Source organism: Alteromonas lipotrueiana, from assembly GCF_019249245.1.
Classification (GTDB): Bacteria; Pseudomonadota; Gammaproteobacteria; order Enterobacterales; family Alteromonadaceae; genus Alteromonas; species Alteromonas lipotrueiana.
Genome location: NZ_JAESDK010000025.1, coordinates 1 through 57,671, shown reverse-complemented (window position 1 = coordinate 57,671; position 57,671 = coordinate 1). Strand labels below are relative to the sequence as shown.

Genomic DNA, 57,671 nt, shown 5'->3' with positions numbered 1-57,671 from the left:
CACCACCGATGTAGATAAAGCTATCGCCGAACTGAACGACAAAATCTTTTTGGAACGAACCTTAAAAGTTCGGCCCGCTAAAGAAAAGGGCGACGAAGAATAGTTTAGAAAACCTGGGAGCCCCCAGGTTTTTTTTTACAGCAAACTTAATCAGATTTTAATGCATTCGTTATATTGCGATTAAACTGATTGAATCGATTGATGGCACTAATCAAATCTGGCACCTGAACTTCAGGCATCTGTTTGATAATCTCCTGTACCAAACTACTGAAATCTTCTTGTTCTGCTAAAGTGGCTTTCGCGTCTTCCTGGTTATTCAGCATTTTTTGCACATACTCTGCTATTGCTTTATTTCGAGGTTCGCCGGCTACGGGTTGAGCAAGTTCTTGTACACTGCCATACGCTTTTGCCATATACGAACTTTGAACCTGAGTTAACTGCAGGGTAAAGCCACTTAAAGACTCTTTATCAAAGTTCAGCCCTTGCGCCTGTTCAAATGCTTTGTCTATGTCACCATCAAAAAACAGCTTGGCCAAATCGGATGTATTGTTCACCAAATCAGTAATGCTTTTAAGCTCTTGTTCGTTTAAATCACCTTCTACTGAAAAGCGAAAACTACTTGCCGATTGCCACTGAATCTCGCTGTAAGCGCCCACGTTGCTATTTTCAAGCATGGTAGAAGCTGCTTCACCAGCGTCGGAGCGCACATTTTGTCGGTACTCCAGCTGTTCGACACTCGCGCGCTGTAAATCAGTAAAACGAATATTGACTTCGTCTCCTTCACGGGTGCGTATAACTAAGCTGCTGTTGCGTTGTTGCTGTTGCGAATATGCCAGCTCTGAAACCTGGCCACCTGCCAACGGATTAACGTTCAAAATTTCTTGCTCTAATGCGCCCATTTGCTCGCCAATTAAAGACTCGCTTTTATCAATGCCCTGACTAATGTCATCATTCAACCAGTCCCCCAAATCCTGGCGGGCCTGACTAATACCTCTGGCCACCCCATCCCGAGCCTGGCCAAACAAGGTTTGTAATTTATCGTCAGGTGCCCCCGCAGAGGCGGCGCCCCGAATAACTCCCCCGACAAAACCCATTACGTTTTTGGCCACCTTTTCAAAGTCGAAGCCGCTGGTCTTTTCTGGCAGAGGGTCGGGCTTACCGGGACGCTGACCGTCAATCACCAGATTTTCTGACATTGATTGACTTACTACTTTATAGCTCACCCTATTCTGGGCAGCGGTCATGCTGATGGTAGTTTCCTGTTGGCTAAACTGAACCGCCTGCTTTAGCCCTTGTTCCTGTAATTGTTTTTTGTGCGCCTTTACCGGATCTGTAATACTTTTGGCGTCTGGCGTGGTGTTGTTTAACTTGTCTATATTCATGGCTAGGTCCTCACTCCTCTCACCTGAAGGTTATCGGCAGGCTGCCCGCATTGTTTAATTTTAGTACAGCACATTAGTGAAATCCGTTGCAGTGTGAGTAAAAGCTACTACAATTCGGCTCCTTCATTATTTGGGTCATTAGGAGAACCACGCATGGCTGATACTAGTAGCAGCACGCAATACACTATTGAATTACAGCAAAAGCATGATCGGTTGCATACATTACTGGCTCCATTTAATGCACCTGAGATAGAAATTTATGCCTCGCAACCCGAACACTATCGAGTGCGGGCCGAATTCAGAGTGTGGCATGAAGGCGATGACTTATATCACATCATGTTTGATTCTCAGACCAAAGAGAAATACCGGGTCGATCAATTTGCAGCAGCAAGCAAAACAATCAACGCAGCGATGCAAGAGATAATGTCGCTACTAAAAGACAATCCGGTAATGCGTAGAAAGTTGTTTCAAATAGATTATTTAAGCGGCCTCAGTGAAGAGCTGGTGATTAGTTTGCTTTACCATAAGCCATTAGATGAGCAGTGGAAACGTGCTGCCGCCCAGCTGCAACAGCAATTGCGTCAGAACTTTAAAGTTAATTTGATTGGTCGTGCCCGAAAACAAAAAGAAGTGCTGGGTAACGACTTTATCATTGAACAACTTCCGGTCAACCAGCGCACATACGAATTTAAACATATAGAAAATAGTTTTACCCAGCCCAATGCTAAAGTGAACTGCGACATGATTGAGTGGGCATTAAAGGTTTGCGGAGAGCCCGAACGGGATTTGCTTGAACTTTATTGTGGCGCCGGGAATTTTTCTTTGCCTATGGCCAGTCAGTATCGAAAAGTAATCGGTACCGAGATTGCCAAACCCTCGGTAACGGCCGCGCAATTCAATATTGCCCGCAACAATATTACGAATGTCGATATTGTGCGCCTGGCTGCCGAGGACTTCACCGTGGCGATGCGTGGCGAGCGAGAGTTTAAACGCTTGGAAGGCATTAATTTATCCGAATACGATTTTGCTACGGTGCTGGTTGACCCGCCCCGCGCAGGTTTGGATGATGACTCACTTAAGATGATTCAGGACTATGAAGAAATTGTTTATATCTCGTGTAATCCCGATACGCTAAGCCAAAACCTGTCCCAACTTTCTAAAACGCATCGTATAGAAGCCGCTGCATTGTTTGACCAGTTCCCGTTTACTCACCATATTGAAACCGGGGTTAAGTTGGTGCGTATTACCAAATGACACTGAGTGAGGCTAACGGGCCTCGTTTCGCGTTACACCTGAGCGGTTTTTATGATGAGACATACGCTCAGAGTAAGCCGCGGCGCCTAGCTGTACAAAGCGCAGCTGAGCTTTTACACGGCGCCCAATTTCACTGCGCATCGAGGGTTCAGCCTCTAATGTTTCAGCACCAGCACTAAACACCAGGCGAACCATCGACTCTGATTGCAAACTGGCAATGCCATGGTCAATAGCTTGTCGCTCTACTATATAGTCTGCCAGCTCTTCAACAAAATGCTGAATTTCGCGCAGCACCGCCATACGATAAGCGGCAGACGTCCCCGTATGTTCGCGCAATAACAAACGAAAAACATTGGCGTTGGCACATATAAATTCGATGAAAGTATCTACCGAAGTATCAATAACCCCGCCGCCAGAATCAATCCGGCTTCGCGCCTGTCGCATCAGCTGGCGTAAAGCGAGGCCCGCTTCATCAACCAATGTTAAGCCTAATTCGTCCATATCTTTAAAGTGACGATAAAATGAGGTGGGTGCAATACCCGCGGCCCGGGCAACTTCGCGTAAGCTAATCGCCGACAAACTGCGGTTGTCATCAAGCAACGAAAAGGCCGCTAAAATAATGCTTTGGCGAGTTTTTTGTTTTTGTTCTTGTCGACTCAAATTAACCTCCTGAAGATCAGCACTAGTTTACCTCAGTTGCGTATAAAGCTCGACCTTAGATATCTTACTGTTTAACTTCGCATTTCCTCCGGTATACTTTTCTAACGCGTTTTTTAAACAATTTTAACGTATACTTTATGGTAAAAAAGGGCCGTTTTGCTTTACTAACACGGTATTTATCGCTAAATTAGCGAACAGTTGTAAGCTGAGTTGTGATTAATGAAAAAACCACCCATTATTTTGACAAACGCTCTGGTATTTATTGTTACCGGAGCTATTGCATTCGTTGGTGTGCCCCTTTGGGCTGCCTACATTGGCTTTGATGCCGTTGAAATTATCACCGCTGTGGTGCTGTTCTACTTTACCGGTATGTCGATTACCGCCGGTTACCACCGGTTGTGGTCGCACAAGACCTACGATGCCAATATCGTGGTTCGGGTTGTGCTGGCAATAGGCGGAGCCATGGCCTTGCAAAATAGCATTTTGCACTGGTGTTCTGACCACCGCATCCATCACCGTTATGTTGATGACAATGACAAAGACCCATACTCGGCTCGCAAGGGCTTGTGGTTTGCGCATATTGGCTGGATGCTTCGAGAGTATCAGTCGCATCGCTATGATGATTACCGTAACTGTAAAGACTTACAGAAAGATTCTGTGGTTATGTGGCAGCATAAATATTACTTACCTATTGTTCTGATTTCTAACTTTGGTATTACCGGGTTTTTAGGTTGGTTAAACGGCGACATTCTTGGCATGATATTATTTGCGGGTGTGTTTCGTTTGGTAATGGTTCACCACGTAACCTTCTTCATCAATTCATTGGCGCATTTTTGGGGTCGTCAGCCTTATACTGACAAAAATACTGCCCGTGATAATGGGGTGCTGGCATTTTTCACCTTTGGGGAGGGATACCATAATTATCACCATATTTTTGAATATGACTATCGTAACGGTATTCGCTGGTATCAGTTTGATCCGACAAAATGGTTAATAAGGGGTTTGGCTTATATGGGTATGACCTATAACTTGCGCCGGGTGCCTGAAGAACGTATAGAGAAGGCACGTATTGCTATGCAATTGCAGCAAGCCAGTGAAAAAGTATCGCAGCTGCCCAATGCTGAAGAGATCATGCAAAAGATTCAGGAAGAATACGATCTTCTTATGCAAAGAATGTCTGATTACTATACGGCCAAAAAACGGTTAATGAAAGTACGTCAAAAATGCATAAAACGCAGCGTTGAGCGTATTGAATTAGACTTTAACTACAAAGAGTTAAAAAACAGTCTGGCTTTGCAGCGTGAAAAATGGCTTAAGTTACAAAGTACAAATTTTGCCCTCGCCTGAAAAGAGTAAAGCAAGGCCATGAATGAAAGCGCGTTTATTACAAAACGCGCTTTTTTTATGCTTGTTGCGGGGTGAGCTTTTCCTGCTGATTTGTTGTATAAACAGCTACGGAAAAATCACCCAAAGCTCAATAATAAAACCTAAGCTATATTTGCGTTTTATCTATTTTAGACCACACTAAGCATTACGTATGTTATATGTACATCAATGCTTTATAAGAAGTAACTGCATGTTGGTTTTGTTGTAAGTCAGGGAGTACACCATGGCAGGACACCACTATGAATAATGATGCTTTGTTTAGCTTTGCAGAAGAAACAGATCCTCCTTCCTTACATTCAGACTTAAATTCTGAATGGGTGATATTAAGCGTAGAGGACGACCCTGGCTACCAACAGTCTTTATCTTTAGGTCTCAAGGGGCTTATAGTCAATAACGCCCCCATCCGACTTCTTACCGCCAGTTCGGCAGCGCAAGCGGCAAAAGTTATCGCTGAAAACGACAATATTTCGGTCATTTTATTAGATGTAGTAATGGAGCATGATGATGCAGGACTATTTTTAGTTAATACTATTCGCAATGTCATTGGCAACGAATTAGTAAGAATTGTACTGTTAACAGGCCAGCCTGGGTTAGCGCCGCGTTTTGATACCATGCGCGATTTTGATGTAGACGAGTATTGGAATAAAGTCGATTTGACCGCAGAAAAGCTGCGCAGTGTTGTTACCAGTAATGTAAAAACCTGGGACTCTCTTCACGAGCTGGCTGTCGCCAAGCGCGGTTTACAAATGATTGTCGATGCATCAAGAAGCATTACAGCCCGCCAGGAAATTCATAGCTTTTCTGATACCGTATTACAAGAAATTACTCGCATTATTGAAGTTGAAGAAAGCGGCGGTGTGGCTTGTATTCATTACCCCCAATCAATGTCAGTCAACTATAGCCCAATTGTGGCAGCCAGTGGAGAGTTTGCTCAGCGTAAAGCAACCTCGTTAAACGAACTGTTAGGTACGCTAGACAAAGAAGAAACACAACAGTTACACCACTGTATTGAATGTGCGGTAACCGAACAGGAACACCAGTTCAATGGTCAATGGACGGTACTGTACTTTAGTACTCAGGATTTGGACAACCGACGATATTTAATTATTGTCAAATCTGTTGCGGCTTTACAAATAAGCCACATTACTCTGTTAATGGTTTTTAGCCAGAACATAGGTAATGGATTCACAAACCTGGCTCTGCTAAATAAACTTACCACCTTGGCGTATTATGACACTAAGCTGGCAATACCTAATCGCAACTGGCTAGAACGCGAGTTGCAAACGACCTCGCAAACCGAGCGTCGAAACCTGGTATTGCTGCTATTTAGAGTAAACGATTATTTTACCAGTGAAATTATACTTGGTAGTGAGTTTATGCAGGCAATGATGACAAGTCTGTTTGACCGATTGCGGTGTGAAGTTGGTAGTCATCAGGCTATTGTTCGCCTTGATGAAGATTGCCTGGCTATTTTGGTTGCTAAGTCAAATGTACCAAATAAAAGTACATTGCAGGCTATGTCAGAGCAGGTACTGGTATTAAGCGGAATAGAACACCGAACGCAGTTATCGATAGCAAACCTGGACATGGGTCTGGTAGCAGGCGAAGATGCAGAACAGGCAATTCGCCTTGCCGAAGCAACCCTGCACGAGGCCAACCGAGACGGTCAGTCGGTGGGTTACTACAGCGCCCACTTACTTCACTCGCTCGAAAACCGGTTCACGCTGCTTAAACATCTACGCGATGCTATCAGTAATAAAGGTCAGTTGAAGGTTTATTACCAACCAAAATTTGACTTACACACAGGCAGAATTTGCGGCGCCGAAGCGCTGGTTCGCTGGCAATACGACGACCAAACCTTACTCCCCCCTGATAAGTTTATTGCGCTGGCCGAAACTTCCGGCTTGATTACCCAAATTGATACACAGGTTATGGAAACTGTATTTGACGATCTAGACAATCTGCAATCGTTAAATTGTGCTTTGCCTATTTCATTCAATGTTTCTAATCTGGATTTACTCACCCCCGACTTTATTACTGCGCTTGAAAATAGACTCAGCACATCAAAACTTACGTCTTCGTTACTGGAAATTGAAATAACCGAAACCCAGGCTATGCAAAATTATCAAACGGTAACTAAGGTATTAAGCAAACTGGTGGGCATGGGCGTTACGGTAAGTATTGACGACTTTGGGACCGGTTATTCATCACTTGCGCATTTTACCAAGCTGGCCGCCACGGTATTGAAGGTTGACCGAAGCTTTGTTGCTCAGTTAGAAGGCAATGAAAAAGACAGTGCGCTTGCAGTTATAAAAATGGTAAAAACATTTGCCGAACAATTTGGCGCCATTGTGGTTGCCGAAGGAATAGAAACAGAAAACCAGCGTGATATTCTTACTACAAATGGCTATCACGTGGGCCAGGGCTTTTTATTTTCTAAGCCCATCCCCTTTCACCAGTTTCGTTCATTGTTGATAGAATCTCATTCTGGTTAAGCGGCGTTGAAACAGTATTATTCCTATTTTGTGCAACAAGCCCGTCTATGGTGGTGGGTTTTATGTATTCTATTTCTGGCGTTTCTCTCAGGTTTTGTGCAATACGAAAAGAGCTTACAAAACCAGCTTGAGCAGTTAGAGACCGAACACCTTAATACGCTGTCGTCAGCCAATTCTTACTTTAGCCGTGAGTTGGGCGATTTACGTAACAGTATGAGGTTAGTTGCCTCGCACTTACAAGACCTCATAACCCGCACCGATAAGTCTGCAAACCAGGTAGAAGAAGTATTCAAGAAAGTGGGCGGAACATTACCCCGGGTTTCACAAATTCGTTGGATGGACCTTCAGGGCAATGAACTGTTCAGAACAAATTTCACTGGTTTAGAAACAAAAAACGTGACGCCTCAGGAGTTACAGAATAAACAACACCGGGCATATTTTAAAAAAATCAGTCAAACCTTACCCGGCCAGTTAATACTGAGCAAAATCAACTTGAATGTAGAAAACGGTCAAATAATTCACCCGTTTGAGCCTACTGTTCGCGCGTTAATCCATAGTCCCCCAACCCACCCGCTGGGCGAGGGCTATCTGGTGGTTAATTTTCGGCTGACCTCTTTATTCTCCTTTCTGGCAACCTTAAGCCAGACTACCACGGGGTTGCTCATTGCTTATGATGATCATAGTTGGTTGCTGCACTCAGACAAAGCTCTTGAATGGAGCTCTGATCTTAAAACCAAACCCGCCAGCCTACCTATAAACAATCCGCGCTTGTGGGAGCCGCTGCGCACCAATACAGCGGTATCGGTCAAATTAGCTGACGAAGGGAATGTCTATAGCGCCAATCATACTCGCATTCGTTATAGTGAAAAAAAAGGTGATAGCGAAAGAATATTTTTTATCGCACAAACACCGGCCAGTCATTACGGACATATGGTCGAACGAGCGTTGCTACCGGCTTTAATCACCGGCTCTTTGGTTTTTTTATTAGGTTGTATTTTGCTGTATCGGGAAATTTCATTAGGTCTTGCACTGCAAAAGCTAACCACCGAATTAAACCTTGAAAAAGACGAGTTAGCCGACACGCTTGCAGTACAGCGTCAATTGCGTGAGGAGCTTGTTGAAATTGAAAAGATGGCATCTTTAGGCATGCTCGTTGCGGGTGTAGCTCACGAAATGAACACCCCACTAGGCGCCGCGTTAATGTCAGTAAGCGATATGCAGGTTCGTTTAGAAGACTTAAAAAGAGACATTAAACAAGGTTTAAAAAAATCCTCTTTAGATCATTATTTGCAGGCTACCTCAGAATCATCTGCTTTAGCTTTGTCTAATTTACAGCGTGCCAGTAACCTTATTAAACGCTTTAAACGCCTGGCAGTCGACAGAACCAGCGAAAATTGCTCGCAGTTCAATCTGTATCAGTGTATTCATGATTTATTAAGAGCGATGCAACCTCAACTTAAACAGCACAATGTAAACATTGAAATTGTGTGCTCTAAAACCATTTATATGCACAGCTTTCCAGGTATATTGTCGCAAGTTCTTCAAAACCTGATTAATAACTGCATGCATCATGCTTTCGAACACGTAAAAAAACCCGCCATTACCATTGAAGTACAGCAGCGTGACCAGCATGTTGTATTAACGGTCACGGACAATGGTCAGGGTGTGAATGAAGAGGTACAAAACACGCTTTTTGAACCCTTTATCACCAGCAATCGTCAACAGGGAAACACCGGCCTTGGCTTGCACTTGGTGCATCAATGGGTATGTCAGATTATGGAAGGAAAAATTCAGGTTATCGCCCCTGCGTCAGGAGGGACTCAGTTTGAACTTATTTTGCCTTTAAGTGTAAGTCAGCCTGATTAATACACGTCCCCGTAAGCATCGTTCATATGCTAACATTACAAGCAAAAACACAGCACCTTATTAAAAACTGCCCGATTTTTCTGCTTTTAGCGTACGTAAATACATTCATAATTTAAGCGACATAGCGAGTTTTAACTATGACAAAAAAGACCTCTTCAAAACAAAAGTCTACTCCCAAGTATCAGTTTGACGCGGTGGTAATAGGTACAGGTCCCGGGGGCGAAGGTGTTGCTATGCAATTGGCAAAAGCCGGAAAAGATGTCGCGGTTATCGAACGTTATGAAGCGGTAGGAGGCGGATGCACACACTGGGGAACTATTCCATCAAAAGCCTTACGTCATTCAGTAAGCCGACTCATTGAGTACAACAACACACCGTTGTTTTCAGAAAATCATATCAATAGAAGTGTCAGTTTTTCAGAAATTATGCGCCATGCCAGTGGCGTTATTCAAAGTCAGTCAAAACTTCGTTCATCGTTTTACGACCGTAACCGCGTGACTTTGTTTTATGGAGAAGCACGCTTTGCTGATAAACACACATTGCATATCGCTCGCAATGATGGCTCTTATGAAACTGTTACCGCCCGTCAAATTGTGTTAGCTACTGGCTCAAGACCCTATTGCCCGGAAGACATCGATTTTTCTCATCCGCGCATTTACAACTCTGACACCATTTTAAATATGACCCACGATCCAAAATCTATCATCATTTGCGGAGCAGGTGTCATAGGATCAGAATATGCCAGTATTTTTCGAGGGCTGGGGGTTAAAGTGGACCTGGTTAATATGCGCGAACGCCTGCTGTCTTTTCTGGACGCTGAAATCTCTGATGCTCTTAGCTATCACTTGTGGAACAACGGCGTGGTTATCCGCAACAATGAGACCTATGCCTCGGTCGAAGGACGAGATGACAGTGTGGTATTAAATTTGGACTCGGGTAAACGTATGCGCGCCGACTGTCTTTTGTTTGCAAACGGTCGTACCGGCAATACCGATATGCTCAACCTGGACGCCGTCGGTCTTAAAGCCGATGCCCGCGGTCAGATATCAGTAAACGAGCACTATCAAACTGAAATCGACAATATTTTTGCTGTAGGCGATGTTATTGGTTATCCAAGCCTGGCATCAGCAGCATATAACCAAGGTCGTTTTGCCGCCGAAGCCATGCTGGATGGAAAAGCAAATTCGAGATTGGTGGAGGATATCCCTACCGGCATTTATACCATTCCGGAGATAAGCTCAGTGGGCAAAACCGAGCAGGAATTAACCGAAATGAAGGTGCCCTACGAAGTGGGTCGAGCTCAGTTTAAACATCTTGCGCGGGCTCAGATTGCCTCCACCCAGGTAGGTAGCCTGAAAATTTTATTTCATCGGGAAACCAAAGAAATTCTTGGTATTCATTGTTTTGGTGAGCGTGCCTCTGAAATAGTTCATATAGGCCAGGCAATTATGCAGCAAAAAGGTGACGCCAATACGTTGGATTACTTTGTAAATACCACATTTAATTACCCTACAATGGCTGAAGCCTATCGAGTGGCGGCGTTAAATGGACTCAACCGCATATTTTAGACATATTGAAATACAAGTTTGTTATTAATAGCTAACATCCGGTAGGCCTGCGTTGCAGGTTACCGTTTATCAGAAAGTAAGATTGTCAAAGTTGCCTCTTATTCATACCGAGATTGATGGAGGCGCAATGATAGGGGGGTGAAGATAATGGCCGGTGAAACTAACGACAGTGAGTTTTTGCGCCTGATGGGCCGGGTTCGACAGTGTACTTTGTGTCAAAGCCAGCTTCCCCAACCCCCGCGTCCGGTTTTGGCTGCATCACCGCAAAGTCGTATTATAGTGGTAGGTCAGGCGCCTGGCATTGTTGCTCATGATACCGCCATGCCGTGGAACGATAGGAGTGGAGACCGATTACGAAGCTGGATGGGCGTTGACCGCGAGGTATTTTACGACACCTCATTAATTTCGTTAATTCCTATGGGATTTTGTTTTCCTGGCTACAAAAATGGCGCTGATGCGCCGCCTCGCAAAGAGTGTGCGCCTACCTGGCATCATTTGCTAATGTCCTACATCAAACCCGATTTAATCCTGCTTGTGGGCCGTTATGCTCAGCAATATTACTGCAAAGAGTACAAGACGCTGACATCAGGCGTAGAAATAGAAGCCAATAAAAACAGTAAGTTTATGATATTACCTCATCCATCCGGGCGTAATAATCGCTGGTTAACTAAAAACCCGTGGTTTGAAACCTCTATCGTCCCTCAACTAAAGGCGCGCGTTGCTGCCTTGATTGAGCATTAGTGTGTTGATGCTTGTCTTGCTGCAAGGTGGTTAATAAGCGCATCAAAAGGCATAGGTTTGGCATACATATAGCCTTGTGCTTCAATACAGCCCAGCTGTTTCATATAATCAGCCTGTTCAACCCGCTCTACCCCTTCGGCAATGGTACTTAAGCCAAGTTTATTGCCTAAGCTCACGATGGTTTCAGCAATTACCGCGGTTTTTCCGGGTTGAATATCGTTAACAAAAGAACGATCGACTTTGAGCCTGTCCAACGGTAAGTGCTGTAAGTAACTCATTGAAGAAAACCCGGTACCAAAGTCGTCAATTGCAATAGATACGCCATGTGCTTTGAGGCTATCCAACGCATCTATCACAATCTGCGGTTCGTCCATTACCACACTTTCTGTAATTTCTAATTCGAGTTGCGAGGGAATACAGGCAAAACGCGCCAAAGCCTGTTTTACTTTATCTACAAAGAGCCGGTCTCTGAATTGCGGCATTGATATGTTCACTGCCACCCTTACCTCACGGTATCCGGCCTGAGTTAAACTTTGGATGCGGCGACAAGATTCATCAAGTACCCACTGACCAATGTCTACAATTAAACCTGAATATTCGGCCATAGGAATAAATACCGCCGGCGACGTGAAACCACCCTGTCCATCTGGCCACCTCAGTAGGCTTTCTACACCAATAATATTACCCGTAGATAAGTTTATTTGTGGCTGAAACCAAAGCTGTAGCTTTCGGTCAGCAAAATCGTTGCGCAGTTGTCGAATCATGCTCAGGCGCAAAATTGTACGCTCTTCTATTTCAGGTGCGTAGTATTCAAAATTATCCTGATGCCGTTTTTTCGCACGATTTAAAGCAATATTAGTTCGTTTAAGAATCTCAAGTCCGGTTTCTTTTTGGCTGGGAAGCTCATAGAGCCCGATATGAACGTTTAGTGGAATGGTATGTTCCAGCGCCTGATAAGACGACTCAAACAAATCATTAATGTGCTGTGGAGAGATTTTTGAAGATAAACCCACCAGACCAAAAATATCGCTACTGATACGAGCTTTATCAATTGAGCTGTCGAAAAAAGAACATAGTCGTGTGGCCACTGATACCAGCAGCGCGTTACCTGCATCTTGCCCTAAACCGTCATTGATATCTGCAAAACGACTGATATCGATCAATGCGACTGTTCTTGATGTATGGCTGTCTGAACTTGGTCTCTCAAGCAGATTGATAAATTCGTTTCTGTTAGGCAGTCGGGTTAACCAGTCACGAAACGCGGCATTACGTAACTGCTGAAACAAATGAACGTTTTCATACCCAATTGAGATACTGGATAAAAACAACTCTAATAACTGTTTATCATTGGCACTCAGGTCATGAGTCATGTTCACATAGACCGCTGCTTCAAAGCCTGCTTTATGCAGATAAAGTACCGAAAAACCCGCATCGAAAATATGTTGTTTTTGCCGTAAACATCGCTGGATATTATCGGTGATCAGAACATCATCCAGCAATGTTAATGGTTGACTGATCAATGGCGCAAAATTGCCCGCGGCTCCTAAGATATAGACTGTTTCTAAATCTTTGCCTATGGTTGAACCTGCTTTCGCACAAACTAGCCCTTCAGCTTCTAAACCCAGTAGCGAAGCCAGCTGAGTCACCACACCTTCACAAAATTCTTTTATTGAGTGTTCTTCAAGCAGGTTTGCAGAACCGTCAATAATTTTTCGCAACCCTACCCGATTTTGGTTAATGGTAATAATATGTTGATAAGCACGGACTGAGGCCACAATGGTAGTTATCAATTGATTGCGGGTAAATTCGGTTTTGATTTTATAATCATTAATATCGTAATCGATAATGGTCGACTGCTCAGGTGCGTTACTTAGCCGCCCCGTTCGCAATACAATGCGCGGTTCTTCAAGACCTAACGTTTCACGTAGATATTTAACCAGAACAAGACCTGCATCATCGGTCTCCATTACAACATCTAGCAATATAACCGCAATCTGCGAACCATGATGAAGTAGCATTTCCCGGGCTTGGGAAGCACTATACGCGTGCAGAAAATTAAGCTGGCGTTTATTTACAACAAGATTCGCCAGAGACAGACGCGTGATGGTATGCGTTTCTTCGTCATCATCGACCACCAATACATTCCAGAATTTTTCGGACAGCCCCGATTCAGACGCCTGCGCATCTTCGTCCAGAAAAACCAGCTTGTCGTTGTCACCGTAAATGTGTGTCATTGTCGGAGAGTCCTTACTACCGCAACAGTCTGTCGAACGCTCTATACCGGGAATTACAAAAACCCGCAATGGAACAGTTTTATCTGTAGCACAAAGTCCGATACCAAAGGCAAATTTTTGTAGCGCCACTACCAAATAAGAATACTAACAATACGCAGAACGACAGGTTTTTGGCCACATTGGCCTATCCTACTTTAGTTGTGTATCGCAGCTATTTTGCCGATGAGGTTTGCATCAAACGTGATCATCTTTGGCTACCGGTATCTCAAATACCGCTCCTTCTTATGCTGTTTCAGTGCTCGTCACTCATTGGCACATAAGACGCTCTTGTAAAATAAAATGTGGGAAAAAGTAGGTTAGAGATGACAAATAAACATCAGTTCTGATAGCAACACAATTTCGATAGTCTTCGACAGCCATCTGAACGATTGAATAAAACGTCTTTATTAACAATGCCATCCCCCTTTGAATTGACACATTAAACAGACAATTCAGTAGATATACATTGACATCCTAAAGCCAGATAAGCCGCGTGGGGATCTGATACGTTGAAAGGTTCATATATCGATTTCTATGTATAAATTGAGTAAAAAACTAACCAAAACAGGTGATTTTTACTTTTGGAAATAATCTCTGGCATCGCCGTGATGCTTCAAAATAATACCAAATTAATTACTCATATTAAATAAGATTAATCTAATATTTTACTTGGTATTGGCAATTCACCACGGTTACGCGGTACATAGCCTCTATAAAGAGTTGGCTGTAGAAAAAGAGTAAAAACCGTAATGCTGGGGATACAATGTTTTGAAAGGCGGCACAGCAGCAGATATGAATTTTGACGTGTTTAAACGAGAAAAAAGACAACATGATTTCCCATGTTGTCTTTTATGAGGTTTAAATACCATCTCCGAATTCATGCAAACCACACTCACGTTTTAGTCCGAAGAAACGAGTGTCCTGCTCGCTCATTCCCTCTTGCAACGACTGAGTGGTATGCCAGTCACCAATTGAGACATAACCCTGCTCCCATAGCGGATGATAAGGCAGGTTGTGTTCTTTAAGGTAGTAATGCAGGTCTTTGTTGCTCCAGTCGATAATAGGATACAACTTGTATTGACCTGCAACCTTTTGTAGCACGGGCAAGTTTTCCCGGCTGTCTGACTGACTTCGACGCAAACCGGCAAACCAGGTCTGCGCTTGTAGCGTCTTCAGCGCCCGCTGCATGGGCTCAACTTTGTTTATACGATTGTATTTTTCAATACCATCGACACCCTGCTCCCACAGTCGTCCGTAGCGCGCTTCTTGCCACGCCGCAGACAATGGGGCCTGATAAACATGCAGATTAAGCCGCAGCTGTTCACTTAGTTCATCTACAAACCCGTATGTTTCAGGAAACAAGTAGCCTGTATCTGTCAAAACCACCGGTATATCGGCTTTAGCCTGAGTACAAAGATGCAGCATGACCGCAGATTGTGCTCCAAAACTCGAAGACACAATATGTTCACCCGGCAAGTATTTGAGAGCCCAGGCAATACGCTGCGCGGCGCTGCGTTGTAGTAACTGCTCGTTGACCCAAGCAAGTTCATCGGCAGAGGCTTGTAAAGAAAGTGGCTGATCGATATCGGTTTGGATATTAGTCATAAAAATCACTTGCTGAGTTTACAACGGGTTTAATGATATCGGCGCGTATTACATAGTCGCCAAACGATTCATTGTTTTCGCGTTCGTTTGCCCAGCGCTCGATAAGCGTATCAAGCTCTGCAAATATTTCGTCTTCGCTAATGTTTTCCCGATACATCCTGGGGATACGCGTGCCTTCGCGATCGCCGCCAATGTGTAGATTGTATTTGCCTGGTCCTTTGCCCACCAAACCAACCTCCGATAGCATAGAGCGCCCGCAACCATTGGGACAACCAGTAATACGAAAGATAATACTTTGTGAACCGATACCATGTTTTTTGAGCAACGACTCCATACGCTCAATAGCTTCTGGTAAATACCGTTCTGCTTCAGCCATGGCCAAAGGACAGGTTGGCAGAGATACACAGGCCATTGAGTCAAGCCGCTGTGAAGTGACATTATCTTCAATCAGCTTATGTTCGCGCGCCAGTGCTTCAATTTTATCTTTATTATCGGGCGCTACGCCGGCAATAATCAGGTTTTGGTTCGCGGTAAGCCGAAAATCGCCTTTGTGAATTTTTGCAATTTCAAGACAACCTGTTTTTAGCGGCTTGCCGGGTTTGTCGATAATACGGCCGTTTTCGATATATACAGTCAGATGAAACTTACCGTCAATGCCTTCAACCCAACCAAACCGGTCGCCACGTGTGGTAAAGCTATATTCACGACTAGGCGCAAACGTTACTCCGGCACGTTTTTCAACTTCGGCTTTAAAGTTGTCAACACCCACCCGCTCAAGGGTATATTTAGTTTTAGCATTTTTGCGATTAACCCGGTTGCCCCAGTCGCGCTGTGTTGAAACCACCGCCTCGGCAATGGCCAACGTATCATTTACGCTGATAAACCCAAAATCGTCTGCTTTACGCGGGTACGTTGAGGTATCACCATGGGTCATCGCCAAACCGCCGCCCACCAATACATTAAAACCAACCAACTTGCCTTGTTCGGCTATGGCAACAAAGTTCAGATCATTGGCATGCACATCAACATCGTTTTGCGGCGGAATAACCACAGTCGTTTTAAATTTACGCGGCAAATAATTGTCGCCTAAAATAGGTTCAACCGTATCTTCGGTACTTTCAATCTTTTCGCCATCGAGCCATATTTCGGCATAAGCACGGGTTCTTGGTAGTAAGTGCTCACTGATTTTCTTCGCCCATTCGTAGGCTTCTAAATGCAGCTTTGACTCTACCGGGTTAGAGGTACACAACACATTGCGGTTAACATCCCCTGCAGTAGCAATAGAGTCAATGCCTACCTTATTGAGTGTTTGATGCATCAATTTGATATTTGGCTTTAACACACCGTGAAACTGGAAGGTTTGACGCGTAGTCAGGCGAATGCTTCCGTACAAGGTATGCTCATCTGCGAACCGGTCAATTTCCTGCCATTGGGTAGGAGTAATAATGCCACCAGGTAACCGTGCGCGCAGCATCACGTTGTGCAAAGGTTCAAGCTTTTGCTTCATCCGTTCTGCACGTATATCACGGTCATCCTGTTGATACATACCGTGAAACCGAATCAGCTGGAAGTTATCTGCGGTAAAGCCTCCGGTCAGGTCATCCTGCAAATCGTTTGCTATGGTGCCGCGTAAATTATTACTTTGCGCTTTTAATCGCTCGTTGTCAGCCAGCTTGCCTTCAACGATAAATGGTGATTTTTCATTGCTCATTAATAGACATCCTTCTGATAACGTTTGGCTTTACGTAAAGCGACCAGATACGCCTTTGCATCTTTCTCGCTCTTATTGCCGTATTGCCCGATAATACTTAATAGGGCTGCTTCCACGTCTTTGGCCATATGCATCGCATCGCCACAAACATAAAAGTGTGCGCCCTGTTCAAGCCATTCAAAGACCTGTTTGCCTTGCTCAAGCAAACGGTGCTGAACATAAACTTTTTCAGCCTGATCGCGCGAGAAAGCCAGCGTAATTTTATTCAAAAGCCCACTTTTTACATAACCCTGCCACTCAACCTGATACAAAAAGTCCTGAGTAAAGTGAGGATTACCGAAGAACAGCCAATTTTTACCTGATGCGTCCTGGGCATCACGCTCTTGCATAAATGCTCGAAAAGGCGCAATCCCGGTACCCGGCCCAACCATAATGATAGGAGTTTCCGGGTTTTCAGGTAGTCTGAAATTGTCATTATGTTCAACAAAAACCTCAACTTCCCCGCCTTCGGCCAAGTACTCACACAAATAGCCAGACGCACCACCTTGATGGCGAACACCAAAAGCCTCGTAGTCAACGTGAGCAATGGTCAGATGAACCTCATCTTCTACTTCACTTTGGCTCGACGCTATAGAGTACAGGCGCGGAGTAAGCGGGCGCAGAGTTTCTACAAGTTGCTGCGCACTAATCTCACCAGGATGATCCCGAACAATATCGACAATCTGACGTTCGGCCATATAAGTGCGTAAGGTGGCCTTATCTTCAAGCAGCGTAGCCAGACTTTCTGAACCGGTGCTCGTCTGATAGGCTTTAATAAAATTGGGATAGCTTAATGTCAGCTCTAATTTTTCGGTCAGGGCCTCCTGCAACGTCATGGTGCTACCGGCCACCTCCACTTTTTCCTCGGCAGACAGTTTGACCAAAGACAACAACTCTGTTACCAGTGCCGGTGCATTTTTAAACCATACCCCCAATGCATCGCCTGGCTGATAGGTAATGCCCGAGTCTTCTAAGCTTATTTCGATATGCTGAATGTCTTTGACCGAATCCCTGCCAGTGATTTTCTGAGCTTCTAGTAATGTTGCAGCGAAGGGCGCTTTTTTAGTGTAGGTGCTGGTAGCTCCAGAGGTCACCGCTGCACCGGTTTGAACGGCTACGGCTTGATCGGTTGGGGCACCTGCTAAATCATCTTTTAAACTGGCGACTAGCTTTTCAGCAAAGCTTTCAGCCTGTGCTTCATAGTCAACGTCACAATCTTCGCGAGGAATAATTGCCGTGGCCCCTTGCTTGGCCAAACGACTGTCAAAGTCTTTTCCGGTTTGGCAGAAAAACTCATAGCTGCTGTCGCCCAGACTTAGTACTGCATACTTCAGATTATTGAGACTAGGCGCTTTTTTGCCACCTAAAAACTCATGCAGCTCAACTGCATCATCAGGCGCGTCGCCTTCACCATGGGTACTTACGTAAGCGACAACATGAGTTTCGCTCTTTAGTTGCCGGGGCTTGTAATCAGCCATACTCACAAGCTTGCTGTTATATCCAGCCGCCTCTGTTTTACTTTGTAATGCCTGAGCAAGATGTTTTGCATTGCCCGTTTGCGAGCCATACAAAATAGTTAATGTGGGAGTATTAGTGGCTGCAACAGGTCCGGCTACCGGCGCCTGGCCTGCGCCCGCACCTGATGAGGCTGCCATTCCGGCCATGTATCCACTTACCCAGGTAAGCTGATCGCGATTTAAACCCGCAATAGCCTGAGTAATTGCATTCCACTGTTGTTCGTTTATCACCGCTGTGGGTGTTGTATTTTGATTAGAATCTTGTGACATAACTCATTAGCCTCAATTTGATATGCTAAGGCTAACGAGTTTATGCAAGAAGAGATAAGAATTATTATGCCTTTTTTATTACCTAAAGTGATTAAACCAAAACTTTTAGGTCTAGAAGTGCAATTCTAAGCCGGCAAAGGCACCATCATAAGACATGTCTGCATAGACATTATCCAGATCTTCAATGTCCATTTCTATGTTGCGATAACCTAGCTGAACGGTCATATCGACCGCCAAACTTTCAATAAACGAATAGGTTAATGCAATTTGATAATCGCTAAACTTATGATCATCAAACGAAAGATAGCTGCCCTCGGCATAAGCACCTAACCCGGTGAAAGGCAAGCCCACCTGAACCCGCGAATAAGCCATAGGAATGACCCCAGAGAAATCAGTTGACCCCCGGGTTGCGCTGTCTTCGTCCTGCACACTTAAAACGCCATCAACGTATTTGCCGTTAATGCCTACATCAAAGCTTACCAGGTCGTTGTCAAACAGTTCGTAATACAAAATAATATCGGTACTGTTTAGATCTATACCCGTAAAAACGTCGCTATCGGCAGTATATAAGTCGCCCTCGAAAGTAAAACCGGAATCAAGCTGTGTATTACCCTCAGTATCTAACGTCGTATAATTAAGCTTTATGTTTGGAACAAACGGAACCGGATGTTCAAAAGCAATATAGCCAGAAGACTGAGTTTCATCTGCTAAATTAAAGTTTGCGGTATTGTTATTATCAGCGAACCCACCCTCGGTGGTGCTTCGCCACGCCTGCGCGCCCACGTAAACACCGGCAATGGTATCTGCCAAAACCGGTGTAGCGGCAAATGAACCTGCTAATGCCAGGGCCATAATGCGTTTTTTCATTGTTTATCCTTGATTCATTAATTCAGAAAGTTCAATAAGTGCAGCATTTGCACGAGAAATATAGTTAGCCATAACCAGTGAATGGTTGGCCATCATACCAAAGCCATCCCCGTTTAAAATCATAGGACTCCAGACAGTTTGTTGTGTAGCTTCAAGCTCGCGGATAATTTGACGTAAACTTACCAGCGCGTTTTTATCTTCAAGCACATCTGCAAATTCAATTTCTGCGGCTTTTAAGTATTGAAGCATAGCCCATGATGCGCCTTTTGCTTCAAAAAACACATCATCCAGTTTCCACCAACTGGTCTGAACATGACTTTCTGAAACCTGCGCCTTATTTTTGGCATTACGTTGCCCGGCCATATCTGTATTTATTCTGGCTGAGCCTACGCTGGCACTTAAACGCTGCGAATAACTTCCAAGTCGCTTTTCTACCATTTTTATCCACTCGCGCAAGTTATCGGCGCGGGTATAAAACTGGCTGCTGCGATTATTCGGATCAACCAGTTCAGCGCGATAGGCATAAAGTAAATCTATACCTTTGCGGTAGCTGGATTCAGCTTCTGGAAACATCCAGTTTTTATGATCCATATTAAACTGCGGAACCGCTTTAGAGATATGTTTGTTCTCAACCGATTGAGACTGCGAGCGGCTAAAATCCTTACGCATCGACATTGCCAAATCTCGGGTCATCTCTAATACGCCAAACTCCCAGGCCGGCATATCGTCAAGCAAAACGCCGGGAGGCATAACATCGTTTGATAAGTATCCACCTGGTTTGTCTAACAATGTTTCAGCGACCATTATCATTGTTGTGGTCATGGTATAACCAGGCACTTCTGTATGTGCACGACTTTGAGCCTGTGCTGCCACCCGATTTTTCACATCAAAGGTTGAAGGGGAAAGACTCCAGTACCACCCGATTGCCCAGATGATAATTAATAGCAGGGCCACCACAGCGCCGATACGTTTCGCATTAAGATGTTGTTTGATGCTCAACTTTGCTTTCCTTATTAGAGATAACAGACAGCCACCAGAATAATCGCTTTCGGGCAGCTTTCAAACCTGTTTTAAATTGCGGTGTGAACACTTACAAGCTGTGGGGATGACTGGACTCAGTTCGGCTTATTGAACGAACGACCATTACCATAGCCACCACCAGCAATACGGGCCAAAATAAACTAACACCGAACACCGCCAAAGCGGCTATCGCAGCAACCATGCCCAGTATAAGTGCTCCGACCATACTTATCGCCACTATAAAGCCTATTATTGCAAACACAACTGCCAGCACTAAAAAAACCACCAACCCATCAAGCGGTGCCAGCAGATGATTATTAAAATGCATCGAAATATCAAACCACCGTTCAACAGCTCCGCCCAGGGCCCACGCCGCCCCCATTGCGATAATAATTGCGATAAAAAAATTTTTCATCAGGACCACCGTGGCAAAATAATGACCGCAGCAAGATAAGCCACAATGGTAAGTGCGGGCATCATAAGCAAGGCCACCACAGTAGCAATTCTTACCCACAGAGCATCGATACCCAAATACCGGGCTAACCCTGCACATACACCACTAACGACTGACTGGCTCATAATACGATGAACACGTTTGTCTGAATGAACAGTTTTCATTTTCTTACTCCATTACTAATTTAAGGCAGACGCACTTGCGCGTTTTTGTTTTAGCTCAGCAAGTTCTTGCTCTATCGCGTTATTACGTTGCAACGTGTTAAATGCTTCGGTCACATGCTGAGTGTCTGATGTGATTGAATACCGATTTATGCGTGACTGGAATTGTTCAACCTGTTGCTGAATTTTAGCCACGTCACTGGCGTTTGAAGCGTTTGAATACAAGTTACTAGCAGAGCGGCGTGTCACTTCAGTCTTCGGCGTTAATTCTCGCACTCGTTTTTTCGCTTGCGCGCGGGCATGTTGTAACCGCGTGATGTCTTCATCTAATTGCTCAAGGGCACTTTTGTGATGATTCGCATCGTGCTGTAATTGCGCTAGTTGTGTATCGCACTGATGCTTTTTGGCTAGTGCAACGCGTGCCTGGGGTTCGTTACCTTGCTCTACCAGCTGGTGAGCTTGCTGTTGCCAATGTTGAGCAGCTCGTTGCTGTTGCAGCCGTGTTCGCTCAATCTGCTTACGTGCGCTTATATGCTGCACACTGCTATCACGAGCCAGCTTAATCGACGCTTCGATTTCGCTTGCGATGAGTCTGAGCATTTTTTGGGGATCTTCAGCTTTATCCAGTAAAGAATTAAGGTTTGAGTTAACAATATCCGATGCTCTTGAAAATAGTCCCATAGTAGCCTCCTGGAGGTAAAGTCGCGGGGTTAATCTGGCCATAGCACCGCGCAAAAACTCTCAATAATAGTTATAAAAAATACCACCCAAAGGATATAAGTTACTGTTTACTAAGCTTTGTTATCAACAATACTTCAGGTAACAGTCGACCCTGGTTTTTATTAAAGAGTGAAACGATAGTTGCTTTCACGGTACAAATGGTAATTTAGCCACCGGCAAAAATGGCAGAGATAAAAAGCAGCGCTCGGGCTGCTCTTTATATTTAATTTACTACGCTATAGTTGCTGGTCATTGGCGTCAGCATTTTCATCTTCACGTTGCAATGAAGCCGAAAGATCCTGAATGCTTACATTACCGCGAAGCCTGTCGGTAACCTGCGGTTCAAAGAAATAAACGGTGTTAGCAACAGCTTGTTGTACGTCCAACTGCATCTCGTAACTGGTCTGAACCATCAGGTTATCAATCATGGTGCCTACTACTTTTTCTACCGATACCTGCTGGGCCATTACCGGCGCAGAAGCAACAGAAGTAGCAAAAAGGGCAGCGGTAAAAAATTGTGTGGCTTTCATGGGGTTATCCTCAGATTTTGGTTAAGTAGGCAAACTGTTTTGCCGTTACCAAGAGGATTGCGAAAGGTGTGCCAGCACCTTGAACTTTTTCAAGGTGCTGTTTTTGTTGGCATTATTTTATTTTAAGAAGTTAATCAAGGGCGGTTAAAAATTACTCGCATCACTATTTGGTCAAAATGACTATATTAGTTAGCATTTTTAACCAGCCTGACTTTGGCGATATTCGGCGGCCTCTTTCTGTGCATGTTCAACCTGGCCCAAAGCGTTCATCAATAAATTTGGATCCGGATTTTTACCGGTTCCATGCTGGCTTAAATAGCGGCGCCAAATTCGGCCGCCGGTCTGATTTTGAAACAACCCCAGCATATGCCTGGCTACATGCCAGGGCTTAAAGTATGGCCCTGTTTGCCGCTCAATATATTGTTGCATAATACGCACTACATCAGCTCGTGAAGGGATTTCATATACATCATCAAACACAGTGGCGTCTACCTGACTAAGCAGATATGGGTTTGCATAAATTTCACGACCCATCATAACGCCATCGACCTGGAGCAATTGCTCGCGGGTTTGTTCTAACGTTTTAATACCGCCATTAATACTGATATTCAGCTCAGGATAGGCCTGTTTTAGCTGATGCACCCGTGGGTAATTAAGTGGGGGGACTTCGCGATTTTCTTTCGGGCTCAGCCCTTTCAACCAAGCCTTGCGGGCATGGACAATAAAAGTGTCGCACCCTGCGTTAGCTACGATATCGATAAAGCGGGAGAAGTCTTCGTATTCGTCCATATCATCAATGCCGATTCGACATTTTACAGTAACCGGAATATCCACCTCTTGCTGCATGGCTTTAACCGAAGCCGCCACCATTTCTGGCTGTGCCATTAAACACGCACCAAAGCTACCGTTTTTAACCCGGTCTGACGGGCACCCGACATTGATATTGACCTCATCATAGCCGCGCTCCTGTGCTAAGACGGCACAGCGAGCCATATCTGTTGCGTCGCTTCCGCCTAACTGCAACGCCACAGGGTGTTCGGCATCATTGAAAGCAAGGTAGTCCCCTTTCCCAAAAATAATCGCCCCGGTGGTGACCATTTCGGTGTAAAGCAAAGTGTGACGCGACAACTGACGTAAAAAATAACGGCAATGACGATCTGTCCAATCCAGCATAGGTGCCACTGAAAAGCGCCTGTCGATAGCGGGCTTTACAAAGTTACTTCTTGAACCTTTTGTATCAGACACTTACTGCATTCCTCTACTCAAAACTATTGTTAAAATTATCAAACTTTTCACGGGTTTTAGTCCCCATTCAGGGAACGCGGTGCCCAAATGGGGGAGTAATTTTCCGCTTTGCGCACCCTCTAACGGGTTAAATCAGATGGCTAATATTAGCATAAGTAAGGGAACGAGAAAAAATGGAGTTTCTTATACCGCAAGGGTTAGACAGAAACAAAGCGGTATTATCACGTGTTCTAAAAGTAAAACATTCAATACTAAAGCAGCAGCCCACAAATGGGCGAAGGAAACAGCTCATAAGGTCGAGAACAATACTTTTAGTCCTATTCATTGTGCCTCCCAGTCTAAATTCGATTAGGGTGCTGGTCGGCACAATGTCATCAGCAAAAAACTGGGGGGCAGAATAGTTTCCCCACCCAGAAAAAAGTGCTAGTCCGTCACCAACTCCATCCAGGTAACGGTTTCACCATTGTCGGGGGGAGAGATTGCAATGTGTGACATTTTTGAGTCAGGCGCAGCCCCATGCCAATGCCTGGTATTAGGTGCAATGGTGATTACATTGCCTGGAAGCATGGCTCTTGTCTCACTGCCTTCACGTTGAACCAGTCCTTTACCGGAGATAATAATAAGTGTCTGTCCTTTGGGATGCGTATGCCATGCAGTTCGGGCACCCGCCTCAAACTCTACCATTGCCCCGCGATAGCGGTCCCCCACCGGAGAGGCAAAGCGTGAACTGACTACTGCCTTTCCGGTAAATTTATCTGGGGAGCCAATTGTACGGGATTGGTCTGTGTTGACTTCAACATCCGCCAAATGAGTGTCTTTGAAGGTAATATCCATTTTGTCATTTAACACATTTCGTGCCCTGATGGCACTGTCTTCACTTACTGCTTCTTGAAGTATGTGGGTAAATTGACGTAGCTGGGCAGCGGTATATCCTACTCGCATGGAAAGCTTCAAATGCGAGGTAAGCTGGGCTTCAGCGCCTGCCATTGCTGATAGCATGCTAATGGTAACCAGCTCTCTGTCCTTAATACTCAGGACATCTCGATAAAAGATGTCGGCAAAAAGATGTTCAACAAGAAACGTATCAATGGTTGGAACAAACGCAGCGTAACCTGAAGTACGATTAGAGATATCTCTGCCTACCAGTTCATTGCGTGTTTTGTGGCCGTAAGCATTTGCATTGTAGTCACTCGGCAAAGGCGTCGCCTCATTCCCCAGCTTATCGCTAAGCCCTTGCTCTTTTCGATGCTCCGAGACCTTAATAAAGGTATTAATACCATTTAGTGCACGTGGAAATCCTGCGTAGGCATAGGAGTGAATAAAGATCTCTTTCACTTCATTTACTGTCAGCCCATTGTTCAGCCCGTCGTTAAGTGCGCGTTCCAGCGCCTGCGTGTTGCCTGCCGCCGTCAGCGCTGCAATAGGAATAATGGCCTTTTGTCTGTCAGTAAGTTGGGTATCGGGTTCTGCAGCATATGCATAACTAAATGCCAGAAAATAAAAAACCATCCCTCGCACTGCCAACAGGAGCGTCGTGGCTATCGAACTCGCTCTATTCATAGTGTAAGCCTTATTGTTCAGTATTATTTTACGTGATTAATCCAGGCCTTTTTCTTTCAGCCAGTCCGCCATTAATCGGGCGATTTGAAGATTGTTTAAATCTGAAAAAGGAAAATGTGTGTTGCCATATATGCCCACCTTCGGCAAATGCACAACAGTGGCATCACCGCCATGACGGTTTATCGCATCTGCCCATTCATAGGCCATTTCCAACCTTACACGCCAGCCATCCTGCCCTGGCATATTGCTCGGGTTCTTGGGGATGTTGTCGCCATAATAAATAATAATGGGAATAGTGGTGAGTTTACGAAACGCCGTTAGGGGCACTTCCACGGCGCTTAATTCGCCGCCTGAACTTTGTTTGGGAGCAGGTGCTTCTCCTTCTGGGAACACAAAATTACTACCTGGCTCATAAGATACAATGGCTTTAACATTTGGGTTTTGCATCGCCGCCTGCCAGCCCATCCCGCCACTATGAGAGTGAGTCACCAGAATTCCCTCGCCTATACGGTTAAACAGCGCATCGACGGCATCGGCATTCACGTCAATATCAATCGGCCCAATGTCCGGCGTCATTTGACGAAAGTATTGCGCCAATGATGCGTCATCAGTTGGAAATTGTACGTTGGCAAAATAGTCAGGCCATTGCCCTACCCGAAAAATATTAAACCACTTTTGCTCGTCTGGCACGGGGGTATACGTACCCGGTTGAGTGCCTTTCCCAGCGTTTCCGCGACGAGGCTGGTCAATCAGATAGACACCATACCCTTTGCGTAAAAAGATACTCTGATAACCTTGCCGACCATCAGGGGTGGACTCCCATGTTTTTGAGAACTGACCGAACCCATGCCACATCACGAGCGGATATCGCCGCTCATCTACCGGAATCTGATAGAAGACGTAAGCGTGATCACCGTGCAGCGTTTGTCCTTCAGCACCAAGTTCAATGGGGTCGAATTCTCCCTCACGCTCAACCACAGAGCCGCCAACTGCGAAGCTGCCTTGTTTGGCAATCATCAGTGGTGAAGAAGCTGAGTTGTGATTTGTCGATGTGCATGCCGCAATAAAGAGGGCTATCACTGCCAGTAGCAACCTAGCACTTCTGGTCTTTATCTGAATCATCATGCTGTTTCCTTAACGTAACGTATCTATAAAGAAACTGGAGAGTTTAACCATTGCCTGTTCAACATAGTCAGGTTTCCAGTAAGTTTCGATGTGAGTCGACCCTTCTATTAAGGGCATCACTTTGAATTCCGTGGCTTGCGCTAAAGCATAAGTCCCTCGTGCCATGTAAAAAGAATCAGCCTTGTTCACCCCTTTCGCTATAAGTGCTGATGCTATCAGCAATTCACATTTATTTAGTGTCGGGCGATTAGCATAGCCATCAGACACCAAAAAACAGTAGTCAATTCCTGTTCTTTAATTGCCTATTTCTCTTGCGCCTGACTGAATTTATACAACGATGAGACACGCAGCGCTATACTAGTTTATGAAAGACTCAGTGTTATAGGTAGTTCGTATGAATAAAGGTTCAGTGGTGAATCGCAATAGCCAAATGGATGGACTCGCGTACAGTATTGCAAAGCTAACGGAGAGTGAAGGCAATTTGCTAACACACGTACCCGGGCTGACAGTATTTAAGAAAACCGATGCTGCCAAGCCTATTGCAGGATTCTATGAGCCTAGCGTGTGCCTTATTGCCCAGGGGGCGAAACATGTTCAGCTGGGTAATGAGAACTACACCTACGACACGGAACACTACCTGTTTTCTGGTGTTCATCTCCCCGTTGTCGCACAGGTCATCGATGCCAGTAACGAAATGCCTTACCTCGGACTTAAATTGACGTTTGATTATCAGGAAATCACCCAGTTAATGACCGACAGCCAGCTTCCCCCTCCCAAAGCACATCGCTCTGGGAGGGGTATGGCGACAGGAAAGTTAACGCCGACCTTAATTAACGCTTTTCAAAGGCTTATCAATCTTACGGATGAAGCGACAAATATTCCCATGCTGGCACCAATGATAAGAAAGGAGATATTTTACCGACTTTTAATCGGCGAACAGGGCAATACACTTCGCCGACTCGCTGCAATGGGCACGCAAACTTATCAGGTTGCAAAAGCAATATCATGGCTGAAGTCACACTTCTGTGAACCGGTTCGCGTTGAACATTTAGCACAAATTGCCAATATGGGGGTGTCGACGTTTCATCATCACTTTCGTAATATGACCGCCATGAGTCCACTACAATACGTAAAACAGCTTCGTCTTCAGGAAGCAAGAAAGTTGATGCTCACGCAATATCTTGATGCTGCATCAGCCGCCTATCAGGTTGGTTACGAGAGTCCTTCGCAGTTTAGTCGGGAATACGGGCGTCTATATGGGTGCTCCCCCGCAAAAGATATCAACGAGCTTCGTGTAAGGTTGGTGCAGGCATGAAACACAGTAAGCTTTAAGAAAACTTATTGCTCATAGAGTATTGAATAAATATTCTCACGCCAGTGTCGGTGTTTATTATCTGCCCAAGAGTAACCGGCAGATAAAGCCAAGTATTTTATATCTATTAATATTTTGCCAACTTCCGCTCTAGAGTATGAGCCATTGCAAATAAAACAATCGGTCATTTCTGGTTTTTCCGTATATTTCATTGCATTGAGGAGCACAACTGGAATAAAAATGAACAAGCATTAGGTAAGCAGTAATAAACCTATAATTAAAAGCACTGTATGATTGCTCCCCCTTTTTTATCATCGTTCGCTGTAATCGCTACTTTTGTTTGGCAAGCATTTTATTGATATAGAAAAGAGACTTTTTACTGCCCGAAGTCAGCATGGTCATGGCGCAAAAAATATCGCCCTTAGGTTATTTTGGCCTTCTTAAAATTTATTTAATTTTGGCATGACTTTCGCAGCTATTATATCAGTTTCCCCAGGGAACTTTTAATCGCCGATTAGTTTAGTTTTATAGGTGGTTATTGAGCGTAGAGAAATTATCAATTTAACGTGAAAGTAAGGAGCTTCATTATGTCTCATGAAAAATATGCTGATTGTATCGATGCCTGTAACCGTTGCGCCGACGCGTGCGACCATTGCTCTACAGCGTGTTTAGCAGAAGATAATATTGCTGACATGGCCCAGTGTATAAAAAATGATATAGATTGTGCGGCAATGTGCCGACTCGCCGCGGGGGCTATGGCCCGCGATAGCGACATCGCCGGTAAAATATGTTCGTTATGCGCGCAAATTTGTGAAATGTGTGCAGAGGAATGCAGTAAGCACGAAGCAGATCATTGTCAGAAATGTGCTGACGCGTGTAGCGAATGTGCTAAAGCTTGTCGCTCTATGACCGCTTAAAAAGGCAATGTTACGCCAGACTGGGTGAAGCGCCCTGATGGCGTCTGCAATTTTTAAAGTAAAGTGATGGCCCATGGCATTCATGGGTCATCACTTTTACTACAAACTGCTAAAAGGCATAATAAAAAAACCTACCGCGCACGCACCTGCTTAAGTAAAAACTTATTCGAGGGCCGGGCAGGTAGCGTTTTCATATCCATATCAAGATTCTGCCCGGTTACCTCATATTCGCAGTTAAGCAATGCTTCGGTGGCTATTTTCATCTGTTCAATGGTAACCCACTCGCCGGGACACCGGTGATTACGATAATGTTCCCCGCCCCCCTGCGGAATCAGCCTGTAGGTATTATCCTGAGCATTGGCGAAACGTTGGGGCGAAAATAGGTCTGGACTATCCCAGATACGCGCATCGTGATTAGTACCGTACAGATCAAGTAAAACTTTACGTCCTACAGGAAACGTTTGATTGCGCCATGTAAAAGTACGTTTAACTCTGGCTACAGTAAAAGGGAAAAACGGATAAAACCGGCGTACCTCCTGAACAAAATTGTCCAGTGCCTCGGGCGCAGCATGTTGTAGTTCTGACTGTAATTTCGGGTAGCTTTTTAAGGCGTGGGCACATTGCAAAACATAGATAGAAACGGCAACAGTGGGCCGCAGTATGTTATTTAGCTCTATTGCCGCAATATTCACATCCAGAAGCTGGCCGTCAGGGTTCTGATGCAAAGCAATCACTGCTGCGGGAGTGTCGGAATTTGTTTCAGGGTTTGCTCGAATCGTTTCGATAACCCCCATTAACCATTTTTCGTTGAGCTTTCGGGCGCGACGTGCTTTCCAATGAGAAAGGCCAATACTCCCCGCGTCTTCATAGAGTGAAGCCAACTCTGCTGCTCTTTGACCAGCCTCGTCCGGCGCCAATGGCACCCCAGCCCATTCACAAACAGACTGGGTTAATAATTTACGTGTTTGCGAATACAGACAAACGTTGTTAGCGCCGTCCCCTTCACTACTCAGCTGTTTCCATCGGCGTCGGGAGATAGCTGATAAGGTCTCAATTTTTTCGGGAACCAATATTTGCATAAACATCGCTTTTCGATGTTTATGAGCAGCGTCATCCAACCCCTGGACCCCGCCTTCGCCAAAGAGGGTTTTCTTTATTCTGCCAGGCGCCACATTTTGCCGGTTAAACTTATCATTATCGTAAAACAACCGGGCAGCTTCTTCGCCTCTTACACAAATAAATTTTTGCATTAAGATTCGTGTTTCAACCACATCTGAATCGTGTTTGTTACATAGCTTTGAGATATAGCGATAAGGATCCCGATATAGCGCCAGTGTGTGATCAAGATATTTAGTGAAGAAACTTTCCATAGCTTTTAACCTCAATGAGCGTCTTTGGGTTATTTTTCAGGTTAACAATACCGCAGATTTCCGGCGACGCCACAAGCATCGCCTACTTTACGCTTTGAATTAATTTATATTACTCATCATATGCTTCGCCATATCTGCAATATCTTCGGGAGTCTGGGAGTAAACCTTTTGCAAGCCTTCAAGATTTAGCGTGCCGCCGTGATTTTGATAACCTATAAATGCTGTACGTTGGGGCCCCAAATCCAGCCTTCTTAATACCCCGGCCATAACATCTGCACCGGTATGGCTTACCACTACCTGAACCTTACACCGGGGTAAAAGCGTTTGAAGACGCTCGTCTGAATGACAATAACTGGCTTCATAGGCATCACGGGGCGCTCTGAATTTTCCGGGCTCTAATAATGCACCGAAGCGTAGCCAGCCTCACTCATCACTTACAATCTATATTTGATTGTCTGGTCTGTTTTATCGGTGAGGGTCGAGCAGTAAAGGTTCTTTTGCCGCCACTATCGACCAGCTACAAAGGGAATAAAAAAGGCGTTCTTATTTGAATGTGAAATAATTATCACTTTACATGTAATAAAATCCCACACTTTCATTTCAAATAACATTTACCAGACACTTTATTACTAATCGTACTGCAATAGGTAATAATAAAATGCTGTTAAATTAATGCTTAAAAAGGATAATAACATTTAACTATCATCAATAACCCAATGTTCATTATTCAATACTAAGGTGGCTTCAACTTTGGCATTCGTATCCGCTTGTATTAATTTAACCCGCCCGCGCGGGTCGAGGAAGCACTGCAAAGATAAGCCTGAATCCAATTGTACCGTTAACGCTTCGTTATCTTTTACCACCGTAATATCTACCACGCGCAAAGCACCCCTTTTACAGTAGCTACTTAGTGCATCAATTATGTAGGTAAACTTTTGAAACTGATACTGGCTTTCTTCGCTGACTACTTTTTTCCATCCAACATAACCACCTTTTACCTCCTTGCTAGCATAGGTAGTAACGATTCAATCATATCCATATACCTCGTCTATTCACATAATGAAAAAAACTTAATTTTATGTTTCAGTGATCGTAGCTCACCGAAAGTCTGTATCGAAGAAAAAGCCTTGTTTTTGCCTATAAATTAGCCAAATTGAGTTTCTTAGCATTCAGCCTTTTTCAGTTTTAGCTTAATAAATTATATAGTTAGCGCCGCATCTACATACTTTAGCTGGAAATACAGTTCAATAAATACATTCCCAAAGAGCATGACTACAGAGAAGTTGCGTGTCCAAAAAAACTAATAAAATAGTACCATTAAAAATCGCAAGCTATAGAAATGTGTGAAGTTAAGTGCTGAGGGTTGCTTTATTGAAAGATGAATAACGGTTTGTTGAGTATGGTTTTTTGCCACACCTGCGAAAGCTTTAAAACTTGGTTCATCCATCACCTAAAGCCCGGTAGAAAAGGAAACTTTATTGTAAAGGATGAAAATAACAATAATAAAAGACTATGTTTTCAGTAAATAAACGGCATTAAAAAGCCATTAATACTACCACTTCTTCTTTTAATACTCCCTTAACTTTATGGAATCGAACTTGCTTATGCTTAGAAGATTCCTGAAAATAATTTCAGGCATTTACATTATGGAGATGCGCAATGTTAATTGATGAAGTTATGTCAAAAAATACTGAAGTCGTTAAATCTACAGCAAGTGTAAAAGAAGTAGCAAATAGAATGGCCGAATTTAAAGCGGGGTTAATGCCAATCTATGAAGACGATAAACTTATAGGAACGGTGACTGACCGGGATTTGGTTATTGAAGCTATCGCAAAAGGAAAAACTCTTGAGGATAAGATTTCGTCAATTGTCAGTGAACCCGTACTCTATTGCTTTAAAGATGATGATACTGAAACTGTACTAAATAATATGCGCAAAAACGGGGTCCAGCGTTTGGTTGTACTTGATAATCAAGAGAGCAAACGTCTTGTGGGTATTGTTTCATTGGCCGATATTGCAAGTAAATGTGATAGCAATGAAACAGCTAAATCGATTGTAGATTGCTGCAAGCATTATCACTAGCACGCCTCTGCTTACTCGAGGTCTTTAAGAGGCCTCGATACTTATTTCTGAATTCAGACTATCAATAGTCGGTTTCAGGTTTAAATATTAATTTAGTGTAGGCTACGTTCAGAAAGTTTGATGAGTCAATATTTTGTTTTTTAAAACAGTAAGGAGTTTGTAATGACTAAAGACCATGGCAATCAGATTAAAAATGACGATACGTATGAAGAGCTACGCGACCAGGGCTACAGCAAGGAAAAGTCTGCCCGTATTGCCAATGCGCAGAATAACTCCAATCAACAGCCTTCAAGAAAAGGGGGAAAAAGCAGTAAGTATGAAGAGCGCTCAAAAGACGAACTTTATCAAAGAGCAAAAGAGGTCGGTATCGAAGGCCGCTCAAGCATGAATAAAGACGAGCTTATTGATGCGTTACGTAACCACTAACTGTGTGTTCAGTGTAAGCTGCTAAAGACGTTGTAAAGTAGTGAAGCTGGCCATTATGCCCTTAGGCTGGATTTTCGGGCAGTTAAGTCTGGGGTATTAGACCTGACCATCTCCCAGAACGAGTCCACACGCTATTTACAATGTATGGATAGTTAGCGTCTGGCATGCGGGTATGACACGCAGTATATTGAGGCAATGCCTATGTAGCCTGGTGCACCCGTGGGTATTCGTTAGATGATTTGATTTTTTATGCCGGTATAGTCGCCAATAAAAGGTAGATATACTGAAATTTGGCCTTACTCAGTTGGGGGAGCCCTCCCCCCCAATACCGCTTACAATGTGCAATGCTTAATTTTGGTGATTAAAGGCGGGTTTAATTGCCAATGGGTAGAAGCCACACCCCGATAGCGTCTCACATTCAACTATACCCACAGCAAGCTTAACTTGCCGATAATCATCATTATATCTGCAACCCAAAACCATCAATATATCTTCAGCCTGGCAGCCCCATTGAAGTGCTGGTCTGTTTCTATCTTATCGATGTTTTATATTAATAGGCAGAGCCCGCTCTGTTGCTGGCCGGCTTAATCAGAGAGGGTATTTGATACCAAAGAATACCGTGCCTGGTTATTTTTCGTGAATTCTGGCCCACAGCCTGGCCAAGGGCGCCGCGGACATACCATGCACAACCAATGAGGCGGTCACTACTAAACTGCCTGCTACCCAGGCTATTTCATGCCCGCTTTTATCCAATATAACCATACTGTAAAAAAGGGCTGAAATACCAATGGGCCCGAAGTGTCCCGCCAATAACGCAAGCTTCCAGCTTTTCCAAAGCGGCATTAGCCCAGATAGTAAAAAGATAACGGGGATGCGCCTGAATAAAAGGATGGCTATCGTAAATCCGATACCGCCCCAGCCAAGTTCTAACCATTGCTCCACAGGAAGCATTAAACCAAATAATATAAATATAGGGATAGTAAAAAACAGATTTACGGTTTCTTGTACGTTGTCTTCTTTTGCCCGGGCCGCCCCCCCGACTAATTGGCTAAATACCACCCCAGCCACGAAAACAACCACTATGCTATCCGTACCAAAATATTTACCTAAACCCAGGGCCAGCATGGTTAACGCCAGGCTCGTGGCTAAAAACGCTTTGTGATCGAGCGTTTTGTGATGCTCTGCCCACAGTAAGCTTTTCCCCACGCCCCAGCCTAATCCTATACCTAACATAACCGCTGCGCCAATGGGCCACATTATGGCGTCCCACAACCAGGTAAGCCAGGGACTATCCTCGTTTGGCTCTAATAAAAATATAGGTAAGAAAACCAGTGGATACGCCAGTCCATCATTGGCGGCTGATTCTGTGGAGAGCCCATATCGAAAGGCTTCAGGTAGATGCTGGCGGGCCAGCCCACCTGTGACAATAGAGCTGGCGACTACCGGATCAGTAGGACAAATAGCAGCTCCGACCAGCAATGCTATAAGAAAAGGTAATCCCAACGTCCAGTGAACGATTAAGCCACTGATAAGAAACATCATCGGCATGCCTAAGCCAAGCAAAATAATCAATGACGTACGGTGTTGAAACAGAAAGTTCCTGGATATTCGAAGTGCAATAGCCATCAAACTGATACCAAGAGTAAGACGAGCACCTTCTTCCAGAATTTTAAAGCTATCGCCCCATGTCGTTGGCAACAACAGGCCGGTACCTAAAGGACCGAGCAAAATACCGCTGATTAGTGCCAATAGCGGGATTGAAAAATACGAACGGTTAATCCATCGGGTGAACATGCCTAAACATAATACCGTACCGCCTGCGGCAGCCAGAGCAATATTAAGTTGTTCCATGACTTATTCCCTTTTTTAACTATCAAATATTATCAAAGGTCGGAAACTCTACTTTTTATAAGCCAATACTACTTGTAAACCGGACTGCTTAGTCAACTATAAAGCTTTTAATTTTAAACTTATAGTGTATTTTTCTCTTAAAAACGCGGTCTTGAAAGGTGCTTCTATACCGTATTAATTTATCACTTAAATACGGTGGCAGATATGCCTCACTAATTTCAACTTAGTTGAATTATAGGGGGGTAGATGACATGAGTTTTCCAACAATGTCTATTGGCTCGCCGCAGCTATCTGTCAACTACCCTGGGAATATTTGATAGATAATTGTTCAGAACTTTCCAACATCAGAGTTCGTACTGGTAACTTAGGTCGACGTTGCTTACTGCTTACAACCACGCTTTACAGATATAGCTCGTAAAAACACGCCGATTATCGCACCAATATGGCTCTGCTACATAGAGACTGGCATGATAGCTGTCTGTATAGCATTTTATTCTGATCATTAATAAAGGACTTTTTATGACATTTCGACTGGCACTGTGCTTTGGACTTTTGTCTTGTTCAGCAACGACAGTGGCACAGGTTCCTGAAGATATTGAACGAATTACCACAACCGGTTCGCGCATCAGCAATTCATTTAACGACTCCGACATTGTCATTTCAACGGTTTCTCAGGAACAACTGAAATTAACGTCACCTCAGCATATTCAACAGGTGCTTAATTATATCGCGGGCGCGGGGGTTCAGCGCGGCAATGGACAGGAATACCTTCCTGCATTGCGCTCTGCGGTCTTAACCGGAGCTGGAGCCTGTGGCGGTATACTGGCTGCAGAAGATAATATTCCCTTACGCGCGGCTGGCTTTTGTAATATCAACGAATTGTTTGAAGCCCATACAGAAATGGCGCAGCGTATTGAAGTGCTTAAAGGGCCGGCCTCGGCCTTATATGGCTCTAATGCTATTCATGGCGTCATCAATGTCATTACGCCTGATACCACCCGCGGTAACCCTCAACTCTTAGGCTATGACTATGGTTCGTATGGGTATAACCGTTTAAAGCTGCGTCATGGTAAAGATTGGGGTGACAGTGGCCTGGGGGTTAATGCCAGTATTACCCGCGATACCGGTTATCGTGATGACGAGGGCGTGGATCAGGAAAAGGTCAATGTTCGTTATCGCTATAATACTGACGATATTAATATTATGACCGGCCTTACTTACACGAATCTTGAACAGGAAACCGCCGGGTATATCACCGGGTTCAAAGCGTATGAAAGCGACGCGCTGTCACAAAGTAATGAAAACCCCGATGCTTTTCGTAAAGCTTCAGCACTGCGGCTATGGAGCCGGGTTCAATGGCAAATGAGTGATAAGCTGGAGCTGTCGGTTACGCCCTACCTGCGCGACCAGGACATGGATTTCAAAATGCACTTTTTGCCCGGGACCCCACTAGAGCAAAATGCACAAAAAGGCTTAGGCTTACTAAGTCAGGCGCGATTTACGGCCACCGATGCCACCTACTGGGATTTTGGATTTGATACCGAGTACACCGAAGGCAGTTTATTGCAGTTTCAGGACGGCCCAACTCAAGGCTCGCCGTTTTTAGTCGAAACTGTGCCAGCCGGTAAACATTATGACTATGATGTTGATGCAACACTATATGCGCCTTATGCATCGTTTAACTGGCACACTGATACCTGGCATTTACAGTTAAGTGGTCGGTTTGAACACATGCGGTATGATTATACCAACAACATGTTGAGTGGTCGCACGCGGGAAGACGGCAGTGAGTGCGGAAAAGGAGGGTGTCGTTATTCGCGACCTGATTCTGATACCAACAGTTTTTCTAATTTCAGCCCCAAGGCGCTGCTTAGTTATCAGCTGAATTCAGAAACCCGTTTGTACAGCACCGTGGCACGTGGCTACCGGGCGCCCCAGGCAACGGAGTTATATCGCCTACAGCGCGATCAACAAATTGCTGACTTAGATTCAGTCACTGCCACTAACTTCGAGATTGGCGCGCAGGGACAGCTTGATAAGCTGGACTATAAGATTTCATTGTATTCGTTATACAAAGACGATGTCATTTATCGCGACAGCGACTTTTTCAACATCAACAATGGCGAAACCTGGAGCCGCGGAATAGAAATCACATTGGATTTCCCGTTAACGGCTCAGTTGAAGCTGGCCTTTGCCGGGTCGCATGCCTTGCATACCTACGAGCATGATCAGTTGTTAAACACAGTCAATATCAATGGCAACGACTTAGATACTGCCCCGGCAACGCAATTCAACACCCGTCTGGATTACCTGATTTCTGATAAAACTCAGGTTAATCTTGAGTGGCAGTTTGTCAGCGAGTACTTTACCGATCCTGAAAACCTGCATCGTTATGAAGGACACAGTGTCTTTCATCTACGTAGCCGGCATGTGCTAACGCCTCAAATTACTCTGTATGGACAAATTAACAACCTGCTGGATGAAAACTATGCCGAGCGGGCTGATTTTTCTACCTTTAGTGGCGATCGGTATTTTCCGGCCAGACCGCGTAATTTTATGATAAGTGTTGAATACCAATACTAAGAATGAAGTCAGGCAGTCGTTCAGACTACGGTTTATTCAGACTGTCTGTGCTAACTATATTATCCGGTAGAATTTATGAGCGAACTTGAACAAGCCATATCAGCACGAGAAAAAAGCCTGAAGATTCTGACCTGGGTGGTTATCTGCAGTGTGTTGGTGATTTTAACGTTAGGTTACAGTACCTACGAAAATTTTGATGGATTGTATGCCCGTAAACTTAGTGTTTATCCGACACTCAGCGCTATTGCGACCCTGCCTAATGTATTTACTTTAACCTGTCTGAGTTTATTAATTGTAGGGGCGGGCGCTAAGGTAAAAAGAGCCAGTGAGTCTGTTGCGTTGAAGGCCTATACGCTTTTGATAAGTGAAGGGTTTATAGCTTATAGACAAGAGTATCAGCCCATGGTGAATCATTTTTTACACGCTGCCGGTTTACCTGCCGATTACTCATTTACCCGTCTGGCTAAAGTAAAAACACATCATTTTGTTAAAACTTCGTGGCCAATCAGTCGCTCGGTTGTTTTACGCCGCGCGCAGTGGGTCGCTCTTAGCCGCAAAGTATCTTAGTCCGGGCGGTAAAATCATACTTAAACATGTAATGCCATTGAAAATGCAGGCACTACTGAGCACCAAAAAGGCGAGCCACAAGCTCGCCTTTTTCATTCAGGTATGGGTTGATAACCGATAGCGCTAAATCAAACCTAAGTTTGCTGCATGAAACTGCAAATGCTCGTCTATAAATGAGGCAATGAAAAAGTAACTATGATCATAACCTTCATGCATATTGAGCGTTAGCTGAGTGTCAGATTTTTGCGCCGCGCTTATCAATGCTTCAGGCTTGAGCTGTTCAGTTAAAAACTGATCGCTTCTGCCCTGCTCTACCAGCATGGGTATATAATGTTGCTGCTGGGCGAGTAATACCGAAGCATCGTACGCTTGCCAGTCGTCTTTATTATCGCCAAGGTAGGCGCTAAATGCTTTTTCGCCCCACGGACAATCCACCGGATTAGCCACCGGGCTAAACGCTGATACCGAAACGTATTGTTGAGGATTACGCAGCGCTATAACCAGCGCCCCGTGCCCGCCCATCGAATGGCCACTGATTGCCCGCTCGCGGGTTACCGGAAACTCGCTTTCTATTAATTCAGGGAGTTCTTTGGTGACGTAGTCGTACATCTGATAATGCTTCGAGTAAGGCGTTTGGGTGGCATTTACATAAAAACCGGCACCTTTACCCATATCATAGCTGTCTACATCAGCAACCTCGTCGCCCCGGGGGCTTGTGTCCGGCGCCACAATAGCCATGCCTAATTTTGCTGCCAACTTCATTGCGCCGGCTTTTTGCATGAAATTTTCATCATTACAGGTTAAGCCCGATAACCAGTAAAGCACGGGTACAGGGTTGTCCTGTGAGGCAAAGGGCGGTAAAAAAACAGCAAAGGTCATATCACAGTTAACGGTAGCCGAGCTGTGTGTATAGCGGCTATGCGTACCGCCAAAAGCGCGATTCTGACTAACTAATTCCACTGTAGTTACCCCTTAAGTGCGTCAAAATGCACGACACTGCGAATACTTTCACCACCGTGCATATAATCAAATGCATCGTTAATTTCGTCCAGCGACATAGTGTGAGTGATAAAGGTTTTTAGCGGAATATCGCCATCCAGGTATTGTTCAACCATACCGGGTAGCTCAGAACGCCCCTTGACGCCACCAAACGCACTACCGCGCCATACCCGGCCGGTAACCAGCTGAAATGGCCGTGTGGAAATCTCTTTACCCGCGCCCGCAACGCCAATAACAATTGATTCGCCCCAACCCTTGTGACAACACTCAAGTGCCGAGCGCATAACGTCGGTATTACCTATACATTCAAATGAATAATCAACCCCACCGTCGGTCAGCTCAACAATCACTTCCTGAATAGGTTTGTCGTAATCTTTAGGATTGATCACATCGGTAGCGCCCAGCTTTTTCGCTAAGTCGAACTTATCTTCATTAATATCAATAGCAATAATGCGTTTTGCATTGGCCATCTGTGAGCCAATGATAGCCGCCAGACCAATACCACCCAAACCAAAAATAGCCACCGTGGCGCCTTCTTCTACTTTGGCAGTATTTAGCACAGCGCCTATACCGGTAGTTACGCCACAACCTAATAAACACACCTCTTCAAGGGGTGCCTCTTTATTAACCTTAGCCAGTGAAATCTCAGGCAGTACGGTATATTCAGAAAATGTCGAGGTGCCCATATAGTGGTAAATGGGTTCACCATCTTTGCTAAAGCGGGTGGTGCCATCAGGCATCAGGCCTTTGCCCTGGGTTTCACGAATTTTTCCACATAGGTTGGTTTTGCCTGATTTACAAAATTTGCATTCGCCGCATTCGGGCGTATACAGAGGAATAACATGATCGCCAGGTTTAACTGAAGTAACACCCTCGCCCACAGACTCTACTACGCCGCCACCTTCATGACCCAGCACAGCCGGAAACGTCCCTTCAGGGTCTTCGCCTGATAACGTAAAAGCATCGGTATGACACACACCGCTTGCCAATACTTTAATGCGCACTTCACCGGCTTTAGGGGGAGCAACTTCAATTTTTTCAATTGATAACGGTTTACCTGCTTCCCAGGCAACCGCCGCCTGGCACGTAATTGATTGGCCTTCCATAATTTATCTCCGGTAACATCTATTTAGTTATTAAGAGTAACGGCTCTATCGGCTTTTAGTTCAATCTCGTTTACACTAACCGCCTAATATTAGAGGTAAATGCCATGATTAAAAACCTGAGCCACCTGTTAAATGGGTCTCTTTCGGTTATATTTTATTTTGTGAATACGGTGTTCTGGGCTACTCCGATTTTTTTGTTATCAGTTTGCAAGTTAATTCCTATTGCAGCCTGGCAGCGTTTTATCACCTATTTACTCGACGGATGCGCCACAGCGTGGATCAGTGTGAACTATATCAACCAGCAAATTTTTAGCCGTACGTCATGGCAAGTTTCCGGTTTAGATCAGCTGTCACAAAAAGACTGGTATCTGGTAATGGCGAATCACCAGTCCTGGGTTGATATCTTGGTATTGCAACGGGTTTTCAACCGCGAAATTCCGTTTTTAAAATTTTTCTTAAAAAAAGAGCTTATCTGGGTCCCTGTGTTGGGGCTGACATGGTGGGCGCTCGACTTTCCATTTATGCGGCGCTACACCAAAGATTTTTTAGCCAAAAATCCGCATATGAAAGGTAAAGACATGGACACTACCCGCCGGGCCTGCGAGAAGTTTCAGCACAAACCGGTCAGTATCATGAATTTTGTCGAAGGTACCCGTTTTACCGAAACCAAACATCTTAGACAGCAATCGCCTTTTACCCATTTGCTCAAGCCCCGGGCTGGTGGTATTGCCTTTGTGTTATCGGCCATGGGCGATAAACTCCACAAACTCATTGATGTCACCATAGACTACCCTGATGGCGTGCCCACGTTTTGGGACTTTGTCTGCGGCCGGGTAAAACAGGTAAGGGTAAACATTTCAGTTACTCCCATAAAAGAAATTATGGACGGCGGATTTTTTAGTGAAACGTATTTTGCTGACCCGGCCCAGCGGGCTCGCTTTCAAACCTGGTTGAATGGACGCTGGAAACACAAAGACGAACTTTTGAGCTCTTACAACTCCACACAGAAACCCTTATGAGAACTGTTTTCATACCCGTAATTTTTACGGTTCACCTCACCGCTCAAATTTTTAATCTGGCCTTCTGGGGAAGCCTTATTATCGGATTCGGGCTATTTCGGCTTGTACTGCCTGTCTCATCTGTGCAAAAACTGCTGGCTACGGTGATGCAATGCCTTTTACTGACCTTCGGACGGTTGAGTGTGGCGCTGATTCAGCTCTTTAACCCGGTGGTTATTGAGCGGCGCTTCAGTGCCCCTGTTTCTCGCGATAGCTGGTATTTGATTGTGGCTAACCATTTAAGCTATCTCGATATTATTTTACTTATAGAGCTTGCCAGCAATCGCTTTCCCGCCCCTAAGTTTTTTCTTAAAAAAGAACTTATCTGGTTACCCTTTGTAGGGTTAGGGGCCTGGGCGTTAGATATGCCTTTTATGCGCCGGTACTCAGCGGCCCATGTAGCAAAGCATCCACATCTTAAAGGCAAAGATATCGACACTACCCGGCGTTATTGTCAAAAGTTTTCAAATACGCCCACCACCGTGATCAACTTTGTTGAAGGCACCCGCTTTACGGCTGCCAAGCATGCGGCCCGACAAAGTAATTACCAGACATTGCTGCCACCAAAGGCAGGAGGGGTGGCTTTTACCCTGGCTACTATGGGTGATCTTTTCACAAACATTTTAGATATTTCATTGCTGTATCCACAAAACCGCAAGCACCCGATGATGGCCATGCTATGCGGACAAATGCGACATATTATTATCGATGTGAATGTGCTGGCGGTTCCGGCGCAGACTCAGGGCGACTACTTTAGCGATGCAACCTATCGCACACAGTTTCAACACTGGTTAAACGATCTTTGGAAAGCCAAAGACCAACGTATATCTCACATTCTGGAGACCAAATAGTGGAACTTTCTGATACCGGGCGAGCTTTATTTCAGTCGTTACTTGAACAAGTCAGCCCGGCCCTTGCGCCAGATGATACGCTGTATAAATTTGTAGCGGCAGTGGCTATCGCTACTGTGGCATTGCTGGTCTACATTGTGGTTCGTTTGTTAGTTAAGTTTTACGCCGAAAGACTGATAAAGAGAACCACAAATGGCTGGGACGATGCACTGCTTGAGCATGGCTTTTTTACGCGATTGGTTCACCTGGCGCCTGCCTTAACTATTTTCATACTAACCCCGGTGTTAATGGAAGAAGATGGTTGGCTGCATGGCTTACTGCTCAAAACGTCATTGCTGTATATGATGTACACCGCGCTGCTGACCATCTTTGCGCTACTTTCAACTCTTGAAGATATGTACAACGCCTCCTATCTGGCCAACCGGGCTTCAATTACCGGATTTATTCAGGTAGGCAAGCTGATGTTTTCTATCATCGTACTGCTGCTGAGTATTTCAATAATCATAGAGCGTAACCCGCTCATTATTCTTTCAGGCCTGACCGCCCTGGCCGCCGTACTGTTATTAATATTTAGAGATACTATTTTGGGGTTTGTGGCTGGAATACAAATAGCGGCAAACCGAATGTTTAAAAACGGAGACTGGATTCAGCTAACCAAGTATGAAGTTGATGGGGAAATACAGGAAATTGGCCTAACCAACGTCAAAGTACAAAACTGGGATATGACAATATCTACCCTGCCTACTTACTCGCTCACTAATGAGGCGGTAAAGAACTGGCGGGGTATGGAAGAGTCGGGCGGCCGGCGTATTAAACGTGCCATTTATATTGATATTCACTCTATAAAACTGTGTGATAATGCCATGCTTGAACGCTTTGGAAAAATTCGGTATTTATCTGAGTATATAGACAAAAAGCTCAACGAACTGCGGGCTTATCACAAAGATTATAATATTGATGAAACAGATTTACTGAACAGCCGACGTTTAACCAACATTGGTACGTTTCGGACGTATTTGCAAAATTATTTGAGCAAACATCCAAAAGTAAATCAGTCGTTAACCTATATGGTGCGCCAGCTACCGCCTAATGAGCTGGGCCTGCCCTTAGAACTGTATTGCTTTAGTGTGGAAAAATCCTGGACCCATTACGAAACAGTGCAGGCAGAAATTTTTGACCATGTTCTGGCCATGCTAGATACCTTTGACCTGCGTGCATATCAGCGAGACAGCCATGTGGTGCTTAGTAACGCATCTGAGAAGCCTACCATCAGGGTGCCGGCTAACCCACAGTAAAAGGTAAAGTGTTAATGGCTTATGCCAGTGCGTAAGTCATTAACATACACAAAACCAGGCCGGTAACACCAAAAAAACCATATTCTATTTTCTTTTGCATACCCATACTGCCAGGTTCATTGGTTGTAAACCCCATAATAATACTGGTGGCGCCAAGTACGAAAGCCACCAGCCCCACCCCAAAACCTACCGCTGCGAACCATTCGCCCATAGCTTTTCCTTTATATACTTTACTATTTAACCAGACCAGACCTGCTTTGCTTGCCGGTCTGTTCAACTTTGCTCTATTGTATTTTTATTATGCATTATGCAAATCAAAAAGCCTATTTTAACCGTGAAAAACCGTCTGCTAGCAGTACAGAAAAGTGAGTGGTAATTACGCTATTAATTAGTCAATTTAGCTAAATCGCTAAATGAATAGGTTTTTAAGATTGCAATATAAAAGTTTATGTCATTGTTTATAAATAATAAAATAAGTTGGCATGGCTGATGCTCTACTCTGTTTACTTTTGTATTGATGAATTGGAATCACAATGAAATTATCTGCTATTGCGTTACTGCTAATCACCTCTTCGCCAGTTCTGGCGCACAGCGACTCTGACTGTAATATTGAGGTACAGGGAGAGCTTGAATACAGCCCATCATTACTTACCCTGACCCAATCCAACGGTGATGTGATTGCCATTAGTGATGACTACAAACTGACCATTAATCGCGAAGCTGTCTCTCTTAATGAAAAGCAGCAACAATGGGTAAGTGAATACTATGACTCTATCAGCGAAGCGGTGCCTTTGACTGTCGGTATCGCCTCAGAAGGTCTTACGCTGGCAAACACTGCTATTACAGAAACCTTTGGCCAGATTCTGGGTGAAGATGATGAGCTTATAAATGACTTTCAAGACTCGTTTGAAGAAATGAAAAACGATTTACAGCAACGTTTTCATACTGATGCGGGTCATTTTCGAATTGGCGGTGAAGACAGTGGCTGGGTAAAACAAGCCTGGGCGGATGAGTTTGAAAACCGTATCGAAGATTTGGCTGAACGAGCCATGGGCCGAATTTTAATGGCGCTTGGAACCCAGATGATCACCTCTGAGGAAAGCATAGAAGACTTTGGCGAACGTATGGAAGCCTTTGGCGAAAATCTTGAAGAGCGTATTGAGGATCAGGCTGAAGCATTAGAAGACAAAGCCTCTGAATTATGCGAAACGCTACGTCGTGCTGACGGTTACGAGAACAAACTTCAACAAAGCGTAGCGGGTTTAAGCGACTTTAATATTTTGAACATCAAGTCTGATTAATCTGAACAATACAATCGCATTGATAAGACCAAGACCGAATTGGTTTTTAATTACTTACAAACGCGATGACTAACCTGACTTTGTGTGGTGGCGGTTTGCCCGATCAACAGCCGGTACGCCGCCTGCCCGCTTGTTATAACATTTCAGGCACTACCTGCCGCTCAAAAAAAGCCGCTAAGTGCTACTTTCAGTTAGCCTACGGGTGCCTTTTCGTGAGTTTTCGTGATGGTTAGCGCAGCCTGTTCAGATGCTATGCAGATTTGGCACAATATTGAGACTGGCAAGGATACAATCTCTTGGTGGTCTGCCCTCGAGGTTTGCGGGCCTGGATAACCCTGTCACTAGCAATATTACTTACCTTCCCACTGACTCAGTAGTTTTATCAGATAGGACACAGCGTCAGCAAAATCATTTTTGTCGTACATACAAAACCTGAATATGTCCACAATGTTGACGTACTACTTTGCAAGGCAAACGGGGCTATAAAGTCAGGCTGTTATAGCGAAAAAAAGCCCAACCTTTTCTATCCTTTTGTTTTTGTTTACTAAAAATGCATAACCCGGTTATAAAAGCTATGATGAAATATGCGCAGGATCAGTGTGAGAGACGCATTCGGGCAAAGACTTGTTATATTATCACAGGCTGGGTTATGGGTTGGTATACTGCCTTTTTGTTGTTTCAAAATATTAAAAGCATACCCTGAATCTCACTATAAAGATGAGGTTCTGATTATGATGTTTGGAAAATCCCTGCTTGCCCTGGCAATTGCCACCACGTTGACTGCCTGTGGTGGTAGCGACTCACAGCCCGAAGTGGCGAACAGTGATACTCCGGCACCACCCGCGGAACAATCCCCGTCAAACTCCATCGCTGTAGAAGGCGTTGTTACCGGATTTGGTAGTGTATACGTTAATGGTAAGCGGTATGTTTCAAACAGCGCAGCATTTACCATCGCCGGAAAAAGCGGCGCGCAGGAGTCCGGGCTGAAGATGGGGATGGTAGTCAGAGTATTGGCCACCCAGCCTGAAAATGGCGGTGACCCACAAGCCACTCAAATCGTTTACGAAGAAACCTTACAAGGCACCGTCAGCGCCATTGATAACGCTAATGCACGGTTCACTGTTCTGGGACAGGATATTTACTTTGATGATTTGACCGAGTTTGAAGATACCGATGCGCAGCAGCTGGCTATTGGTAACCTGGTTGAAGTGAGCGGATATATTACCGAAGATGGCTTTTACGCTTCATTTGTAGAACTTGAGACTGAGGATACTGATGTCAAGCTGTCTGGCGAAATTAGTAGCCTTAATACTGACCAGAAAACATTTTTAATTAACCAGCAACTCGTAGACTACAGCCAGGCTGTTTTTGAAGATACTACGGCTGAAGACTTATCTAACGAAATGCGGGTAAAAATTGAAGGAAGCCTGGCTGAGGGTTTATCAGGTACGCTGATCGCCAGTGAAATTGAAAATAAATCGGATCAGGAAGCGCAGGTTCCGGAAGACATCGATGAGGTCGATATTGCCGGGGTTGTTACTAGCTATGATGATTCAACAGGCACCTTTAAGGTTAACCGCTATGACTTCGTGTTAAGTGAAGAAACCGTCTTTGAAGATGGTGAGCGCGAAGATTTTACCGGTAATATATGGGTTAATGTAGAAGGCAGCCGACTTGATGATGTCTGGGTTGCAGAAGAAGTAGAATTTAAAAAGAGAGAGAGCAACACCAAAACTGAAGGTACCGTGAAGCGTGTTGACGTAGATACACAATCGTTTGTAGTAAACGATATAACCTTTGTTACTAACGATGATACTCAATATGACGATGAGTCTGATCTGGAAGAGCGTCGTTTTACCTTTGACGATATATTGGTGAATGATTTATTAAAAATTGCCTCTCGCGAGACTGAAGATGGCACTGTAGTCGCTTTAAAGGTAAAGCGTATCGATGAAGAAGATCGCGAAGGCGAGATTAAAGGCGCAGTAAGCCAGGCAACAGCGGCAGGAATGACCGTCGCCGGTGTATCGGTAACGTTTACATCAAATACCGAGTTTGAAGGCAAAGACGATATGACCTTGGATACCTTTTTAGCCTATGTCGAGCAAAGCCCTTCTGTAAGAGTAAAAGTTGAGGGTGAGTACAGTGACATCAGTCTGGTGGCTGAGGAAATAGAAGTTTTATCGGTTAAGGGTAAAAATGGCAACGACGCCGACGATAGTGATGATGACAGTGATGAAACTGCGTCCACTAAAATTTCTATGGAAGGTCTGGTAGAGGCAATTACCGAACAGACTGTCATTGTGAATGGCTTCGAGTTGCGCTTTTCAGAAAACAGCGAGCTGGAAGCCAATGATGAAACGGTTAGTGCACAGGTATTTGTAGCCGCTCTGGAAGTCGGTACGGTGGTTGAGTTTGAGGGTACACTTGTTGAAGAAGGTGTTGTGCTGGTAGATGAGGCCGAGACACAGACCGAAGAAAATGACGAAGACTCAGAAGAAGGCTAAACCGTTTTAGCGTTAACCACGCCTGAAACTTTGACCTGAAATGATATGTAGTGGTGTGATTACCAAGAGATACTAAACGGTATACTTACCAAGTGGCTTTGACGTAATCACACTATCAATGTTGTCTTACCCTATTTTCGTAGACATTGGCTGGCAACTTTGTGACGGTCTGCTTCGAACAAACAGCAAACATTCGCAACTATTGAGTTTTATTCTAGTCATTCACTAAAACCAAACGTTCGACCAATCGCTTGGCTCCCTGCCCACTCCAAAATATGGTTATGATGTGTCTGGTGAACTAGTAGCGGTTCAGAACAAGGAAATAAACCAGCAGCGCTGCCTACCCTTACAGGGCGCAGCATAGAACAAAGGGGTCAGAGTTAATTTCACTAAAAAGCACTCTGACCCCACTTACTCTAGAAAGAGTAATTAAGGTTGAGTAAATACGTTGGGCCAAACTGGCGGCGTGAAGAAACAACGCCGGTGGCATCATCGGTGGTTTCTTCGTCTTCGTCCGCAAGGTTGGTGCCCGACAGAGAAACCCTTAAACCTTCAAGGTACTCCACTTCAGAATCAGCAAAGTCGTAGCTAATTTGCGCATCAACCAATGTAACCTCGCTGCGCGTTGCTTCTTCTATTTTGTTCGAGCCACCTCGCTGATAGGTCAGGAAGTCTGTGCGATGGGTTGTCGCTACTCGAACTTCAAAGCCCTCATACTGATAATACACGGTCAGCGAGTATGATTTATCAGACTGACCAGGAATACGGGAGCCATCTTCAAGTTCAGCATCAACATAGGTAAATGACGCTGCTGTACCAAACCCATCCAATACCGTACTAAATGTATTAAAAGGTACGTTTGCGGTTAACTCTATACCTTCAACTTTTCCTTCTAACCCATCTTCAAAGAAAGAATAAGTGCCTAAGTCAGGCGGCGTTGCTATATCACCGGCCTCGTAATAGACATTCGCTGGCCCGTAGATACCGTCTGTTTCAATAACACGGTCATGGAATCCGGGAACGAAGTAATTTGCTCCGCCATTTGTTTCATCATTAGTAAAATCAATTAACTGATTCCCATCCCGGGTCCAGTTCACTAGGTCTTTATAAAAATAGGCCAGCGCAAAGTACCCTTCGTCACTAAAGTAATTTTCATATGACAGGTCGATATTATTCGATTCAAGCGGGCGTAACAGCGGATTACCGGTAAATTTAGACCAGGGTGAGCCATAGTTTTCCACAGCGTCTTGTGAATTTGGGATAGAAATCTGATCGATATTCTGCGTGAATTTAACGAAGCCCGACGCCTTCATTTGGTCGATACGTGCGCGGCTAATTGTCTTATTTGCAGCAAATTTGAGAAATTGTCCCTCTGCAAACTCTAGACTTAAATTCAAACTAGGTAATATATGGCTATAACTATCGCCCATACTCACTAAGCATGACTCGTCGACCACATTATCGTCATTATCATCGCACACTTTAAAGTTACTGCCGATAACCGCAATAGTGCCGACGGATGACTGATCGGTATCAACATATTGAACACCTAGATTCCCGGTCAAGAACATGTCATTGAAAGCATATTCAAAGTCAGCTTTAGCATACAAGGTTAACACTTCTTCTTCGACCTCGTACGTATCTCCTAGTCTATCGGGCTCTAAGAAACCCGCGTCGTTTTGCGTATAAGTGCCATCTTCGTAGGGACGAAAACCGTCATAGGCTACCACTTCACCTAAGCCCATCCAAGTTAGATCCGCGGTACCATACACATACTCGCTAGGGATAGATTCGCTGTACGGGTATGATTCTGCCGTGGCGAAAAAACCTTTGTTTATTTTATCTTTATAGCGGTCTGAGTAATTAACCCCAGTAGTAATTTTAGTGAAAATTTCGCCGTCCAGAAGGCCCGACAGTTCCAATTTAACAGTGGTTAGCTCTTCATTAAAATCGGCAAAGTTTAAAAAGCCATCTTGTCCATTGAGGTAGGAAAACGGGTTGCCGTTCGCTTGTAGAACGTCAGTTTCAAATTGCTCAGCTAAACTGGCCATGCCCCCACCCCAGCTTTGTGGGCCAGCTAACTGCAATAATGCTGGGTCTGAAAAGCTATCGAGTCCTGTGGAGTCGGTAAACTCTATGCCATCTGGCGACATAATGAACTCACGGCTTCCGTATTCAGAGGGATCTAAAGCGCCAGAGCGCGCAAGACCTGCATAAGACTCACCGCGTAGGTCACGTTTTTCTGATTCACTGTTTGCCGCGTCTAGTTCGATGGACCAGTTGTCGTTAAGGAAGTAAGTCGCATTGATACCAAAGGTACTTAATTCACCGTCTTTTTGTCGAGGGTCAGTTCTAAGTACCGAATTCGCATTTACTTGGGTACCTGTAGAATTAGCGCCGCTACCCGTAACGTTTATGGCAGTAAAGGGGTCGATGATACCCCGTCTTATGCCTGAATCTGAATAGTCGATGGATAGCACATCCAGCACTATGTCTAGGTTGTCTGAAGGACGATATTGCAGCACTCCAGATATGGTATCCCTTTCTAACTCAGTACTTATTACGTGGCTGCTAATGCCGGTGGGGAGTATTTGTCCTTCTTCATTAGTGCCATATCCCCATACGCCGTAGTTTCTTTGATTGTTTGGTGAGGTTGTTGTCGCTAATGCAAGTGCGAAGCCCACTGTATCATCGGCAAATTTTTTATTTATGGAAACGGCTAGACGGTGTCCCTCATTACCAAACTCGGGGTTATCTGAATCACGTTCCCCTACTTCATAGCTGGTATTAATGGTATAGGACTCTTCTGCCTGCAGTGGACGCACAGTTTGTAAATCCACTGTTCCACCAATACCTTGAACCATTAAATCGGCCTGGGTGGTTTTGTAAATGGTTGCGCCTGTCATAATTTCAGAAGGATAGAGGTCGTATTCTACGCCTCGGTTGTCACCAATCCCTATCAGCTCTCTACCATTTAACGAGGTACCTGTGAAGTCTTCTTTAAAGCCACGGATGGAAATACCTGATGTGCGACCGCCACTTCGTTCACCGGCAAGGCCAGGCAAGCGCGCCAACGACTCGGCAATAGATGAGTCGGGTAATTTACCGATATCTTCAGCAGAGATAGACTCAATGATCGATGCCGCATCCATTTTTTCAGCTTGTGAACGCGCTAACGCGCCACGGATCCCTGAAACCGAAATCACTTCCATTTCTTGCAATTTAGCTTCATCGCTTTGCTGCGCCATAGCACCATGTGCAGCGAATACGGATGACACTGATATTGCGACCATACTCGCTTTAAACATCTTTAAATTCATACAAGTCTCCTAAACGTGTAGTGTGTTTTGTAGTGCACTGTGTAAAACGTTACTTCGCGCTTACCTGTTGCTTTCCAAGCAGTCGGTAAAATGCGAGGTCAACGCCATTGGTCCAACCAAATCCATCTTGAGTAGGGTATTCTCCGCCACCGGCCTTTAAGGTGGTGTCTACCACATTGTATTTTTCCATCATCTTGCCTTCGGCTTTGTAAACTTTCTCGTTAAGCGCAAGCCATCTGCTCATTGCTTCATGAGCAACGTCGTTTTGTTGATAGTTAAGCAAGCCTTTTACTCCGATGTATTGCAGCGGCGCCCAACCATTCGGGTAGTCCCACTGCTCACCCGTTTCGACCAAGGTTGATACAAATCCCCCTGGCATAAGAAAATGTTGTGCGAGGTAGTCTGAAACACGTTTAGCGGCGGTGTCGGTTGCTGCGCCTACGTAGAGGGGGTAGGCCATTGCCATGGACAGGCGTCCCGTATGTTGTTTCAGCTTAAAATCATAGTCTTGGTAGGTGCCTGTTTTTTTATCAAAATGATATTTGTGAAGTAGTGATTTACGGCGCTCTGCTACGGCGAAATAGTGTTTGCTCTTTTCAGTGTTCCCTACATGTTCGAACAGTAACCCTAACGTATGCTCTAGTTGAAAAAGCAAACTGGTTAAATCAACAGGAATAATGTCCATAGCATGAGTCGTCGACTTATTAACCCCATCCTTGAACCAGCGACTGCTAAAATCCCAACCTGATTCGCACACGGCTCTAAGATGTCGGTGATAGTCGCCTCGTTGCGCTTCAGGCAGCGCAGAAGCCCAGCGTAATTCTTTTCCGTATGCTTCGGCACGAGGCACTTCTTTTGCTCCTGCATAGCGATTTAGATAATCACCGTTTTCCAAGACGATAAGGTGCCGGCCATGTGTCGCCTTATTTGGAATTTCATCATTTCCATCCATCCAATAACCATATTCAGCTTCCAACTGCGGCAGGTAAGAAACGACAGAATCCATGCCATGCTTGTCGGCATAAGCAAGTAAACTGGCAGCGAATAAAGGAGGTTGTGAGCGACTTAGAAAATAGCTGCGATTGCCGTTTGGTACGAAACCAAACTCATCAATCATGTAGGCAAAATTATCAATCATTCCGCGGGCAAGCGCATCTTCATCCGATTCTAAAAGCCCAACAATAGTAAAGTAGCTATCCCAATAGAACATTTCTCTGAAACGCCCGCCTGGAACAACATACGGATGAGGTAAAGCAACCAGCGATGAATAATTAGATTTTTTTTGAGGGTCGCGAACCAGATTTCCCCAATGGTTATCTAGATGAGTTTTTAGCTCCGATTCATGGGACACTGCTGCCGCCTGGACTTTCTCTGGCAATGTGAAATTAGCAAGTACAAACTGATTCAGGTCAAAATCTGCTGTGTCTTTTTGTTGGTTGTACTTTTGAAGGATCGCTTCTGGAGAAGAATTAGGGATCGCATCGACAAAGGTTTTATAGTCTCCTAATATCTTAGTAGTTTGTACCTGAATAAATAACTCACCCAGTTCAGCGTCAGGGTGGTATTGCTCCGCGTGACCAGAAGATTCACCACTTGCGTGCCCTGCTACACCAGCTATCAAAATTAAAGCCGTCCATTTTCTCGCAGTGGCTTTCTTACAACGTTCACGCCAATAATTCTTTATCACAAAAACCTCCAAAATTTACGACCAGATAGGAAACCGGTTTCCATAGTATTTAAAAAAATAGGGTATGTCTGAATAAGATCAGACGAATAACCCTAGGATTAGCACAAGTGTGATGCCGATAAATCCGATGAGCGTGGCCATACACGTCCATGAAATAAAGGTGTCTTTAACAGAGATATTGAAGTACCTATTGATGATCCAAAACCCTGTATCGTTGACATGAGACATAGCGGTTGCTCCTGCCGCAATGGCTATGGTCATTAACGCTAAAATAGCAGGCGAGAACGTTAACTCTTGGACCACTGGGCCCATCAACCCTGCTGCCGTTAACATGGCTACTGTTGCTGAGCCTTGAATTATTCGTACAGAAATAGCAATTAAAAACCCAGCGGCTAAGGGTGGTAACGGAGACAGTGCCACAACATCTGCGAATGCTTGACCTGCCCCAGAGTCTATAAGTACCTGCTTAAACATGCCCCCTGCCCCGGTAACCAAGATCACCAGTGCAACCGGCTCTAATCCGCGTGAGGCGATATTTCTAATTTGATCATTCGATAAACCCTGGTTTTTACCTAACACTTTAAAACATGCAATTGTAGCCAAGGTAAGGGCGATAAATGGATGACCAATAAACATGACTATTTGTTTAAAATAGCTATCCGGTAGTGCGAACTTAGCAAGCGTACCAATTAAAATTGCAAGTAATGGAAATAACAGCAAGCTCGCCACGGTCATAAAACTAGGCATGTTTTCCATGCGGTTTGTGGAAGCGGAAGCCTCAAGGGCATGGGATGGCACAGGCACATGTAAGCGTTTCGCAAGAAACGTGGCGTAAATTGGCCCGGCAATGCACGCACAAGGAATACCCACAACAAAGCCAAACAAAATAACAAGGCCGATGTCAGCGCCCAATATCGACGCAACGGCCACGGGGCCTGGGGTTGGCGGTATAAAAGCATGGGTAACAGCTAACCCCGCGGTTAGCGGAATACCATAATAAATAAGCGACTTGCCGGTCTTTTTCGCCATCGAATATATAAGCGGCATGAGTATAATCAGACCCACTTCGAAAAACACAGGTATTGCCACTAAGAAACCGGTTAACACCACGGCCCATTGACTATTTTTCTCGCCAAAGCGCTTATTAATAGTTTGTGCTAAGCGGTCTATGCCCCCAGACTCTTCCAGGAACTGGCCGAACATTGCACCAAGACCGACGATGGTGGCCACAAAGCCCAACGTATTCCCCATACCCGACTGCATAGAAGCCAAAACGTCAGAGGCCTGCATACCCGTTCCAAGCCCAACGAAAGCGGCTGCTACTAAAATGGCCACAAAAGCATGCACTTTTCTTACCACCACCAAATAAGTAAGAAGTACGATGCTACATATGGCGACAAAAAGTAATGAAAAGGTATCTGTCATAGTTTCTCTCTAGATAAAATCGACTGAGATGTGCATAAAAAGCGCTGTGATTTTAAGCTTGCTGGCTACTCCCGTGCACACGCCACACAACTCAATATTAACAACTTATTAATTACACTAACTTTTGGTAACAATATTATAATCACCTCTTGAACGCAACCGGTTTCCAAACTATTATTTGCTGGTAGTTAACATGAACCACACGTCGGCAAGCATCAAACCCTGACCCTTAAAGTGAGAAGTGATTTTATGACCCAACGCAATGTATTTTTTGTTTCAGGAGTGTCTGGCACAGGAAAATCGACCTTAAGCCGGTATCTTGCTGATACATTTTCGTTGTCTTTTGAGGAGGGTGACAGCTATCACAGCCCGAGTAATATCGAAAAAATGTCCGCTGGTATTCCATTGCAAGATGCGGATAGATGGGAATGGTTAAAAACCTTGAATAAGGTTGCCAAACAACATTTGAATGCCCAGCAAGATGTCATTATCAGTTGTTCAGCGTTACGCGCTGCGTATCGGGATGTACTTACAAAAGGCATCAGCTCACGTTGTCACTTTATTTATTTGCACGCGTCTCAGCGGGTGTTAAGTGAGCGGTTAAAACAACGAGAGCATTTTTTCAACGGTGATGCTATGCTCGATAGTCAATTTTCAGCGTTAGAACTCCCCTCAAAAGAGAACGCATTTATCATCGATGTAGCGCAGAGCTTCGACGAAGTTGCCAAACAGGCCGAAAGTTATATACGTTCAGTAATAACGCAGAACAAATAATAGGTGAGTGCTTCCGCGCAACATTTCGATAAAATTGAAACGAGATTGTAAGAACAAAAAATGACCATGGCTAAAAAACCCCGTACTAAAATTTCTGATGTTGCCGATTATTTAGGTGTTCATAAAACAACCGTTTCTCGAGCACTGAATAACTCCAGTGGCATATCGAAATCGTTAGCGCAAAAAATCAAACAGGCTGCGCGAGAGCTAAACTATATCCCCAATCGCGCTGCCCAATCTCTTTCTGCAGATAGCAATCGTACAATTGCACTATTGCTCCCCTCTTTTGGCAACAATGTATTTAACGACGTAATGCTAGGCGTGAAAGCGGTTGCTGATAAAATGAATTATTCTTTGATGATTGGCGATTCAACTTATACTGAACTCGGTGAAGAACGCATTGTTGAATCTTATATTCAGCAGGCTGTCAGCGGGTTTATTCTTACCTCAACCCGCCATACCCAAGAAACCCGAAAAATGCTTTTGGCCACGGGGACGCCTGTGGCTGAAATAATGGATATTTCAAGCGAGCCGTTTGATATTAACTACGGGGTTAACAATGAGCTTGCCGCGAAAGAGATGACACAGTATTTAATTGATAAAGGGCGTCGTAACATTGCTTTTTGTTCTTTATTTCTAGATTGGCGGGCGCTACTTAGAAAACAAGGTTGGTCTAGCGCGCTCTATGAAGCAGGCTTATCTTCTGAACGGTGTGTAGCTTCAAGAGCGGAACCCTCTTTTCAGGCAGGAGCTGAGCTTCTTTCTGAAGCCTTGCATAAATGGCCAGATTTAGACGCACTATTTTTTGTCAGTGACGAACTCGCGGCAGGCGCTGTGATGGAGTGTAATAGACAAGGCATTAAACCCGGTAGAGATATTGATATTTGTGGGTTTAACGATTTGAGTTTCGCCCGCTCAATATACCCCTCGTTAACTACCGTGTCAGTGCCTCGTAGGAAAATGGCTGAAATGGCTACCGCCTCTCTAATCGCTCTTATTGAAGGTGAAGAGGTAGAAAAGACCAAAACCATTTTACCTTTTGAACTTAAAATTAGAGAAACTGCGTAGCATACGCGCTATTTTTAATCTTCTGGTATGTCACCTATGTATTCAAAACGGGCCAGCGTTTGCCCGTCTTTTTCTACCGCTTCGAAAAACATTTCTAGCGGGCGCACCCACAGCGCTTTTTCGCCGTAGCAAGGACGATATACCACAAGCTTACTTTCATCTTCTGAATGCGTAGCCACTTCATAGACGTCATACAAGTTACCTTTATAGTGTTGGTAACGCCCCAGGGTTTTTACCTTATTTTTGTTCACTACTGCTCTTCAAATGGTAACGGTATTTGTTGCGATTCAGGGAGACGGACACAAAGAGCCCGATAAACAGGTGATTTTTACACTCTCAATTTCCGCTTTTAAATAAGTGAATACAATTTTTAGAGTATTGGCAGCCATACTGCCTGAGCGCTGTTGCCCGCTTATCGTCACCGATGCGGGCTATCGCAACACCTGGTTCCGGGAAGTAGAAAAGCTTGATTGGTTCTGGCTTGGACGTGTCCGTGGTGAAGTCAGCTTTCGTGAACAGGGTCAGTCCAAATGGCGCAGCAACAAGTCCTTTTACCCCTCAGTCAACACCAGAGCGCGTTGCCTGGGAACCGGTGAATTAGGTCGAAAAAGCCCCATTAATGCCTGTTTGCATCTGTTTAAAGCTAAATCCAAAGGACGTAAAGACCAGCGCTCCTCCAAAGCCGGGCGTCATCACAATGCACAGCAAAATTATCGTGATAGCAGTAAAGAGCCCTGGCTACTCGCAACGAATATCCCCGCGGAATCATTGTCCTCAAAGAAACTCGTCAACCTCTATGCCAGGCGAATGCAAATAGAAGAAAGTTTCCGCGATATTAAAAGCCCTCAGTACGGGCTGGGACTGCGTCACAGCAGAACACGTTGCCCTAAGCGATTCGATATGCTGTTGCTCATTGCAATGCTTGCCGAATGGCTACTAGTGTTAAAGCATTTATTATACGCGATTTGCCACAATTGTAGCGCATTGCTACAATGTTCTAATGAACTATTAGGAGACATATTATGGCAACCGCGAGCGTAAGACTAGACCAAGATCTAGTTGAGAAAGCTACCATTATGGGCAAAGCACTAAACCGAACTATGCCAAAACAGATTGAGCATTGGGCAAAAATAGGTGAAATGATGGAAGATAATCCTGATTTGCCATACGAATTCGTGAAACAGGCGATTATTTCCAAGGCGGAAAAAGAGGCAGGGAAATTGGAGCCTTACGATTTTGGCTAAGATTACGAGTGTTTTACAGACAGCTAATTTTAAGAGAGCAGTAAAGAAGTTACATAAGAACCAGAAAAAAGACTTGGATAAAGCTGTAAAGGAACTGATGGACGACCCTCTTCTAGGAGAACAGAATAAAGGCGACCTAGCTTTTCTTCGCGTGTACAAGTTCAAGATGGTTAAGCAGTTAACCTTACTAGGTTACAGCTACGATGATGGCACTGTAGTACTTGAGTTGATAGCTCTTGGTTCTCATGAAAACTTTTACCGCGACGTTAAAAAGTTATTCTGACCAATTGTGTATAACTTTAAGCTTTGGGACGCTAACACGTGGGCTATAGAGTCAGCCCACGTGTTAGCGTCCCAGCGACCGGAGGGAGTGGCAACAGCGTTTTGTTAGCTGCTCAGCTGCGTAATATGCAACAGTTCACCCACTGGCCCCCATAAATAAAATACTTTTCCCCAAGCTTCTTCTTGGACTGGGGTAATCTTCGTTTTGTGTTCGGATTTAGAGCATAACTCATGTGCTTCGTAAATGTCTGCAACGCAGATTTGCAACATGAAATTTTTAGCCAAATCTTCATTGTAAAAACGCTGCAAAAAGAAAAGGCAATCACCGTTTTCAAAAAGTGTGAGTTCGTCGGTTACGTATTCAGACTTGAATCCAATTTCCGAGTAGAAAGACTTTGATGTTTCGAAATCCTTACTTGGGATAAATGTTTTTATATCTATTACATCCATGACTTTTTCCAGAGGCAGCTAACGCTAAGCTAACGGGCAGTGACGTAGCAGCATAGTAACGCAGCGCCGCTGCGTTACTATGCCAGTGAACGAAGTGAACGTGTTTAGCGCTTTGTTAGCTGCCTGTGCGTTCTAACGACTGCGATTGCTCCAGTCTCTCAGCCAACCAAACCTTAATTATAGATTGGCGAGTAACACCAACCCGACCGGCTTCTCTATCCAAGGAATCGATCATCCATTCCGGAATGTCTACGTTAATCCTTTTTTGTTTTTGCATTGGGCGTTTTGCTTTGGATAAATCTAAGTGCTGAAGAATTTCATCTCCACTCTCAAATTTTTCCTCGAAATTTTTAGCTTTCATATATTGCCACCTCTGACTTTCTGGCGCGTCGTACAGAAATAATTCGAATGTTTTTATTCCTATAAGTAATCACTGCTGTCCAGTGTTTGCCACCTATAAGACCAATAATGATATATCTAGGTTCATCCTCTGTTTTTGCTGGGATCTCCAAAAGCATTGGGTCATTCCAAAGCTTTTGGGCTTCAACAAAGTCGATTCCATGTTTGGTTAAATTAGAATCACTTTTAGTCTGGTCAAATTCGAAATTCTGCATGAGTAAAAATTATACCTTTTTAACTCATTCTGCAAGGGGTGAAATTGAGGGGCAGCTAGACACAATGACTCCCTGAGAAATGCTAGCCTCCGCATTTTCGTGGGTTAGCTAACAGCAAAACTGCTCACCAGAG

At 44.5% G+C, this 57,671-nt stretch carries 52 protein-coding genes and 1 pseudogene (1 of these 53 running past the window's edge); 23 read left to right on the top strand and 30 right to left on the bottom strand.

Annotated elements, in window-relative coordinates:
- Positions 1–103, top strand: partial view of an RNA recognition motif domain-containing protein gene (locus JK130_RS15055; protein ID WP_218355152.1) — the 3' portion only. It extends 362 nt beyond the left edge of the window; 103 of the gene's 465 nt are visible here — the last part of the coding sequence; its start codon lies off the left edge, out of view; it ends in the stop codon at positions 101–103.
- Between the two features lie 43 nt (positions 104–146).
- Here JK130_RS15055 and JK130_RS15050 read toward each other — a convergent pair whose 3' ends face one another.
- Positions 147–1,382: a DUF5610 domain-containing protein gene (locus JK130_RS15050; protein ID WP_218355151.1), complete on the bottom strand. Its 1,236-nt coding sequence runs from the start codon at positions 1,380–1,382 to the stop codon at positions 147–149.
- Between the two features lie 153 nt (positions 1,383–1,535).
- Between JK130_RS15050 and trmA the strand changes: the two genes are divergently transcribed.
- A complete protein-coding gene (trmA, locus tag JK130_RS15045; RefSeq protein ID WP_218355150.1) occupies positions 1,536–2,636 on the top strand; it encodes a tRNA (uridine(54)-C5)-methyltransferase TrmA in 1,101 nt (366 codons plus the stop codon).
- 12 nt (positions 2,637–2,648) lie between these two features.
- Here trmA and fabR read toward each other — a convergent pair whose 3' ends face one another.
- A complete protein-coding gene (gene fabR, locus JK130_RS15040) occupies positions 2,649–3,296 on the bottom strand; it encodes an HTH-type transcriptional repressor FabR (protein WP_218355149.1) in 648 nt (215 codons plus the stop codon).
- 219 nt (positions 3,297–3,515) lie between these two features.
- Between fabR and JK130_RS15035 the strand changes: the two genes are divergently transcribed.
- The 5 genes from JK130_RS15035 (at position 3,516) to JK130_RS15015 (ending at position 11,352) form a co-directional block, all read left to right on the top strand.
- On the top strand, positions 3,516–4,643 hold the full coding sequence (locus JK130_RS15035; RefSeq protein ID WP_218355148.1) for an acyl-CoA desaturase: 1,128 nt from the start codon (positions 3,516–3,518) through the stop codon (positions 4,641–4,643).
- A gap of 278 nt (positions 4,644–4,921) precedes the next feature.
- Positions 4,922–7,177 carry a GGDEF/EAL domain-containing response regulator gene (locus JK130_RS15030; protein WP_218355147.1) on the top strand — a complete coding sequence of 752 codons (2,256 nt, stop codon included), beginning with the start codon at positions 4,922–4,924 and terminating at the stop codon, positions 7,175–7,177.
- Between the two features lie 96 nt (positions 7,178–7,273).
- Positions 7,274–9,043 carry a sensor histidine kinase gene (locus tag JK130_RS16795; RefSeq protein ID WP_218355146.1) on the top strand — a complete coding sequence of 590 codons (1,770 nt, stop codon included), beginning with the start codon at positions 7,274–7,276 and terminating at the stop codon, positions 9,041–9,043.
- Between the two features lie 137 nt (positions 9,044–9,180).
- Positions 9,181–10,611, top strand: coding sequence for a Si-specific NAD(P)(+) transhydrogenase (gene sthA, locus JK130_RS15020; RefSeq protein ID WP_218355145.1), 1,431 nt, complete (start codon positions 9,181–9,183; stop codon positions 10,609–10,611).
- Between the two features lie 147 nt (positions 10,612–10,758).
- Positions 10,759–11,352: a uracil-DNA glycosylase family protein gene (locus JK130_RS15015; protein WP_218355144.1), complete on the top strand. Its 594-nt coding sequence runs from the start codon at positions 10,759–10,761 to the stop codon at positions 11,350–11,352.
- Here JK130_RS15015 and JK130_RS15010 read toward each other — a convergent pair.
- The 14 genes from JK130_RS15010 to JK130_RS14945 all read right to left on the bottom strand — a co-directional run bounded on the left by JK130_RS15010 (position 11,349) and on the right by JK130_RS14945 (position 26,614).
- Complete coding sequence (locus tag JK130_RS15010) at positions 11,349–13,586, bottom strand: bifunctional diguanylate cyclase/phosphodiesterase (protein ID WP_218355143.1); 2,238 nt, start codon at positions 13,584–13,586, stop codon at positions 11,349–11,351. The genes JK130_RS15015 and JK130_RS15010 overlap by 4 nt on opposite strands.
- Positions 13,587–14,483: 897 nt before the next feature.
- Positions 14,484–15,230 (bottom strand): phosphoadenylyl-sulfate reductase, encoded by a 747-nt coding sequence (locus JK130_RS15005; RefSeq protein WP_218355142.1) that lies wholly within the window; start codon positions 15,228–15,230, stop codon positions 14,484–14,486.
- Positions 15,223–16,941 (bottom strand): assimilatory sulfite reductase (NADPH) hemoprotein subunit, encoded by a 1,719-nt coding sequence (gene cysI / locus JK130_RS15000; RefSeq protein WP_218355141.1) that lies wholly within the window; start codon positions 16,939–16,941, stop codon positions 15,223–15,225. Before cysI ends, JK130_RS15005 begins: the two co-directional genes overlap by 8 nt.
- The gene (locus JK130_RS14995) at positions 16,941–18,767 is read right to left on the bottom strand and encodes an assimilatory sulfite reductase (NADPH) flavoprotein subunit (RefSeq protein WP_218355140.1); all 1,827 of its coding nucleotides are present in this window, start codon (positions 18,765–18,767) and stop codon (positions 16,941–16,943) included. Before JK130_RS14995 ends, cysI begins: the two co-directional genes overlap by 1 nt.
- A 111-nt stretch (positions 18,768–18,878) precedes the next feature.
- The gene (locus tag JK130_RS14990; RefSeq protein ID WP_218355139.1) at positions 18,879–19,634 is read right to left on the bottom strand and encodes a TIGR04219 family outer membrane beta-barrel protein; all 756 of its coding nucleotides are present in this window, start codon (positions 19,632–19,634) and stop codon (positions 18,879–18,881) included.
- A 3-nt stretch (positions 19,635–19,637) separates the two neighbouring features.
- Positions 19,638–20,627 (bottom strand): DUF2333 family protein, encoded by a 990-nt coding sequence (locus JK130_RS14985; RefSeq protein ID WP_218355157.1) that lies wholly within the window; start codon positions 20,625–20,627, stop codon positions 19,638–19,640.
- Between the two features lie 97 nt (positions 20,628–20,724).
- Positions 20,725–21,069 (bottom strand): hypothetical protein, encoded by a 345-nt coding sequence (locus JK130_RS14980; protein ID WP_218355138.1) that lies wholly within the window; start codon positions 21,067–21,069, stop codon positions 20,725–20,727.
- Positions 21,069–21,272 carry a PspC domain-containing protein gene (locus tag JK130_RS14975; RefSeq protein WP_218355137.1) on the bottom strand — a complete coding sequence of 68 codons (204 nt, stop codon included), beginning with the start codon at positions 21,270–21,272 and terminating at the stop codon, positions 21,069–21,071. Before JK130_RS14975 ends, JK130_RS14980 begins: the two co-directional genes overlap by 1 nt.
- A 15-nt stretch (positions 21,273–21,287) precedes the next feature.
- Positions 21,288–21,950 carry a PspA/IM30 family protein gene (locus JK130_RS14970; RefSeq protein ID WP_218355136.1) on the bottom strand — a complete coding sequence of 221 codons (663 nt, stop codon included), beginning with the start codon at positions 21,948–21,950 and terminating at the stop codon, positions 21,288–21,290.
- Between the two features lie 275 nt (positions 21,951–22,225).
- A complete protein-coding gene (locus JK130_RS14965) occupies positions 22,226–22,519 on the bottom strand; it encodes a hypothetical protein (RefSeq protein ID WP_218355135.1) in 294 nt (97 codons plus the stop codon).
- A gap of 198 nt (positions 22,520–22,717) precedes the next feature.
- On the bottom strand, positions 22,718–23,764 hold the full coding sequence (gene dusA / locus JK130_RS14960; RefSeq protein WP_343211009.1) for a tRNA dihydrouridine(20/20a) synthase DusA: 1,047 nt from the start codon (positions 23,762–23,764) through the stop codon (positions 22,718–22,720).
- Positions 23,765–24,187: 423 nt separating this feature from the next.
- Positions 24,188–25,324 (bottom strand): (R)-mandelonitrile lyase, encoded by a 1,137-nt coding sequence (locus tag JK130_RS14955; protein ID WP_246587827.1) that lies wholly within the window; start codon positions 25,322–25,324, stop codon positions 24,188–24,190.
- Positions 25,325–25,360: 36 nt separating this feature from the next.
- Positions 25,361–26,341, bottom strand: a complete 981-nt coding sequence (locus JK130_RS14950; RefSeq protein ID WP_246587826.1) for an alpha/beta hydrolase — start codon at positions 26,339–26,341, stop codon at positions 25,361–25,363.
- 117 nt (positions 26,342–26,458) lie between these two features.
- Positions 26,459–26,614, bottom strand: coding sequence for a hypothetical protein (locus tag JK130_RS14945; protein WP_218355133.1), 156 nt, complete (start codon positions 26,612–26,614; stop codon positions 26,459–26,461).
- A gap of 229 nt (positions 26,615–26,843) precedes the next feature.
- Between JK130_RS14945 and JK130_RS14940 the strand changes: the two genes are divergently transcribed.
- Positions 26,844–27,764 (top strand): AraC family transcriptional regulator, encoded by a 921-nt coding sequence (locus tag JK130_RS14940; protein ID WP_218355132.1) that lies wholly within the window; start codon positions 26,844–26,846, stop codon positions 27,762–27,764.
- Positions 27,765–28,348: 584 nt separating this feature from the next.
- Entirely contained in the window at positions 28,349–28,678 is a 330-nt protein-coding gene (locus JK130_RS14935; RefSeq protein ID WP_218355131.1) for a four-helix bundle copper-binding protein, read from the top strand.
- Between the two features lie 131 nt (positions 28,679–28,809).
- On the opposite strand, the gene JK130_RS14930 is transcribed toward JK130_RS14935, so the two are convergent.
- From JK130_RS14930 to JK130_RS14920, 3 genes are all read right to left on the bottom strand, one after another.
- Positions 28,810–30,048: a cytochrome P450 gene (locus tag JK130_RS14930; protein WP_218355130.1), complete on the bottom strand. Its 1,239-nt coding sequence runs from the start codon at positions 30,046–30,048 to the stop codon at positions 28,810–28,812.
- Positions 30,049–30,147: 99 nt separating this feature from the next.
- Positions 30,148–30,342, bottom strand: a complete 195-nt coding sequence (locus tag JK130_RS14925) for a hypothetical protein (protein ID WP_218355129.1) — start codon at positions 30,340–30,342, stop codon at positions 30,148–30,150.
- Positions 30,343–30,743: 401 nt separating this feature from the next.
- Positions 30,744–30,926 carry a hypothetical protein gene (locus JK130_RS14920; RefSeq protein ID WP_218355128.1) on the bottom strand — a complete coding sequence of 61 codons (183 nt, stop codon included), beginning with the start codon at positions 30,924–30,926 and terminating at the stop codon, positions 30,744–30,746.
- Positions 30,927–31,707: 781 nt separating this feature from the next.
- On the opposite strand from JK130_RS14920, the gene JK130_RS14915 reads away from it, so the two are divergent.
- Both JK130_RS14915 and JK130_RS14910 read left to right on the top strand, forming a co-directional pair.
- On the top strand, positions 31,708–32,130 hold the full coding sequence (locus tag JK130_RS14915) for a CBS domain-containing protein (protein ID WP_218355127.1): 423 nt from the start codon (positions 31,708–31,710) through the stop codon (positions 32,128–32,130).
- A gap of 162 nt (positions 32,131–32,292) precedes the next feature.
- The gene (locus tag JK130_RS14910) at positions 32,293–32,556 is read left to right on the top strand and encodes a DUF7218 family protein (protein WP_218355126.1); all 264 of its coding nucleotides are present in this window, start codon (positions 32,293–32,295) and stop codon (positions 32,554–32,556) included.
- Positions 32,557–33,183: 627 nt separating this feature from the next.
- Here the strand turns inward: JK130_RS14910 and JK130_RS14905 are convergent.
- Positions 33,184–34,407, bottom strand: a complete 1,224-nt coding sequence (locus tag JK130_RS14905) for a cation:proton antiporter domain-containing protein (protein WP_218355125.1) — start codon at positions 34,405–34,407, stop codon at positions 33,184–33,186.
- Between the two features lie 519 nt (positions 34,408–34,926).
- Between JK130_RS14905 and JK130_RS14900 the strand changes: the two genes are divergently transcribed.
- Both JK130_RS14900 and JK130_RS14895 read left to right on the top strand, forming a co-directional pair.
- Positions 34,927–36,990 carry a TonB-dependent receptor gene (locus JK130_RS14900; protein WP_218355124.1) on the top strand — a complete coding sequence of 688 codons (2,064 nt, stop codon included), beginning with the start codon at positions 34,927–34,929 and terminating at the stop codon, positions 36,988–36,990.
- 75 nt (positions 36,991–37,065) lie between these two features.
- Positions 37,066–37,557, top strand: coding sequence for a hypothetical protein (locus tag JK130_RS14895; protein WP_218355123.1), 492 nt, complete (start codon positions 37,066–37,068; stop codon positions 37,555–37,557).
- Between the two features lie 123 nt (positions 37,558–37,680).
- Here the strand turns inward: JK130_RS14895 and fghA are convergent, their stop codons facing one another.
- A complete protein-coding gene (gene fghA / locus JK130_RS14890) occupies positions 37,681–38,517 on the bottom strand; it encodes an S-formylglutathione hydrolase (protein ID WP_218355122.1) in 837 nt (278 codons plus the stop codon).
- Positions 38,518–38,522: 5 nt separating this feature from the next.
- Positions 38,523–39,662 carry an S-(hydroxymethyl)glutathione dehydrogenase/class III alcohol dehydrogenase gene (locus JK130_RS14885; RefSeq protein WP_220099583.1) on the bottom strand — a complete coding sequence of 380 codons (1,140 nt, stop codon included), beginning with the start codon at positions 39,660–39,662 and terminating at the stop codon, positions 38,523–38,525.
- A 104-nt stretch (positions 39,663–39,766) separates the two neighbouring features.
- Here JK130_RS14885 and JK130_RS14880 point away from each other — a divergent pair, with 104 nt between their 5' ends.
- Genes JK130_RS14880 through JK130_RS14870 form a run of 3 tightly spaced genes read left to right on the top strand, consistent with a single transcriptional unit; the run spans position 39,767 to position 42,866 of the window.
- A complete protein-coding gene (locus JK130_RS14880) occupies positions 39,767–40,681 on the top strand; it encodes an acyltransferase (protein ID WP_218355121.1) in 915 nt (304 codons plus the stop codon).
- Complete coding sequence (locus tag JK130_RS14875) at positions 40,678–41,571, top strand: acyltransferase (RefSeq protein ID WP_218355120.1); 894 nt, start codon at positions 40,678–40,680, stop codon at positions 41,569–41,571. Before JK130_RS14880 ends, JK130_RS14875 begins: the two co-directional genes overlap by 4 nt.
- Positions 41,571–42,866, top strand: coding sequence for a mechanosensitive ion channel family protein (locus JK130_RS14870; RefSeq protein WP_218355119.1), 1,296 nt, complete (start codon positions 41,571–41,573; stop codon positions 42,864–42,866). Before JK130_RS14875 ends, JK130_RS14870 begins: the two co-directional genes overlap by 1 nt.
- 19 nt (positions 42,867–42,885) lie before the next feature.
- On the opposite strand, the gene JK130_RS14865 is transcribed toward JK130_RS14870, so the two are convergent.
- Entirely contained in the window at positions 42,886–43,077 is a 192-nt protein-coding gene (locus JK130_RS14865; RefSeq protein ID WP_218355118.1) for a hypothetical protein, read from the bottom strand.
- 322 nt (positions 43,078–43,399) lie between these two features.
- Between JK130_RS14865 and JK130_RS14860 the strand changes: the two genes are divergently transcribed.
- Both JK130_RS14860 and JK130_RS14855 read left to right on the top strand, forming a co-directional pair.
- Positions 43,400–44,167 carry a DUF2884 family protein gene (locus JK130_RS14860; protein WP_218355117.1) on the top strand — a complete coding sequence of 256 codons (768 nt, stop codon included), beginning with the start codon at positions 43,400–43,402 and terminating at the stop codon, positions 44,165–44,167.
- A 731-nt stretch (positions 44,168–44,898) separates the two neighbouring features.
- Positions 44,899–46,674 carry a DUF5666 domain-containing protein gene (locus JK130_RS14855; RefSeq protein WP_218355116.1) on the top strand — a complete coding sequence of 592 codons (1,776 nt, stop codon included), beginning with the start codon at positions 44,899–44,901 and terminating at the stop codon, positions 46,672–46,674.
- 416 nt (positions 46,675–47,090) lie between these two features.
- Here JK130_RS14855 and JK130_RS14850 read toward each other — a convergent pair whose 3' ends face one another.
- From JK130_RS14850 to JK130_RS14840, 3 genes are all read right to left on the bottom strand, one after another.
- Positions 47,091–49,994, bottom strand: coding sequence for a TonB-dependent receptor (locus JK130_RS14850; RefSeq protein WP_218355115.1), 2,904 nt, complete (start codon positions 49,992–49,994; stop codon positions 47,091–47,093).
- A gap of 49 nt (positions 49,995–50,043) precedes the next feature.
- Positions 50,044–51,681, bottom strand: a complete 1,638-nt coding sequence (locus JK130_RS14845; protein WP_343211008.1) for a trehalase family glycosidase — start codon at positions 51,679–51,681, stop codon at positions 50,044–50,046.
- Between the two features lie 78 nt (positions 51,682–51,759).
- Complete coding sequence (locus JK130_RS14840) at positions 51,760–53,106, bottom strand: GntP family permease (protein WP_218355114.1); 1,347 nt, start codon at positions 53,104–53,106, stop codon at positions 51,760–51,762.
- Between the two features lie 249 nt (positions 53,107–53,355).
- Between JK130_RS14840 and JK130_RS14835 the strand changes: the two genes are divergently transcribed.
- Positions 53,356–53,880, top strand: coding sequence for a gluconokinase (locus JK130_RS14835; RefSeq protein WP_218355113.1), 525 nt, complete (start codon positions 53,356–53,358; stop codon positions 53,878–53,880).
- Between the two features lie 66 nt (positions 53,881–53,946).
- A complete protein-coding gene (locus JK130_RS14830) occupies positions 53,947–54,948 on the top strand; it encodes a LacI family DNA-binding transcriptional regulator (RefSeq protein WP_246587825.1) in 1,002 nt (333 codons plus the stop codon).
- A 14-nt stretch (positions 54,949–54,962) separates the two neighbouring features.
- Here the strand turns inward: JK130_RS14830 and JK130_RS14825 are convergent, their stop codons facing one another.
- Positions 54,963–55,199: a DUF1653 domain-containing protein gene (locus JK130_RS14825; RefSeq protein WP_218355111.1), complete on the bottom strand. Its 237-nt coding sequence runs from the start codon at positions 55,197–55,199 to the stop codon at positions 54,963–54,965.
- A 109-nt stretch (positions 55,200–55,308) separates the two neighbouring features.
- Between JK130_RS14825 and JK130_RS14820 the strand changes: the two are divergent.
- The 3 genes and pseudogenes from JK130_RS14820 to JK130_RS14810 form a co-directional block, all read left to right on the top strand.
- Positions 55,309–55,887: pseudogene (locus JK130_RS14820) on the top strand (IS4 family transposase); the annotation flags it as partial.
- A gap of 83 nt (positions 55,888–55,970) precedes the next feature.
- Positions 55,971–56,192: a TA system antitoxin ParD family protein gene (locus JK130_RS14815; protein WP_012518669.1), complete on the top strand. Its 222-nt coding sequence runs from the start codon at positions 55,971–55,973 to the stop codon at positions 56,190–56,192.
- Entirely contained in the window at positions 56,185–56,475 is a 291-nt protein-coding gene (locus JK130_RS14810; RefSeq protein ID WP_218355110.1) for a type II toxin-antitoxin system RelE/ParE family toxin, read from the top strand. The genes JK130_RS14815 and JK130_RS14810 overlap by 8 nt, the downstream gene beginning before the upstream one ends.
- Positions 56,476–56,579: 104 nt before the next feature.
- Here the strand turns inward: JK130_RS14810 and JK130_RS14805 are convergent, their stop codons facing one another.
- The 3 genes from JK130_RS14805 to JK130_RS14795 all read right to left on the bottom strand — a co-directional run bounded on the left by JK130_RS14805 (position 56,580) and on the right by JK130_RS14795 (position 57,538).
- A complete protein-coding gene (locus tag JK130_RS14805) occupies positions 56,580–56,924 on the bottom strand; it encodes a VOC family protein (protein WP_218355109.1) in 345 nt (114 codons plus the stop codon).
- A gap of 115 nt (positions 56,925–57,039) precedes the next feature.
- Complete coding sequence (gene brnA / locus JK130_RS14800) at positions 57,040–57,285, bottom strand: type II toxin-antitoxin system BrnA family antitoxin (protein WP_218355108.1); 246 nt, start codon at positions 57,283–57,285, stop codon at positions 57,040–57,042.
- Complete coding sequence (locus JK130_RS14795) at positions 57,275–57,538, bottom strand: BrnT family toxin (protein WP_218355107.1); 264 nt, start codon at positions 57,536–57,538, stop codon at positions 57,275–57,277. The genes brnA and JK130_RS14795 overlap by 11 nt, the downstream gene beginning before the upstream one ends.
- Positions 57,539–57,671: the final 133 nt, after the last annotated feature.

Bases quoted from the DNA above. Each gene is read 5' to 3' on its own strand.
- JK130_RS15050 (WP_218355151.1), bottom strand. From the start codon at position 1,382: ATGAATATAGACAAGTTAAACAACACCACGCCAGACGCCAAAAGTATT.
- trmA (WP_218355150.1), top strand. From the start codon at position 1,536: ATGGCTGATACTAGTAGCAGCACGCAATACACTATTGAATTACAGCAA.
- JK130_RS15035 (WP_218355148.1), top strand. From the start codon at position 3,516: ATGAAAAAACCACCCATTATTTTGACAAACGCTCTGGTATTTATTGTT.
- JK130_RS15030 (WP_218355147.1), top strand. From the start codon at position 4,922: ATGAATAATGATGCTTTGTTTAGCTTTGCAGAAGAAACAGATCCTCCT.
- sthA (WP_218355145.1), top strand. From the start codon at position 9,181: ATGACAAAAAAGACCTCTTCAAAACAAAAGTCTACTCCCAAGTATCAG.
- JK130_RS15015 (WP_218355144.1), top strand. From the start codon at position 10,759: ATGGCCGGTGAAACTAACGACAGTGAGTTTTTGCGCCTGATGGGCCGG.
- JK130_RS15010 (WP_218355143.1), bottom strand. From the start codon at position 13,586: ATGACACACATTTACGGTGACAACGACAAGCTGGTTTTTCTGGACGAA.
- JK130_RS15005 (WP_218355142.1), bottom strand. From the start codon at position 15,230: ATGACTAATATCCAAACCGATATCGATCAGCCACTTTCTTTACAAGCC.
- cysI (WP_218355141.1), bottom strand. From the start codon at position 16,941: ATGAGCAATGAAAAATCACCATTTATCGTTGAAGGCAAGCTGGCTGAC.
- JK130_RS14995 (WP_218355140.1), bottom strand. From the start codon at position 18,767: ATGTCACAAGATTCTAATCAAAATACAACACCCACAGCGGTGATAAAC.
- JK130_RS14990 (WP_218355139.1), bottom strand. From the start codon at position 19,634: ATGAAAAAACGCATTATGGCCCTGGCATTAGCAGGTTCATTTGCCGCT.
- JK130_RS14980 (WP_218355138.1), bottom strand. From the start codon at position 21,069: ATGAAAAATTTTTTTATCGCAATTATTATCGCAATGGGGGCGGCGTGG.
- JK130_RS14975 (WP_218355137.1), bottom strand. From the start codon at position 21,272: ATGAAAACTGTTCATTCAGACAAACGTGTTCATCGTATTATGAGCCAG.
- JK130_RS14970 (WP_218355136.1), bottom strand. From the start codon at position 21,950: ATGGGACTATTTTCAAGAGCATCGGATATTGTTAACTCAAACCTTAAT.
- JK130_RS14965 (WP_218355135.1), bottom strand. From the start codon at position 22,519: ATGAAAGCCACACAATTTTTTACCGCTGCCCTTTTTGCTACTTCTGTT.
- JK130_RS14955 (WP_246587827.1), bottom strand. From the start codon at position 25,324: ATGAATAGAGCGAGTTCGATAGCCACGACGCTCCTGTTGGCAGTGCGA.
- JK130_RS14950 (WP_246587826.1), bottom strand. From the start codon at position 26,341: ATGATTGCCAAACAAGGCAGCTTCGCAGTTGGCGGCTCTGTGGTTGAG.
- JK130_RS14945 (WP_218355133.1), bottom strand. From the start codon at position 26,614: ATGGCACGAGGGACTTATGCTTTAGCGCAAGCCACGGAATTCAAAGTG.
- JK130_RS14940 (WP_218355132.1), top strand. From the start codon at position 26,844: ATGAATAAAGGTTCAGTGGTGAATCGCAATAGCCAAATGGATGGACTC.
- JK130_RS14935 (WP_218355131.1), top strand. From the start codon at position 28,349: ATGTCTCATGAAAAATATGCTGATTGTATCGATGCCTGTAACCGTTGC.
- JK130_RS14930 (WP_218355130.1), bottom strand. From the start codon at position 30,048: ATGGAAAGTTTCTTCACTAAATATCTTGATCACACACTGGCGCTATAT.
- JK130_RS14915 (WP_218355127.1), top strand. From the start codon at position 31,708: ATGTTAATTGATGAAGTTATGTCAAAAAATACTGAAGTCGTTAAATCT.
- JK130_RS14910 (WP_218355126.1), top strand. From the start codon at position 32,293: ATGACTAAAGACCATGGCAATCAGATTAAAAATGACGATACGTATGAA.
- JK130_RS14905 (WP_218355125.1), bottom strand. From the start codon at position 34,407: ATGGAACAACTTAATATTGCTCTGGCTGCCGCAGGCGGTACGGTATTA.
- JK130_RS14900 (WP_218355124.1), top strand. From the start codon at position 34,927: ATGACATTTCGACTGGCACTGTGCTTTGGACTTTTGTCTTGTTCAGCA.
- JK130_RS14895 (WP_218355123.1), top strand. From the start codon at position 37,066: ATGAGCGAACTTGAACAAGCCATATCAGCACGAGAAAAAAGCCTGAAG.
- JK130_RS14885 (WP_220099583.1), bottom strand. From the start codon at position 39,662: ATGGAAGGCCAATCAATTACGTGCCAGGCGGCGGTTGCCTGGGAAGCA.
- JK130_RS14880 (WP_218355121.1), top strand. From the start codon at position 39,767: ATGATTAAAAACCTGAGCCACCTGTTAAATGGGTCTCTTTCGGTTATA.
- JK130_RS14875 (WP_218355120.1), top strand. From the start codon at position 40,678: ATGAGAACTGTTTTCATACCCGTAATTTTTACGGTTCACCTCACCGCT.
- JK130_RS14865 (WP_218355118.1), bottom strand. From the start codon at position 43,077: ATGGGCGAATGGTTCGCAGCGGTAGGTTTTGGGGTGGGGCTGGTGGCT.
- JK130_RS14860 (WP_218355117.1), top strand. From the start codon at position 43,400: ATGAAATTATCTGCTATTGCGTTACTGCTAATCACCTCTTCGCCAGTT.
- JK130_RS14855 (WP_218355116.1), top strand. From the start codon at position 44,899: ATGATGTTTGGAAAATCCCTGCTTGCCCTGGCAATTGCCACCACGTTG.
- JK130_RS14850 (WP_218355115.1), bottom strand. From the start codon at position 49,994: ATGAATTTAAAGATGTTTAAAGCGAGTATGGTCGCAATATCAGTGTCA.
- JK130_RS14840 (WP_218355114.1), bottom strand. From the start codon at position 53,106: ATGACAGATACCTTTTCATTACTTTTTGTCGCCATATGTAGCATCGTA.
- JK130_RS14835 (WP_218355113.1), top strand. From the start codon at position 53,356: ATGACCCAACGCAATGTATTTTTTGTTTCAGGAGTGTCTGGCACAGGA.
- JK130_RS14830 (WP_246587825.1), top strand. From the start codon at position 53,947: ATGGCTAAAAAACCCCGTACTAAAATTTCTGATGTTGCCGATTATTTA.
- JK130_RS14815 (WP_012518669.1), top strand. From the start codon at position 55,971: ATGGCAACCGCGAGCGTAAGACTAGACCAAGATCTAGTTGAGAAAGCT.
- JK130_RS14805 (WP_218355109.1), bottom strand. From the start codon at position 56,924: ATGGATGTAATAGATATAAAAACATTTATCCCAAGTAAGGATTTCGAA.
- brnA (WP_218355108.1), bottom strand. From the start codon at position 57,285: ATGAAAGCTAAAAATTTCGAGGAAAAATTTGAGAGTGGAGATGAAATT.
- JK130_RS14795 (WP_218355107.1), bottom strand. From the start codon at position 57,538: ATGCAGAATTTCGAATTTGACCAGACTAAAAGTGATTCTAATTTAACC.